The sequence below is a fragment of the Polyangiaceae bacterium genome (assembly GCA_015075635.1).
GTDB lineage: Bacteria > Myxococcota_A > Polyangia > Polyangiales > Polyangiaceae > JADJKB01.
The window spans coordinates 226,918-281,656 of record JABTUA010000001.1 but is presented as its reverse complement, the minus strand read 5'-3'; the positions used below and the strand labels follow the sequence as shown (position 1 = coordinate 281,656).

The window sequence follows — 54,739 nt, the reverse complement described above, 5'->3', positions numbered from 1 at the left end:
AGGATGTGGTCCGGAACCGGCGTCCCACAGCGCCCGCAGAACTTGTGCCCGCTGGGCACCGGGCTCATGCACGATTCGCAGACGTAATTCCTTGCTTGATCCATCCGTTCCTCCTGCGTCGCCCCCAAGGGGACGCGCCCGACGTCAACCGAGACTCGATCAATTTCTTCAATCTGTGAACGGGCTTCCGGCACTTCGTAGGCGATCGTGTGCTCTTCCTCGAAGACCGGCCGGGGCGGCGCGATCGACGGCGCTACCACCGGCGCCTGGCTCTTCCGCGGGAAAAGCTGGAGATCCTGGCCGCAGCTGGGGCACGAGCGGGTGCCCAGGGGGCTGTACGCGTCGCAGTGCCCACAAACGATGCCGAGCTGGAGAGCCGCCTCACCCATGGGTCGTACCGAGCACGCTAGAAAACCCCTGCGCCGAACGCTAGCGGATCACGGTGAAGCGCGGCCCCTGGTCCATGAAGCCGTCCTTGCTCACCAGGCGGAAGACCACCGTCTCCGTGCAACTCGCTCGATCGACCAGACCGAAGTCCCTGGAATCATAGGGCAATAGCCGGTTGTCGCTGACCAGGAAGACCTTGCCCTCCTCCACCGTCTGGTTGACCGGGGTGGGCTGGACGCCGTGCTCGACGGTGGACCCGCGCATGTGGGAGACCCCGGCCACCGCCTCGATGTCGCACCGTTGCTCGATTTCCGCGCCGGTGCTCGGGTGCATCACCTTGAACGTCGCTGGGTTGCAGGCGTGCTCGGTCTCGGCGGCGCGGCCGTTGATGAAGACCCGCGGGCCTTCGACGCGGATCTTGTCCCCTGCGTCACCGATGATGCGCCCGATGACCACGCGCTCGGGCGCGGTCGGCTCCGGACACATCACCAGATCACCGAACTTCGGCGGAGTGACCCGCCACAGGATGATCAAGTCCCCGCCGCGCAAGCTCGGGGCGATGGACGCCTCGAGGTAGGGGTCCCCTTCGGGGATCCGATACCAGCGGATCGCAAACGCCCGGGCGAGCCCTACCAAGACGCCGATGACGAGGGCCGTCCAGAGCAGAAACTTGAGGAGCTTCTGCATTCCGCCCCAAGGGTAGCCGATGCGTCGGGCGCGGGCACCTTTGGTGCCGGCTCAGCGCGGCGGGCAGCCGCCAATGGGGGGCAGCTCCGAGGCGCTCTGGCCTTCGGCGATGGCCTTGGCCGTCGCGAACACCGCGCGCCAGCGGTCGAGGCGGGTGAACTCGGCCCGGCCACGGGTCGCCTCGCTGCCGTCCATCACGGCCTGCGAAATGACGCCGACGACCTCGCCCGTGCCCTCGCTCATCACCGGACCGCCGGAGTCACCGGGACAGATGCCCGCATCGAGCCGGAAGCGCGAGTCGAGCAAGCGATCGACCCGCCCGCCGGGGCGATGACGACGGGAGATGGCCTCGGTGGACAGCGCGCAGCGGCCGAATCCCACCGGGTTCACGTGCTCGCCGACGGCCGGGGCGTCGTCGAGCCGGGGTTTGGCCGTGGCCACGCCGATCAGCTTGCGCTCCAGCACCAGGATGGCGATGTCGCCTTCGCCGGCGGCGTGCCCGCACGCGGGGGCGACCACGTGACGCACGCCCACGTCGCCCCAGGGCAAGTTGTCGCCGCCGAGCTCGACGCGAATGTCCCGCGCGCGCGCGTTCTTCTCGACGAAGTCACCGTACTTGTCGCGCTGCGCGACGCAGTGGTGGGCGGTGAGCACTTGATCTTCGTCGATCAGCGTTCCGGAGCAGCTGGTGCTGGAGACGACCACGCGCACCACGTAGTCGTCCTCCCGCGCCAGCGCGAACGGCATCTCGGGGGCCTCCTGGCGTCCTTGGTCGTCGGGGCGCGCCGCCGGCGCCGGAGGCGGGTCGCTCCTCACGCGAAACGAGCGCATGCTCGAGCAACCGCTGCTCCCGCCAACGGCGAGTACGACGCTGAGGGTCGCCAAGCGTTTCATCGCAGGTCCAAGCTCACTTCGCGCATGGAAATTCGATAGGCGAGCTCGGTCAGCTGCGGGTCCTGCTTGGGATCTTCGACGCCGTGCTTCACCAACTCCGACAGCAAACGCTCGCGGCGCTGCGCGCGACCCGTGAGCACCGCGGAGCACTGCACCTCGGAGCAGGCGTCGAGCACTCGGCGCTGCGTATCGAGCGCGGCTTCGGTGAAGCCGAGCTGCAACAGGGCGCGCGCTCGTGCGTCGGCGATGGCGGGCAACTCCCGCACGCTCCGGGGTGCGCGCTCGAGGGCGGCGTAGGCGACTCCAGGCGCGGAGTGGTCGAGGTAGGTGTCCGCCAAGCGTGCCAGAGCAGCGGCGTCCTGCGGGTGCGCGCTCACGGTCGCCTCCAGCTCGGCGACCTCGGGTCCGAGGCCCCGCCCAATCAGCGCGGGGGCGGCCGGAGGCGACGAAGACACCGCAACCCACAGCCCCCCGAGGCCGACCAGCGTGAGCGCGGTCCAGCGAACGTGATGCATCGACCCTGAATCAGCTCCCGACAACGGACTCGTCAGAAAGTTCCCGCTCGGGTTGTGACCCGCCAGAATTGTACGTCTTGGGTGGTAAAAAGCGTTCCCCGACCTTCACGGGGCGAGGACCAGGTCGTCCTTGTGGACGACCACCAGGTCGTCCGAGCCCGCGACCAGCTCCAGCTCCCGGCCCTTGAGGCCCGCAGCCCGCGCGACTTCCACGGCGCCGAGTCGCGTAAGACCTCTCCCTACCTCGGCTCCATTCGCATCGACCAGGCGCACCGCGTCACCTGGGCGGAAGTCGCCACGCACCCCGAGCACGCCAACGGGTAGGAGGCTGCTCTTGCCGCCCTGGACCGCGCGCACTGCGCCGGCGTCCAGGAGCAGGGTGCCCTTGGGCCGGAGCGTGTAGGCGATCCAGTGCTTGCGGGCCCGGAGCGGCTCGCCGAGGCGCGGGAACAGCGTGCCCACGTCCTTGCCCGCCATGACCTCCGAGAGCACGCGAGGCTGCTTGGCGGACGCGATCACGACCGTGGCCCCCGAGCGCCGCGCCTTCTCGGCTGCGTCGAGCTTGCTGGCCATGCCGCCGCTGCCGAGCCTCTCGCCGGTGCTCGGCACGCTGCCGATGCTGGACTTCTCGGTCATGACGGGGATGCGACGGCCTTGCGGGTCGAGCACGCCCTCCACGTCGGTCAGGAGCACGAGCAGATCCGCGCCGACCAGCGGCACGACCATCGAAGCCAGCTGGTCGTTGTCACCGAAGCGGATCTCGTCGGTCGCGACGGTGTCGTTCTCGTTGACGACGGGGACGGCGCCGGCTTCGAGCAACGCGGCGAGCGCCTCCCGCGCGTTGTTCAGGCGCTCGCGATCTGCGAGATCCGCGTGGGTCAGGAGCACCTGCGCCACCGTCAGGCCGCGCTCTCCGAAGGCTTCGTCGTAGCGTCGCATCAGCACGCTCTGGCCGGCGGCGGCGGCGGCCTGGAGCTTGGCCATCTCGCGGGGCCGGGTGCGATAGCCGAGGCGCGCGCAGCCGATGGCGATGGCGCCGCTCGAGACCAGCACCACGGAGCGATCGGCCTGCCGGAGCTGAGCGACGTCCTCTGCGAGCAGACGCGGCGCCTCGCTGTCGGCTGCGAGGGAGCGCGAGCCGATCTTGACGACCACGCGCCGTGCGCGGCTCAGGGCGGCGCGTTCCTTGTTCATGTGGCCGCCTACGATGCGTCAACCCGCCGGCGGCGTCGAGAGGGGGCGCGGGAGCTCAGTCCGAAAGCTCGCGGGCGGCGAGGCGGCCGAGGGCTCGGAGCACTTCCTTGTCCTCGATCATCGCCGCGTGGAGACGATCCAGGTCGATTGACGTGTACAGGTGGGCGAGCACGTTCCGCAGCCCGGCCCAACCCTGAAGCGCCACAGATTGCTCGGCGGTGAGCAGGCCGTCCTGCGCAAGCCTGACGAACGCATCGCGGTAGGTCTCGGGGATGCCGAGACCACGTTTGGCGACGAGCTCCATCGCGAGATCGACGCAGCACTGCGCGACGAGCTCGAGGGCGCGGGTCACCTTGAGCCAGGTGTCGAGATCCGACTCGAGCTCCGCACGCGTGACGTGCTCGGCGTACTGTTCGAGCCGAGCCAGCAGCCTCTCGAGGAGCTCGAGCTGCGTCTCACCCACGGCGCCACCTGTCGAGCATCAGCCGCCGCATCCTCTCCCACGTAGGCTTGAAGTCGGCCCAACGGCTCATGACCAGGGCTTCGCGCTCCAGCCGCAACCCGCGATTTCGCTCGAACAGGAGCCGCGCATGCTTGAGAACCTCGATTTGGAAGCGCGGCGCGGCTTGCCAAAGCTGCCGCAGATCGATCTCGGGCCCGCCTGGCGCCCCTTCGCCTTGAAGCTTCCCAGCCAGCGCCTCGAGCCGACGCGGGTGGATTGGCGCGTCCGCGAGAACTGCCAGATCGAGGTCCGCGGCCGGTTCGCGTCTGGCCGCCGAACCATACAAGTACACGGCGATCACCTCCGGCTCGGAACTGAAAATCAGGGCTGCAGCCTTGGCGAGACGCTGGTGGTCGGCCTCATCGACGAGCCATTTCCGCGTGCTTGCCGGCGCGTACATGCCGGCATTCTAGAGCGTGTGGACGTTTCCACAACACATACGTCGCGGCGACCGCCTTCCCAGTGCAGTCGCCGTTGCCGAGCGGCACGGGCTCACGCTGCTCCACTGCGACAACGACTTCGAGGAGCTTGGCCGCTCCACGTGCAATCCATGGAGTGGATCGTTCCCGCGGGCAGCAACCGTGACGCGCCCCACTAGACCTCGTTTCGGGAACGTGAGGTCATCCGGCTCGACCCGGGCGCGGCGCTCGGGAGTAGCTCCACGATCGGCGCGCCGGCCTTGACGCTCATCAAGTCGAACCCGCAGCACGCTTGACGCGGGTGTGCGGGGGCGTAGCCTACTTGGCATGGCGAGTGCTCGGCTCGGCTCAGCTCAGCTCAAATGCAGCTGTTGCATTGTGCTGACGTTACTCCTCGCTGCGTGCTCCGTCGATGACGGACGTCGCGCGCCGCCGGAACCCCTCGGCGAAGTAGAGGAAGAGTTCTCGAGCGCCGTGCAGGAACGGACGGTGCCGCTTCGCGTGGTCCAGATCGTCAACTCGGCGTCCGATCCCGACGTCATCAGCTACGCGACCCTCCAGAGCGGAGTGCAGGCTGCCAACGAGGTCTTCAAGGCCGCCGGAGTGCAGTACTGGATCAAGTCCTACGAGCGCTGGGTCTCGCCGCAGTTCTCCGACCTGTCAGTGGCATCGAACCCATCGAAGACCTGGACGCAAGTGCGCAGCGATCTGCAGGTGGTGTTCCCGGGCATGCCGAGCAACGCCTGGACCGACGGCACCCCATAGCAACGGAGGAGCCTCGTGCAACGGCACGCAGACCAACTACGCGCTCTGGTCGCTGAATCGGCCGCGCAACATGGTCTTCGCGGTGAGCGACATGACCGGGGACGGCAAGGCGGAGATCTTGATCGTGAACCCCGACACGATGACGATCAACTGGCTCACCTCGCAGTCGGACTACACTATCTGGGAGTCTCGAACGATCGGCAACCAGCGCGCCGTGGTGCTCTGAGCTTTGGAGGATGAAATGAACCATCGACAAGCCCTGATGGCACCCGCGTTCGTGGCCCTGCTGCTCGCCGCTTGCAGCAAGGACAAGGCCGACAGCGGGATCAGCTCCGAGCCGATCGGCGACGCAGAGAGCGATGCCCCGTCCGACGCCGCGAAGCCCGAAGCTTGCCCCGCCGGACTTCCCGGGCCGAAGCTGGTGAAGCTCGTGGCACCGGACGGAACGGGCTACTGCATGGACCAGCGGGAGGTGACGGCGGGGGAGTACGTCACGTTCGCCAAGGCCATGGCCGGCAAGACCGGGGGCCAAATCGAGGCCTGCGCCTGGAACACCCTGTACGAACCCAAGCTCATCCCGCCGTACGACGGGCAGATGGTCGGGATGCCTGGGTACTGCATGGCGGAGGAGTACGACCCGGTGAAGCATCCGGATCGCGCGGTCGCCTGCGTGGACTGGTGCGACGCTGCCGCCTACTGCGCGTGGGCAGGCAAGCGGCTGTGCGGCAAGGTGGGCGGCGGGACCGCGACGCTGGCGGGGATCAACGACCCCGCCCAGAGCGAGTGGACGAACGCCTGCACGCAGGGCGGCAAGACGAAGTACCCCTGGGGTGACTCGTACGTACCGGGGACTTGCGTGGATCCAGTCAAGATCCAGCAGCAGGGCGAGGCCGCGAAGGACGTGACCGGCACGGCCGCGAGCGCGTGCCACGGCGCGCTCGAAGGGTTCGCCGAGGTTTACGACCTGGTCGGAAGCGTGCAGGAGTGGACCGCCGAGTGCGAGAGCCCGGGGAAGGGTTGCGCGATCCACGGGTACGGGTCCATGAGCAGCCCGGACGTCCCGATGTCGTGCGATGCGGTCGGTCCCGCGACGACGACGGACACCCACTACGAGATTGGTTTCCGCTGCTGCGCTGGCCTCGTTTCGGGCAAGTGAGGTCACGCCGGCTCAACCCGCGCGCGGCGTCGAGAGCGGGAAGAGCTCGACGATGGGCGCCTCGGCTTCGAGCGCCGCGGCCACGATGGGATCGGTGCCGCCGGTCTCCGGGAGGCTCACCACCAAGCGCGCGCCGGCGCTCGTCTCGCTGGTCGCTGCGGTCACCGCGAGGCCCTGCGCGACCAGCCGCTCCGAGAGCTCCGCGCCGTGCCGTGTGACCGACACGAGGTAGCGCGCACCGGGCTGAGTCAGCGCCGCGAGCGGGCCCTGCGCCACGAGCGCTCCTGCTTCGAGCACGACCACGTCGTCGGCGCTTGCGAAGAGCGCGTGCTCGGGGCCGAAGCGGGGCAAAACCCGCGTGGACAGGAGCAGGCGTCGGCCCGCTGCGGCGCGCTCCAGCGCTTGGCACACGAGCTCGGTGCTGCGCTCGTCGAGATCCGAGACGGGATCCTCGACGGCCAGGAGCGGCGGCGCGTCGAGCAAGGCGAGCGCCAGCGCGGCGCAGCGCTTCTCCGCCTCGGTCAGCGTGCTGATGCGGCGACCGGTGAGGTGAGCGAGCTCCAGCGCGCCGAGCACCGAGCGCACGGCGTCCCGGGCCTCGCGCTTGCCGAGGCCGCCGAGCCGAGCTCCCTCGACCAGGTAGCGGTCGAGCTCCCACGCCTCGGGGAAGAGGCTGTCTCGCGCCGCCACGCCGACCAGACCCGCTGCGAGGGCGCCGGCCGCGTCGTGCCCGTCGAGGGTCACCCGGCCCGCGACCAGCTCGGCGCGGCCCGAGAGCAGCGCGAACAGGCCGCCGAGCTCGCCGACCAGACACACGCGCGCGCCCGAGAGCGAGAACGAGAGCCCCTCGCACAGCGGGACGCCGTCCCGATCGATGCGCGCGCCTTCCAGCTCGAGCAGCGCCGTCACGGCTTCACCGGCATGAGCTCCATTCGCGCCAGGGGCTTGTCGGGCGAGTGCACGGTGAAGGGTGCGAGGGCCTTGGCCAGGTCCATGATCTGACCGGGCAGCACCGTCTCGACGCCGCCCTTCGTGCCCACGCCCTCGACGCCCAGCAGCTTGCCGATCAGCGACTGATCCGGCGGCGGCAGCTCCAGGATCGGAGCGTAGTCGGGCAGGCCCGCGAGCTTTCGCGCGTGCGCCAGCGCCTGGCGCAGCCCGCCGAGCTCGTCCACCAGCTTGCGCGAGAGCGCTTGCTCGCCGGTCCAGACGCGGCCCTGGCCGACCTTGTCGATCTCCTTCTTGTCGAGCTTTCGACCCTGGGAGACGCGCGTCAGGAACACGTCGTAGAACTGCGCGACCTTCTTCTCCAGCTCCTTCTTCTCGTCCTCGGTGAAGGGCCGGAAGATGCTCTCCGCGTCGGCGCGGGGCGCGGTCTTGTAGGTCTCGACCGAGACGCCGATCTTCTTCAGGAGCTCGGCCACGTCGGCCTTGCCGTAGAAGATGCCGATGCTGCCGGTGATGCTGAGCGGGTTGGCGTAGATGCGCGTGGCGGGCGAGGCGACGTAGTAGCCGCCACTAGCCGCCGACGCGCCCATGCTGACCACCACGGGCTTGACCTTCGTGGTCAGCTGCACCTCGCGCCAGATCACGTCGCTGGCCATGGCCGAGCCGCCGGGCGACTCGATGCGCAGCACCACGGCGCCGACCAGCGGGTTCTCTCGGACCTCCTTCAGCGTCTTGGCGATGGTGTAGGAGCCGGCGAGCTTCATGCCCACGAGCGGCACGGTCTTGCTCTTGCCGTCCACCATGTCGCCGTCCACGTACACCACGGCCACGCGCTGCCCGACGCCGAAGCGGCTGGGCGCGCGCTCGGCGCGCTCGTCGTCGATCAGGATGGTCTTGCGGCCGACCAGCTTGTCCACCGCGGCGTCGATCTCGTCGTCGAAGGCGTAGCCGTCGATGAAGCCCGCGGTCAGCGCCTCGGACGCGATGTAGGGACCGCCGGCGATGCGCTTGCGCAGCTCCGGCACGCCGATGCGGCGCCCTTGCGACAGGCCCTCGACGACCTGGCGCTCGTGCTGCTGCAACAGGTCGATCTTGTCGGCGCGGGAGACCTCGGTGGCCGAGTCGCGCGTCAAGCGCTCCGGCGCGCTCTTGTGCTGGCCGATGCGCACGAAGTCAGCGCGGATGCCCAGCTTCCCGAGCATGGAAGAGAAGTACATGGCCTGGGACTTGAGCCCGGCGAAGCGCAGGCCGCCGGCCGGGTTCATCAGCGTCTTGTTCGCCGCCGAGCACAGATAGAGCTCGGCGCCGCCGGCGTCTTCGAGGTGGCAGAGCACGCGCTTGCCGTTGGCCCGCAGGAGCTGCACCGCGTCTCGGAGCTCCTGCACGTGCGCCAGGGACGAGGCCGGTGAGGTGCGCAGCTCCAGCACGACGGCGTCCACCTTCTTCTCGTCGGCGATGCTCCAGAGCTGCTTGAGGAGCGCGACGTGACCGCGCGTGCCCGGCGTCTCCTCCAGGCGGATGCGCAGCGCGTAGCGCGGGCCCTCCATGCCGGAGGCCTCGCGGAAGCCGCGGAACGCCACCTCCACCTGCGCGCCGTACGAGCCCTTCTCGCCGAGCCCCGTGCCGGTGACGGCGCCGCCGGCGAATTCGGCGCTGCCGCCGGCTCCCGACATGTTGAACGCCATGTTGGCCGAGGCGAGCCAGGCGCGGCGGTTGACCTCGTCGGGCCGGCTGACGGCGAAGTCGCCGCGCAGGCGGCCCAGGTAGGGCACGTCGATGCCGAGCGTGGCCCGCGGGATCCAGTAGCCGTCGCGCGTGTCGACGTATTTGCCTTCGAGCCCCAGCTCCAGCGCCCGCGAGCCGGTCGGACGGATCGCCAGCGCGATGTCGTAGGAGCGCTCCAGGCCCTGCCCGAAGGCGTTGGTCGGACCGTTGATGTCGTGCGCGACCAGGGAGAACCCGAGCTGATCGAAGGGGCGCGCGCTGTAGCCGAGGGTGAACGACGACAGGCCGTCTACCTCGGCCGCGTCCGAATACGTGCGCTGCACGGACAGACCGAGGGCCGCGTAGGGCGAGCCGCCGATGGCGAGGCCCCAGGTGAGCCACTGGTAGTTGTACTGGCCGAACGGGCCGCTGATGGTCGAATACGGCGGATCGACGAAGTCGAGGCGGATGCCCGTGGCGACCGGGACGAAGGGCAGCGGAAAGCCGAGCGCGAAGGCGTGCCCTTGCCAGGGCACGCGGTTCGACTCGTCCAGGTAGAGCGAGCTCCACCTGAGCTCCGAGCCGGGCATGAAGGCCAGGTTCGCCGGGTTTTGCACCAGCGCCGTGGTGTCGTCGGTGCCGGCCACGCTGCGACCGAAGGCGGGCAGCGGCGTCGGGCGCTGCACCACCTCCTGCGCGGGGGTCGCGAAGGCTGCGAAGACGAGCGAGAGCGTGAGTCCGAGCGAGAGCGAGCGATTTCTCATGAGAGCATTCCTCGAGCCCGCGCGACGAGCTCGATGGCCGTCCTCCGCGATGCGAGCTCGTCGTTGTCTTTGACGGGCAGAAAGCGCGATTCGGCGCCGTCGCGCGGCAGGCGCACGAAGCGCGTGTCCAGGTGGCTGGTGACCTCGCCGATCAGGCGCTCGAACTGCACGACCGGCGCGCCGTCCACCTTCTTCTGCGCGACGAAGAAGGTCCAGTCCATCTTCAGCTCGAGCAGAGCGCGCGCCGAGAAGTGGAAGGTGTTGGTGTTGAAGACCGGCACGGAGGTCGGATCGAAACCCTCCGGCAAGCGGAACTCCTCCAGCACCACCGGGCGGCCGTTCCAGCGCGCAGGGATGCCGCCGCGGTCGCTCGGCAGCTTGTCCACGACCTCGCAGCTCACGGGCTTTCCGTGCCGGAGGTGCCAGCCGATCAGCGCCGGATCGAGGGTGCCGCCCAGGTTGTCGATGTTCGCCATCGTGACGACCTGGCCCCCGCCTTCGACGAACCGCTGGAGCAGGCCGCTCTCCCTGAGCGCGTCGGGCAGGTCACCGTGTCCCGGAGCGTGTTGGCTCGGGCGTCCTTCCGCGTCGAGGAACAGGCTGCCGTCGGGGTTCAGCCGCAGCGAGAGGTGCTGGGTGAAGGTCGCGACGTTCTGGCCGTCGAGGCGGGCGCCCAGCGCTTCGCGGATGGCGTCGTCGGTGCTGTCGCTGGTCATCAGCCAGAACGGCGGCGCGCGGCCGCTCAGCTTCTTCAGGTGAGCGATCTCGCCGAGGCGCAGGTCCAGGAACGAGTGACCGGGCACCGCGTCCACCAGCGCCTTGACCACGCCGCCCATGCGCGTGGCCATGCCGCCCGCCAGCACCACCAGCGCGCACTCGCCGCGAGAGAGGGCCGCGAGCCCCGCCTGCCTCAGCTGCTCGTGCTCGCCCGAGCCCGCGGGGGGCAGGTCACTCACGTCGCCCGGCGCCGGGGGCTCCACCTTGCCGGTGACCCGGTTGCTCTGTGCGGCGCCGCCCAACACGCGCTCGGCCAGGGCGAGGAAGCGGGCGCGATCGAAGGCGTGGCGGCGCAAGAGCTCCAACACGTCCGCCGGCAGCCGGTCGAGCTGTGCCGAGAGCGACGCGGTCATGGCGGGCGAGCGTAACAGACTTCGGGCAGAGCCGAGGATGCACTACCTTCTCGGGCGTGAGGGCTTTCCTCCCAGTCGCCTTGCTGTGCCTCGCGGGCTGCGTGACAGGAGTCGAGCGCCGCGCCGGGAACGCCGAGGCAGCGCGCGAGACGCCGCCGCCGCCCGCGGACGAGCCCCACGCGGGGCAGATCGCCAGCGACGTGCCGAAGGCTCGTCCAGACCCCACGCCGGACAGGTCGCTCGGGCCCGGCTGGGTCTGGGTGCGGGGCTACTGGCACTGGGACGGCGTGCGCCACGTCTGGATGCGCGGCCGCTGGGAGCGCGCGCAGCCGGGTTACGTGCGCCGCCTGCCGCGTTGACGCCGGTCAATGGACGCGCGGGCCGCGCCGCGGCATGTGACCGCGCATGGCGAAAGACTGGTCTCTCTCGGGTCGCTCGGCGGTGGTCACCGGCGCATCACGCGGCATCGGCCGCAGCATTGCGGAGCTCTTGCTCGAGCGCGGCGCGCGCGTGTTCGGGTTCGACCTCGAGCCCGGGGAGCCGCTCGCGGGCGCCGAGTTTCGCCAAGTGAACGTCGCGGACGCGGCTTCGGTGGCGGCCGCAGTCCTGGGCCTGCCGGACGACGCGACGCTCCTGGTCAACAACGCCGGCATCACGCGGGACAAGAGCCTCGGGAAGATGAGCGACGACGAGTGGCAGTCGGTCATCGACGTGAACCTCACCGGAGCCTTCAACGTGCTGCGGGCACTGGCACCGCGCATGCGCGCCGCCGCGCACGGTCGCATCGTGAACGTGAGCAGCATCAACGGGCTGCGGGGCAAGTTCGGGCAGGCGAACTACTCGGCGGCGAAGGCCGGCCTGATCGGGTTGACCAAGGCCGCCGCCCGCGAGCTCGGCGCGAAAGGCGTGACGGTGAACGCCGTCGCGCCCGGCATGGTGCTCACGGAGATGACCCTGGCGCTGCCCCAGGAGTTTCGCGACAAGGCCCAGGCCGAAGCCGTGTTGCCCCAGCTCCCGACGCCGCGCGACGTGGCGAACGCGGTGGCGTTCCTGCTCTCGGACGCCGCGCGCTGCATCACCGGCGAGGTGATCCGCGTGGACGCAGGGCAGTACATCTGAAGCTCACTTGAAGCGCCGCTCCAGCTCCTTCACGCGCCGCTCCAGCTCGAGGCGCTGAGCGCGTTCGGCCTCCTTCTCGGCCCGCTCAGCTTCCTTCTCGGCTCGCTCGGCCTCCTGCGCGGCCAGCGCGGCTTCTTTCTGGACGCGTTCGGCCTCCCGCGCGGCCAGCGCGACCTCCTTTTCGGCCCGCTCGGCTTCCTCCTGCGTGAGCCACATCGAGAGGCCGGCCTTGTCGTCGGCGATGCGCATGCTCGCGCCGGACACGGGGTGAACCCAAGCGTCGAGCACCTCGGAGCGCGCCGGCCCGCCGCCGTGGTGGACGCGGACGAACACGCCCGTCGGCTCGCGGCGCCAGATCTGGAGCGGCGCCGGGCCGCCGAGTTTCTTCGGGCCTAGGCGCCGCGGGTCGAGCACCCAGAGCTCTTCGACGCCGCAGGCGGCGTAGCGCTCGTGGACCTCGCCGTAGTCCTTGTAGGGATGGTTCCTGCTGACGACCTCGATGCACAGCCGCGGAGCGCGGTGACCGCGCCGCCACAGGCACAAGCTCTCGAGCTCTTCGGCGCGCGGCGGCGCCGGCTCGACCAGGCACAAATCCGGGTCGATCCCGACCTGCGGATGCTTCTCGAGCCAGCGCACTGCCAGGTTTCTCGCCACCATGGCGCTGCGCGAAGTGCGCGCCACCCAGGCGAACAAGAGCGCCTTCAGGTGGTCGAGCATACGGTCGTGAGGCTGAGACTCGGGCACGGGCACTTCGGGCAAGACCCAAGTTTCCAGAGCTCGGTCGGTGCCCGGGTCGAGCCGGTAGTGGAGCTCGATGACTCGTGCTTCGCTCACCATGGCCAGTGTACCGCCAGCTTCGGGGTCTGCCGAGGGAGCGGGGAGCAGGAGCATGCCAGCCGGGATGCAGCCAAAATGGCGGCAAATGAGCCACACGCGCAGCTGGCGAAGTGGCGAAGAGTGGCGACCGGGTGGCCACGCGCTAGCATGCCCCTCGCGCGCGGGAGGCCAGCATGATGCGATCGCATCTCAACAGGGCAGCCGCAGGGCTCGAAGGTCCAGCTCTGGATGAGCGCCTTCGATCCGGAACTCGGGCAGCAGGGCAAGGACCCCAGCCTGCCGGCCTTCTGGCTGCCGTTCCAGGACATCGCCGGCGGCAATCACATCGCGCAGTGGGTGACCAGCGTCGAGCGCCAGCCCTGCACCGACAAGAAGGAGTGCCAGGCCGGCGAAGATTGCGTGAACGGCAAGTGCGTGCCCATCGTGAAGTGACCACGCGCGCTTGACCCTCCGCGGCCACGCGGGCATCTCCTGGCTCATGGCAGACGAGAGCTACGACGTCGTCCTCTTGCCAGGCGACGGCATCGGTCGCGAGATCGCCGCGCAGGCCCGCCGCGTGCTCGAGCGCGTGGAGCGCGGGATCGGCGCGAGATTCGCCGTCGAAGAGATCCCCTGCGGCGGGCAGTATTACCTGGAGCACGGCAAGGACTGGCCGGACGGCTCGGCCGAGAAGTGCAAGCGCGCGGACGTGATCTTGCTGGGCGCCGTGGGCTGGCCCTCGCCGGAGGGCAAGGGTCCGGTGATGATGCCGAACGGTCACATGGCGGGCTACAACGCCGTGCTCGGCAACCGCTCGCGGCTCGACCTGTACGCGAACATCCGCCCGGTCAAGCTCTACGAGGGCGTGTCGCACCGCATCTCGGGCCGGCACCAGCAGGTGTGGCGCCCGGCCGACGTGGACATGGTGTTCGTGCGCGAGAACACCGAGGGGCTGTACTCCGGCATGGGCGGCACGCTCTCTCCCGGAGGGCGCACGGTCCTGGCCACCGACGTGCGCGTGATCACGCGCGCCGCTTCGGAGCGGGTGATCCGCCTGGCCTTCGAGCTCAGCAAGAAGCGCAATGGCGCTCCCAAGGACAAGAAGCGCCGCGTCACCGTGCTGGTGAAGAACAACGTCCTGGACGGCTGTCGGCTGTTCGCCGAGGTGTTCGACGAGATTGGCCGAGACTACCCGGAGATCGAGAAGGACGTGGCCATCGTGGACGCCTTCACGCAGTGGCTGCTCGGGCAGCCGGAGTATTACGACGTGGTGGTGTCCACCAACATGTTCGGGGACATCGTCACGGATCTGGCCTCGGTGCTCCAGGGTGGCATGGGCCTGGCCGTCGGCTGCAACGTCGGCGATCACCACGCCATGTTCGAGCCCATCCACGGCTCCGCGCCCAAGCACGCGGGCCAGGACAAGGCGAACCCCATGGCGATGATCCTCGCGACCGGCGAGGCGCTGCGCTGGCTCGGCGACAAGCAAGGCGACTCGGCGCTCCGCCGCGGGGGCGACGCCATCGAGGCCGCGGTGCGCGCCGTGATCGCCGCCGGCGCCCCGCTCACCTACGACCTCTCCGGCAGCGAGCGCGCCGCCAAGATGTCCGAGGTGACGACCGCCATCCTGGGCCAGCTCGACGCTGGCTTCTGAGCTAAGATCGTCCCGTGACCAGCGTCGAGCCTCGCCGCTTGCAGGTCGTCAGCGACTGCCGTCCGCTGCTGGTGGTCTGGGAGACGACGCTGCGCTGCGATCAGCACTGTCGGTTCTGCGGCACCCGCGCCGGGAAGAGTCACCCGAACGAGCTCTCCACCGCGGAGATGCTCGACGTGGTCGACCAGCTCCATGCCATGGGCACGGCGGAGATCGCGGTCCACGGCGGCGAGGCCTACCTGCGCAAGGATTTCCTGGAGCTGGTGGGGGCGATCCGCGCGCGCGGCATCGAGTGCACCATGGTCACCGGCGGGCGTGGCATCACGCCGGAGCTGGCCGACGGCCTCCGCGACGCCGACATCACCGCCGTCAGCGTCTCCGTGGACGGGCTGGAAGCGACGCACGACGAGCTGCGCGGCCTCCGCGGCAGCCACCGCGGCGCCCTCCGCGCGCTCGAGCTCTTGCACGAGCGCGGCGTCGCGGTCGGCTGCAACACGCAGGTGAATCGCAAGAACTACCGCGAGCTCGACGGCATCGTGGAGCTCGCGGCGGCGCGTGGCGCCTACGGCTGGCAGGTGCAGCTGATGGTGCCGATGGGTCGCGCCGCGGAGGCGGAGGATCTCTGGCTCGAGCCCCACGACATCCTGGAGGTCATGCCGCGCATCGCTGCGGCGCGCCGGCGCGCCGACGAGCTGGGCGTGAAGCTCTGGCCGGGCAACAACGTGGGCTACTTCGGGCCCTACGAGCACCTCTTGCGCGCGGATCGCTCGCGCCAGGGCTTCTCCAGCGGCTGCGGCGGCGGCATCCGCACCCTGGGCATCGAGGCCAACGGCGACGTCAAGGGCTGCTCCGCCATGGCCTCGAAGGGCTTCGTGGGCGGGAACGTGCGCGACAAGTCCATCCGCGAGATCTGGGACCACTCGCCCGAGCTACGGTTCACCCGCGGCTTCGTGCTCGACGATCTCTGGGGCTTCTGCCGCGGCTGCTACTACGCCGAGACCTGCAAGGGCGGCTGCATCTGGACCAGCTCCACGCTGCTCGGCAAGGTCGGCAACAATCCCTACTGCCACCACCGCGCGCTGGAGCTGCTCGCGGCCGGACAGCGCGAGCGCCTGAAGCTGGTCGCCGCGGCGAAGGGAGAGATCCGCGACACCGCGCGCTTCGAGCTCGTGCTCGAAGCCGCACCCGACGACTGGGTCCGAGGGCTTCCCGCCCAGGCCTGACTCAGCCCGCGTCCGGCGGCGGCGGTCCGTAGGCGGGCATCGCGCCGCCGTCGCCGCCCGTGGCGCTGCCGCCGGTGCCGCCGCTGGCGCCGCCCGAGCCCGCGCTGCCGCCCATGCCCGCGGCGCCACCCACCGGTGGCGGCCCGTACGCCGGCATCATGCCGGCCATGCCGCCGGAGCTGGTCCCGGCGGTGCCGCCGGTCCCCGAGCCCGCCGCACCGGAGGCGCCGCCCGCGGAGGAGCCGCCGCTGCCCGCAGCGCCGCCGCTGCCACCGCTGTCGGAGTCGCCGCCGCAAGCGGCGAGCGAGAGGCCGACTCCGACCACCAGCGCCGCGGTCACCCCGACGCGACTCCGCGCCGAGCGGCAGAACGGACATGTGGTCTCGGTCGCCTTGACGTGCCGCTGGCACGACTCGCACACGAAGAAGGAATCCATGGGGCCCTCGACGCGGGATGTTCCCACGCCGCGCGAACGGCCGTGTTGACGCCGATCAAGTCATCGGCGCGCGTCGAGCAGGGGTGGGTTGCGGTGGACGCGTCCATCACTCGTAGCTCTGCCCCGCCCAGAGCAGGCGCTCGAAGTCCTCCCAGGTCACCCGCTCCAAGACCAGCTCTTCCTCCTGAAGGTCCTGGGGATCGACGGCGACGAGCTGACCTGCCTGGTCGATGACGGCGACCTTGCCAGGGACGACCACCCGCCCGTCGTTCTCTTCGGGCGTCCATCCGCCGAACGCGCCCTGCACGCCACACTCCAGGTAGCTGCCGACGTCGAAGTTGTACCAGCGCCCGCCGCCGGGTGCGTCGATGCCGAAGTAGCGCTGCTCGTCCTCCAGCTCCCCGCTCGCCGCGAGCTCCCTGAGATCGACGACCTGAAGGCGCAACGTCTCCTGCCACGGGAGCTCGCGCTCCTCTCGCCAGTCCGGGCCGAAGGCAGCGGCTTCGGCGGCGAGGGCGCCCTCGAGCAGCGCGCCCAGCTCGTCGAGCGTGAGCGCGTCGCGATGGGAGAGCGGCGCGGCCAGGGCCCAGAGCGCCCGCAGGTACTCCTCCAGCGGTCGCGCATTCGGGCGACGCGCGAGCTCGAGCACGTGGGCGTAGAGCTCGCGGTTCGTGCGGAGCGCCATGCGCGTCGCCTAGCAGTTGTCGGGGATGATGGTGACCGCGCCCGAGCCGCCCATCAACACCCAGCTCCAGCCGCCGGCTTGGCTGTTGAACACCGCCGTCTTGGTGCCGGCGGGCGCCTTCTTCATCACCTGGGCGAGCGAGCACTTCGGCGCGTTGATCACCGGTTGTTCGCAGTTGAACGAGGCGTCCTCGTACGGCGAGGTGAACGTACCGTACATGGACGTGCTGACCGAGACCATGCACTTCTTGCTCGTCTTCGAGGCGCTCGGGGATCGGAACATGAAGGAGACGGCGTGGGTGTTGTCTTCGAGCTTCACGCTGCCGTCGGGCTTCACGCCGGAGACCGAGATCGTGACCAGCTCCGCGTCGGCGAAGTGCTTGCGGGCCTGGCTGCGCGCGTCGGCCAGGCCCGCCACCGCTTCTGCGCCGCTCGGGCTGCCACCCCCCTGCTCGAAGGTGACGTTGACGGTCTCTCGGTCGAGCACGAAGTAGATCGCCACCGCCGCCACCACCGCCACCAGCGCGACCAGCGCGCCCAGGACGCCGACGATGAAGCCGACGGGTGAGGACCGGGAGGGCACGGGCGCCGAGCTCACTCCGCCGACGGTGGCGTGAGACTGCGCCGCGGTGGGGGCCAGCACCATCGGGGTCGGAGCGCTCGGGCGCGGCGGCGGGAGCGGCGGCGCGCTCATCCCGACGTCCGGGAGCGTCGCGAGCACCGCCGAGAGCGCCTGCGCCATCTCCGCCGCCGACTGGAAGCGCCGGTTCTTGTCCTTCTCCATCGCGCGCCAGATCACGTGCTCGAAGGCGGGGGGTAGGTCCGGACGCAAGCTGGAGGGGTGGGGAGGGGTCGCCTCGATGTGCTGCTTGAGCAGCTCGAACAGCGAGTCGGCCTCGAACGGCCTCCGGCCCGTGGCGCCTTCGAACAGCACCACGCCGAGTGAGTAGATGTCCGCGCGGGTGTCGACCGGCTGCCCCAGCGCCTGCTCCGGCGACATGTACTGCGGCGTGCCGAGCAGCGCGCCGGTGCGAGTGGCATCGCTCTGCCCACCGAGCTCGGGGCGCAGCTTGGCGATGCCGAAGTCGAGCACCTTGACCCGCCCGAGCGAGGTCAAGAACAGGTTGTCGGGCTTCAGGTCGCGGTGCGTGATGCCGTGCGAGTGGGCGGCTTCGAGGGCGCCCAGGGTCTCGAGCCCGATGCGCGCCAGGAGGCCCAGCGGGAAGGGACGGAGCGCCTCGAAGTGGCTCGCGAGCGGCGCGCCCTCCAGGTACTCCATCACGATGTACGGCCGTTGATCGGGCAGGACGCTCAGATCGAGCACGTTCACGATGCTCTCGTGACGGATCTTGTTGGCGGCGCGGGCCTCGGCGAAGAAGCGGTCCACCATGCCGGCGGTGGACGAGGCGCTCGGCGACAGCACCTTGATGGCGACGCGGCTGCCGATGCTGGGCTGCACGCCCAGGTACACGGCTCCCATCCCGCCCTGGCCGATCAGCCGCGCGATGCGGTAGCTGCCGACGGTCTGACCGAGCAGGGGATCGCCGGCGGTCGAGGCGAGCGCCGCCCCGTCCTCCGTGCAGAACCCCGGCGCCTGCGCCGGCAGGCCGCAGCTCGGACACACGTACATCCAAGCCCCAGGGTCGCAGGCGGCGGCGAGGCTGGCAAGCGTGCCCGGGCGCGTCCACTCGGGAAAAGGCCTGCAAAAGTCGCCCTGACCCCGCTACTGGCCGAGCCCCCGGCCCTGCCCTATGTTCCGCGGAACATGAGCCAGATGTACTCGTCCAGCGTCGCCCGCGGGAACGTCGGGGTGAACCCCGTCGACGCGCGCGCCAAGTTCATCGTCCGCACCTACAACCACCTGTTCGGGGCCATCGTGCTGTTCGCGGCCATCGAGGTGGGGCTGTTCACGTCGGGGTTGGCCTATCCGATCGCCGCGGCTTTGCTCGGCAAGAGCTGGCTGCTCGTGCTCGGCGGCTTCGTGCTGGTGAGCTGGCTCGCCAGCCACGCAGCGCACCGCTCGCTGTCCAAACCGCTCCAGTACCTGGCGCTCCTCGGCATGGTAGTGGCGCAGGCCATCATCTTCGTACCGCTGCTCGTGATCGCGGACAAGGTCGCGCCCGGCGCCATCCAGAGCGCGTCGCTCGTGACCATGCTCGGCTTCGCCGGGCTGACCGCCATCGCCTTCGTCACCCGCAAGGACTTCTCGTTCCTGCGCGGCTTCCTGTTCTGGGGCGGCATAGTGGCGCTGATCGCCATCGTCGCGGGCGTCGCGTTCGGCTTCCAGCTCGGCACGTTCTTCAGCGTGCTCATGGTCGGCTTCGCCGGCGCCGCCATCCTGTACGACACATCGAACGTCATCCACCACTTCCCGGAGGACCGCTACGTGGCCGCGGCGCTCGAGCTGTTCGCCTCGGTGGCGATGATGCTGTGGTACGTGCTCAGGATTTTCATCTCCTCCCGCGACTGAACGACAATTCTGCGCTTGGCGCCGGCGTGGCCCTGCCGGCATAGTCCACGCTTCCTTCAGGAAGGGGTTTCCGATGCGTGCTCTCGCCATTGCCGCCGTCTTCTCGCTCTTCGGTACCGCGTGCTCCGTGACCTGCATCGAGGACGCCAGCGGCACCAAGTGCTCCGCCAAGAGCCTGGTCCGCTATGACGGCGCGCCCAGCGCCCCCCAGGCCTTCGATCGCGCGCCGGGCACGCCGCTCACCATCGACGTACTCTACGGCAACATCGACGTGCAGCGCAGCGCCAGCGGCAAGCTGGAGGTGCAGTTCTTCCCGTTCGCGTATGCGGGGCACGACGAGAAGGCTCTGGCCGACCAGCAGCTGGCCCAGAACCTGCGCACCGCTGCCGCGCCGAACCTGGTGACCGTGGGCCGCGAGGGCGGCAGCAACGGGCTCGGGGCGAACGTCGTCGTGCGTGTGCCCGACAACTTCGACGGCCCGCTCACCATCGTCAACAAAGGCGGCGGTCCGCTCAACAACTTCGACCTGAAGGTGCAGGCCGTGGGGCGGGCCACCGCGCTCAGCGTCACCAACCAGTCGTCGCTCGGTGCCTGCTGGATCCAGGGCGCGCCGACCGTGCGCAGCACCACGGTGCAGTGCGGCGCCGGCATCAGCCTGTTCGACGTCAGCGACGAGGTGAATCTGACCAACACCGATCAGAGCCACGACGGTCCGAATCCGGCCATCACGGTGCGCCTAGCGGCGGTGAACCCCGGCAGCCGAGGCGGGCGCATCTCGACGGTGTCGGGCAGCATCGCCGCGACCTTCCCCAAGGCCGGCGGCTACGTCCTGAACGCCAAGAGCCCGGTGAAGGGCACGGTGCAGGACGCGGCCGCGCCGCCCAGCTGCCAGAGGTCCGGCGCGCCGAACGCCCGCAGCGTGACCTGCGGCGCGGGCCCGGCCTACGAGATCCTGGCGGGCACCCAGCCCAGCAGCCTGCGCCAGACCGCGGACAACAACGTGGTCCTGAGCTTCCAGTGAGCCCAACTTGGCCGTGCCGGGCGCGTTCTGGTACGCGCCGTTGGCATGGGCGAGGCCCGTGAGGCCGAGAATCTGGCGGCAGCGTTCGAACGCACCAGCGAGCTGGTGTCGTTCCTGGCGGCGCAGCTCGCGGTGTTGCGCACACAAGCGCAGACCTTCCTCGGCATCGCCGGCATTTGCATCAGCGTGACCGGCTTCGCCGGGCACAACATGGTCAACGCCGGCCCGTTCGCCGCCGGCGCCATGATCGTCGGCGTCACGCTGATCCTGGTCGCCATCGTGATCACACTTCAGTGCCTGGCCAACGTGCGCTGGGTCACGCAGGACCTGGGCGACGGCAACGTCGAGCTTGCGCGGCGCGTGCTCGAGCGGCGCAACTCGTTGCAGCGCGCGCTGCACCGCTCGATGGCGCTGATCGCCGTGGGCCTGGCCTTCTACGTGGCGGCCGTGGTGCTCGCGGCGCTGGCCAAGGGCCACTGGACGCCGCCGTAGTCAGCGCTTGCCCCAGACCTCGATCTCGCTGAGCGAGAGCACGCCCTGTCCCGGGTGGCGGATGCGCACGAAGCGCCCGCGCTTCTTGCCCAGCTCAGCCGACCAGCGCCCGTTCACCGGCGCCCCTGCGAGCTCCGCGACCTGGGTGAATTTGCGGTCGTCGTCGCTGAGCTCGACGATCAACGGCAGCGACGTCTCCGCCGCGCCGAAGATCGTCACGCGCTCGACCTCCACCACGTTCAGCAGATCGACGCGGGCCCAGGCATCGCCCTGCCGCTCGCTGGTCGAGAACGGCTTGCCGCGCACGCCGTCGGTCAGGTTCTCGGTCGGCGTGCCGCCGCGGACCAGGCTGCTCATGTGCGCCGGCTTGTGCGCCGCTTCGTTCGCCGGCCAGACGAACAGCCAGAGGCAGAGCCAGAGCGCGCCGCCGAGCCCCGCCGACAGCGCCGCGACGCGGCCGACGCGAGCCCTCCGGAGCTCGCGCTCCGTACGCGGCTCTGCCAAGCGGAGGAGCCAGTCGAGGGTGGGCGCGAGCTCGGCGCGCGCCCGGCGCGGGTCGGCGAGCGCGTCGAAGACCAGCGGGTCGTCGCTCTCCAGCAGCTTCCGCGCGGCGCCGAGCCCCGGCGGCGGGTCCGGCAGCGCGGTCAGGTGGGACCAGGCGTCTGCTGGCGCACCGGCCGGCTCACCCCGCGCAGCGAGCAGCGCTTCCAGCGCCAACAGCGCCGCTTCGCGCTCGAGGCGGAGCGCGGCGACGTCGTGCTCCTCGGAGCGGAGCGCGCGGGCCGCGTCGGCGCGCCGGCGCGCCGCGGCGCCGAGCTCCCGGGCCCGAGGAGCGTGGTCCTTCGGCAGCGCACGGGCGCGGGCGAGGGCGTCGGAGAGGAGCAGCGGCTCGACGAGCTTGTGCGCGAGCCGGGCCATCTCTCAAGAGCCGTCTGGAGCGCCGGCGTCCGTGGGCCCCGCGTCTCCACCGCCGAGCGGAGTCAGCTGAGGCGGCGCAGGTGGAGCCGGGGGTGCTGGAGCGGGCACCGGCACCGGCGCGTAGGGCACGTAGCCCGGCGGCGCGGGGGGCGGGAGCATGATGGCGCGGCGTCGCTCGAGGTTGTCGTTGTAGATGTTCACCGCGTCGTATTGGTACGGCATGCCCGAGGCCAGGAGCGACGCGCCGACGACGAGCCCTGCCACGCCGCAGAGCAGGCCGCCGGCGGCGATCGCGTCCTTGTCGGAGTGCCGCTCGCGCTCGTCGATGGTGCTGAGCCCGACGACCATGCCGGTGATCAGACAGCCGGTGCCGACCAGGTACAGCACGAAGCCGCTGGTCATGCGCGAGTGGTACCGCTCCGCTGCTTCCTTCGCTTCCGGGTCGTCTTCGACGGCTTCGACGAGCCCGCCGCCCATCATGCCGTGCTTGAACTTCTGCCCGTCTCGCACGTACGTCAGGCTGCCCTCGTCCATCACGATGGACAGGCGTGGCCCGGTCTGCGGCTGGTAGCGGGAGCTGCAGCTCGCCGTCATCAGCGCGAGGCCCAGGGTCAGCGCCCTACGTGCGGTGCATGTTGGCCACGATGCGCGCGCCATCGAGATCGAACCTGAAGCGAAGCGGCCGGAGGCCGCGCTGGACCAGAGCCTCGTACACCCGCCGTTTGTCCGCCGGGCGCGCGTAGAACATGAAGAAGCCGCCGCCCCCCGCGCCCATCAGCTTGCCGCCGATGGCGCCGGCCTTCCGGGCCGTGTCGTAGTGCTCGTCGATGCGGTCGTCGGTCATCTTGCTGGCGAGCTTGCGCTTGTTCGTCCAGTGCTCGTGCAAGAGCTCGCCGTAGCGGTCCGTCTCTCCCTTCACCAGCAGATCGTAGACCTCGTGGCCCAGCGCCTTGATGCGGTGCATGCCGTCGAGCGTCGAGCTGTCCTTCTTCTGCACGCGGCTGCCCTGCTCCGCCAGCACCGAGCTGGCCGCGCGCTCGATGCCCGACCACATGATGATCAGGTTGTTGGTCAGCTCGTCGATCACCTCGTCGCGCACCGGCACCGGCTCGACGTGGACGCTGCCGTCCTTGTCCAGGGTCAGCGCGGTCACGTTGCCGAACGCCGCGATGTACTGGTCCTGTTTGCCGATGGGCTCGCCCAGCCGGACCATCTCGAGCTCGCAGGCCTCCTCCGCGAGCTGCCGCGAAGACACGAACTCACGCTTGAAGGTGTGGAGCGCGTTGAGCAACGCCACCGTGAAGCTCGACGAAGACCCGAGCCCGCTGTTGGCCGGCACGTCGGCCACGCTGGTGAGCTCGATGGCGCGTCCGATCCCGGTCATGCGCAGCGCCTCGCGGAAGATGCGATGCTGGATCGACTCCACGTTCGGCACGATCTCGGTCTGCGAATAGGCCAGGCGGATGTCGTCGTAGAAGCGCTTGTTGGCCGTGATGTAGACGTAGGAGTCGATGGCCGCGCTGACCACGAAGCCACCGAACTTCTCGTAGTAGCTCGGCAGGTCGGTGCCACCTCCACCGAGGGAGAAACGAACGGGTGCGCGGGAGATGATCACGGGGTTCCGAGTTTCTTGGCGAGCTCGACGAGGCCGGCTTCCGAGCCGATTTCGAAGAACCTTTCATGGGCCACGAGCGCGCGCAAGCGTCCTTGCCGGGCCAGCTCCGCCTGCACGCCGTCGAGGCCGATCACCCGACCTTCGGGCAAGCCGGCGACGACTTCACGACGGAGCGCGATGGCGCCGTAGTCGATGAACGCGACGTCGGGAGAGGTCGCGCCTTTCTCGTAGCTCAGCACGAGCTCGCCCTGGACGCGGGTGTTGCTCGAGTCCCATTGGCCGCGGTTCTCGAACACGCTCATCGTGCCGAGCGCCTCCGGGTGCGCGTCGAGATCGCGGAGCGGCGCCGAGTAGTCGAAGGGCAGGTAGCTGTCGCCGTAGGTGACCAGGAAGGTCGGCTCGAGCAGCGGCAGCGCCCGGCGCAGCGCGCCCGCCGTGCCGAGCAAGGTGGGGCCGTCCTCCGAGTACTCGGCGACCAGGCCGAACGCCGCGCCGTCGGCCACGAGCGCGCGGATCTGCTCGCCCAGGTGCCCGATGCAGAGCAGCACCCGCGAGAAGCCCGAGCGCGCCAGGGCCTCGAGCTGCCAGGCGACGAACGGCCGGCCCGCCACCTCGAGCAGACTCTTGGGCAGCGTGAGCGTGCGCGGGCGCATCCGCGTCGCCAAGCCCCCCGCCAAGATCACCGCTTGCACGCGGGAGCACTATCACGGCCGCGCTGATCCGCGCTAACGAGGCAGCATGACCCGGGTTCACCAGGCCGACGCCGTACCTTGCCCCGGCTGCGGTGCGCCGCTGGCGGTGGACGTGTCCTCGGCCTGGTCGTGGTGCCGGGCCTGCCACGCCTGGCGGCCGGTTCCGGAAGAGCTGCGGCGGGCCGTGTGGGAGCGCTGGAACGCCCTCGCCTCGGCGCGGGCGGCGCACGCCCAGGAGGAGCAGCTGGCGCGCCACCAGAAATCTGCGGCGGCGGGCGAGCGGCTGAAGAGCGGCGCGTTGACGCTGGTGCTCGCGGTCGTGGCCGCGGTCTTCGTGCTCCCGGCGCTCGCGAGCCTGGCGCTCTACGCCGTCGGCGCCGTGCTGGTCGCGTTCGACGAGCTGGAGCCCTGGGCCGCCATCCTGCTGACCATCGTCGCGGGAGCAGCGGCGCTGGGCTTCGTCGCCGCCTTCGTCGGCGTGTGTGTGTTCTTGTACCGGCGCGCGACGCGGCACCGGCGCTGGAGCCGCCTCGGCTCCGATCCAGAGTGGTACGGGCGGGAGCACGGCGCGAGGCCCGCGCCGCTCACTTGCTGCGGCGAGTGTGGTGCGCCGCTCTGGTTTCGCGCGGGCGAGCACGCAGTGGAGTGCGGGCACTGCCGCTCGGTGGTGATCGCTCCGGACGAGCACGCCGACAGCGTGTTCTCACTGGCGCTCTCCGAGCTGCAGCTCGCCCGTCGCGCTCGGGCCCGGGCGGAGCGCGCCCTGCTCCGCGCGAAGGTCGCCACCGCACGGCGCGCGGTGGTCCTCCGCACCTGGTTCGTGGTGGGCAGCCTGGCGTTCCTGGCCGTCCCCGTGCTGGCGTTCGGCTACGCCGTTCGCGCGCTGACGCCGAGCCTGGAGGAGGCGATGCTCTCGCTCAGCAAGCAGCTGCGCGGCGAGTTCGGCTCCGGCCTCGAGCCGCCCTTCGACTGGCTCGACCGCTACTGGATCGGCGTGACCCCGCCCACCTTCGAGGCGCAAGGCACCTTCACCAGCCGCTGGTCCATCGCCGGCGCGTTCCACGGCCGGCCGGTGCTGCTGAGCGTGCTGGCGTCGTGGACCGACCTCTGGGCACGCGAAGCGGTGGTCGTGCTCGCGTCACCGCGCGAGCGCGACGCGAGCCGCGTGATGCTCTCCGCGGCGGCGCGCACCGTGCAAGGCATGGGCTGGCAGATCTACGTGGACTACCCCGGCATCGCCCTGGTCGCGGGCAGCCAGGCGCGGAAGAAGCTGACGCTCGAGACCGCCACGGCGCTGGCTCGGGCGGCGTACGAGCTGGCGGAGGAGCGCTAACCCGCGCCCGCGTCTGCCGGTGCCTTGCCGCAGATCTGGATCTTGTCCGAGCAGCAGTCGCCGAAGCCCTCGCAGGCGGCGTCGCAGTAGCACGGCGGCTTGCTGCCCGGCACGGGCTCGTCGTTCAGATCGCAGTAACCGACGCAGCTGCCCTTGTTGCCGGTGGCGCCACCAGTTCCCGAGCTGCCTCCGCCGCTCACGACCGTTCCGCCGGCACCGCCGCCGCCGGAGCTGGTACCGCCGCTCGCGCTGCCGTCGGGCGAAGTCCCATCGACGCTCGCGTCGCCGCCGGAGCCGCTGGAGCCTCCGCCGCCCGGCGCGCTGCCCGCGCTGCCCGCCGCTCCTCCGCTGCCGGTGCTCGCCGCGCCACCGTTCGCCGCGCCCGCGCTGCCCCCGGTGGCGTTGCCGATGATGCAGCGGTTGGTCCGCGGGTCGCAGGTGTAGCTCGGGGCGCAGGGGCACTCCTTGCCCTCGATGTCGATGGGCTCGACGCTGCACGCCCTCGCCCAGAGCGCGAAGGCCGCCGCGCCGGCGAGGCGCCGTGGAACACCCATGCCTCGAAGCTTAGCGGAAGGGCCAGGGTTGCGCCGTGCTGTCGCTTCGCCTAACCGCGAGCCCATGGGAACGCTGCGAATTCTGTTGTGCCTCGCCTGTGGGGTGAGCTGCGCCGCGCCGAAGCCGAGCGGGCCTCCCAGCCCCGAAGTGACGCCGGTGCCGCCGAGCGGCAGCGTCGATCCCGCGAAGCCGCCCGCCGCCAGGCCCGCGCCCGCGCGCGTGCGTGGCGGCGCCGTGGACGACATCGTGGTGGGAGCGCCGATCCCGGCACGCTACCTCGACGACAGGGCGCGTTACGAGGCGCGCTGGGTCGCCGACGCGCAGCCCATGGAGGGCTTCCTGATCGGCAACCCGCCGGTGTGGGTGACCCTGGACAAGGGACCGATGGACGAGGTCGATCCAGGGCCCATCGAGGAGCTCCTGCCCGTGCTCGCACCGAAGGCGCTCGCCGCGGCGCGCGCCGGCGCGCTGGTGGACGCCATCGTGATCGAGAGCCCCGGCATCACCACCGCCGAAGGCATCGGCGTCGGTTCGACCTACCAGGATCTGCGCGACGTCTATGGCGAGATCGAGATCGTGCGAAACCCCGAGTGGCTCGACTCGAAGCCGACCTGCGACGCCCGCGCCAAGAACCTGCCCGGGATCCGCTTCCTCCTGGACGGCTGCAAGCAGGGCGAGCCGCCCGGGCCCGTGAAGCGCTTGCTCGTCGGGAAGCTGTGAGCCCTCACCCGAAGACCTCTCGTGCCAGCGCGCTGACCGCCTCGCGTACCGCCTCGTCGCTGGTGCGCGAGACCCGCCATCCGAGCTCGGCCAGGCGGTTCGGCGCGATGCGCGACTGCGGGACGTCGCCGGGCCAGCCGCGCTCGCCGCCGGTGTAGCGGATGCGCGCGCTGGGGTAGGGGGAAGCCGCCACGCACAGCTCGGCGATGCGGCGCACGCTGGTGAAGTCCGGTGGCGCGATGTTGAACACGTCGAGGGGGCCCTTCGAATGATCGAGGCCGAACAAGATGCCGTCCACGCAGTCGGTGACGAAGACGTAGGGCTTGGCCTGCGCGCCGTCGCCGAGCACCTCCAGCTCGTCGGGGGTCTTCTGGAGCTTCTTGAAGAAGTCGAGCGCAGCGCCGTGCGTGCCGCGCGGGCCCACCACGTTGCCGAAGCGGTAGATCAAGCCGCGCAGGCCGAAGCACTCGGCGTAGGCGCTGATCAACGACTCGCCGGCGAGCTTGCTGGCGCCGTAGAGCGAGATGGGCAGGTGCCCGAGATCGCCCTCGGCGCAGACGGCAGCGGTGTCGCCGTACACGGTGCCGGACGAGGAGAAGACGATGGTCTTCACGCCGCCCCGGCGCATGGCCTCGAGCACGTTCCAGGTGGCGATGGTGCCCTGCTCCAGATCCAGCCGCGGGTTGTCGAGGCCCCAGCGCGCCTCGGGGTTCGCCGCCAGGTGGAACACCACGTCGTGGCCCTTCACCACCTCGCACACCTGGCCGAGGTCGAGCAGCTCACCGACCACGAGCTTGGCGGCGCCGGAGTCGAGGTGCGTCGCGACGAACTCGCGCTTGCCCACGCTCAGGTTGTCGAACAGCGTGACCGGTCCGCGGCTGACCAGGCGATCGGCCAGATGGCTGCCGATGAAGCCCGCGCCGCCGACGACCAGCGACTTCATCGAGTGCTCTCCCACTTCGTCGCCGACTTCTGCAGCGCGGGGTGCGACACGAGCAGATGCCAGACCACGCCTTGGAACGCCTCCGTGTGCGGCGTGATGGCCTCCGGGTTCACGGTCGGGACGATCACGCAGGCGTCCGCGACCTGGGCGGTGTAGCCGCCGTCGCGCCCCACGACGCCGCCGATGCTGGCGCCGACTCGCTTGGCGAGCCCGAGCGCCCGCACCAGGTTCGGGCTCACGTTCTTCTCCAGGTTGCCGCCGCCCACCGAGAACACCAGCACCATGTCGTTCTTGCCGAGGCGGCTGACCTCCAGCCAGCGCTCGAAGGTCGTCTCCCAGCCCTCGTCGTTCACGCGCGCCGTCAGCTCGGACACGTTGTCGGTTGGCGCGTAGGCCTCGATGCCGCAGATTTTCCGGAAGTCGTTGACCGCGTGCGAGGCGTTTCCAGCGCTGCCGCCCACGCCGAGGATGAACAGCCGGCCGCCGCGCTTGCCGAGGTCGGCGAGCAGCGACGCCAGCCGCTCTACGGCATCGGCGTCCAGGCGGTTCAGGATCTGGACGGCCTCGTCGAAGAACTTACGCGCGTGGGTCATGCGCGCGGGACTCTAGAGCCAACCGCACAAAAAAAACCACGGCAGGCCGGACGGGGGGGGACGTTCCGACACTGCCGTGGGTGAGAAAAGCACGGTGACGCTAACGGAGGGGGGGGTACGTCAACGTCACCGTGCGTAGTGACTGGCGGGAGAGAGGTCTGTCTGGCAGTCCGTCACTGCCGCCGCTCTCCCGTAGTGCATGGGCTGTGCCACGGCGCGTTTTCCTCATTTCGAGCAGTTGGATGGGCCGGAGCAGGGGATGGATTGCAGAAATGAAAACGCCGCAGTGCGTCGTCGAAAATTTGCTCATGCTCGACTTTCGCCGTCGTGACATGAGCAGATCGCGATCTGCCACCGGGGCCGAGACCCAGGAGAATACCGGCGAGGCCGGCGGACTCCGTCGTCAGGTGGGAGTTTCCGCCGAGCGCTTCCTGAGCGGCTCTCGACGAGAACCCCGAAGAAGGCAGGGCGGGGCCGCAAACGCGGGGCGCGAACAGGCGAAACCCGAGTCATGGGCGGCGGTACAGCCACCAGCTGCCGCGCCGCTCGACCAGCTGCACGCCAGGGTCGGACGCGAAGATCGGCGCCGGGTCGTCCGCGAGGCGCACCAGGAACCAGTCGAAGAAGCGCCCCTGCTCGTTCACGCGGAACCAGCTCGGGTTCCACTCCCAGTCGCGGGGCACCTGCGGCGGCGTGTCCGCCGCGCCCGTGCGGTACCAGATCGGGAAGATGCGCCAGCCGGCGAAGTGGAACGACAGCCAGCCGCCCCGCTCGGCTTGGATCCACGCCGGCAGGTGCACCAGCGCGGAGTGACGCTTCTCGCCGGCCTTGCCGGGCAAGCCGTGGTCGATGACCAGATAGGCGAGCTTCGGTGCCGGCGGCAGGTTCGCGGCGATCTCGCGGAAGTCGGCCGTCTCGCGCTCGAACGCGCGCCAGCGCTCGGCCACGAACAGCGCCATGCGGCCGGAGCCGAGGCCGATCAGCGCGACGATGCCCAGCTGGACGGAGCGGCGCTGGGGCAGATCGGGCAGCGCGCCGAGCAGGATGAACCACGCGGCGGGCAGCTCCCGCGGAAACACGTACCACCACTCGCCGACGCGGGCAGGCAGCGTGAAATAGGCGAGCAAGTGCCCCCCGGCGAGCAAGAGCGGCAGGAGCGTCACGCCCTGGCGGAATCGGCGCTCGCGCGCGTCCGCGGCGCGCTCGCGATCGCGATAGACGAGGGCGAGCACCAGCGCCGCGGCGACGGTCGCGAGCATCGCTCCGGCGAGCTTCTTCTCCTCGGCGCCGCTCGCGCCCACGTAGTTGCCGAACACGAAGTCTCCGAGACGCGCGGCGCGCGAGGCGTCGAACGCGAGCGGGACGCCGCCCGACAGCGTCGGCGGGCGCGAGAGAAACCAGACGGCGAAGAGCGCCACCGGCGGGCCCAGGGGCAAGAAGAGCGGCTTCACCTGGCGCGTCGCCGGGTACATCACCAGCGCGGTCAGCCCGATCGCGAGCAGCGCGTACGGGAAGCGGTAGACGTGGGTGAAGAACAGCAGCAGCAGCACCGCCCCGAGGGCGAGCTGCTTTCGCGGGCTGGGAGCGTCGAGCAGTCGCAGCGTGAGCCCGATGCTCGCGGCGTACAGGCCCAGCGCGCCGACGAAGCTCAGGAAGCCCCAGTGCGTCAGATCGGTGTACGCGAAGGCGAGGCCCAAGACGCCCCAGAGCGGGCTCTTCTTCATGCCGTGGAAGAGCAGGCCGAGCCCCAGGGGCAGGAGAGCCAACATGCCCACCGCCATGACCTTCGCGGCCACGTGGATGGGCACCGCGAACGCCGCCAGCGCGCCCAGCGCGTACATGGTCAGGTACGGGACGTCGAACGGGTGCAGCTCGAACTGCTCCGCGAAGTGGAAGGCCGGGTCGGCGTAGTGACGGAAGATCGAGACCTGCGCGGCGTGGAAGGGCAGGTCGGTGATCGCGGGGTAGCGCGCGACCGTGAACGGATAGACCAGCACGGTCAGAGCCGCGAGCGCCGCGACCGCCAAGGTGAGCGCGCGGATCCGGCCTGACACCTGGCCGTTATAGCCCACTCTCGCCCGCGTTTGACCTAAGCTCGGCCGCCCCTCGATGCTCGACAAGCGCCTGCTCTGGCTCGCCGTGCCGCTCGCCGGTCTCGTGGAGCTTTCCCTGCACTACTTCTTCGCGAATCGCGCGCCGCGCGTCGAGGAGTGGGCCGGCCTGCGCGAGCCGGTGGCGGCGCTGCGGCAGGCCGAAGAGCTCGTGGTGGTCGCGCCGCGCTGGGCGGACCCCTTGGCACGCCAGGCGCTGGGCGACGCGTTGATGCCGCTCCGTGACGTGGCGCGGCCCGACGAGAGCGGCTACGCGCGCGCCATCGAGATTTCGTCGCTGGGTGAGCGTGCGCCGGAGCTCCGAGGCTGGCGCACGGTCGCGGAGTCGAAGCGCGGGCGCTTCACGTTGCGCACGCTGGAGAACCCGGCGCCGGAGCGGGTCGTGTTCGATTTCGCCGACCACGTGAAGCCGGAGCACCTGAGCGTGTTCGAGGGCCAAGCTCCCTGCGCCTGGAATCCCCGCGCGCCGGTCTCGACCGGTGGTCTGGGGGGCAACCCGACCTTCCCGGCCGAGCGCTTCATGTGCCCCGGGGGCGAGTGGTTCTTCGCGGGCGTGACCGTGATCGACGACCACATGGAGTACCGGCCACGGCGCTGCATCTGGGCGCACCCGCCCCAGGGCGGCCCCTTGCGCTTGCGCTTCGCGAACGTGCCGCTGGGCAAGCAGATCCGTGGCTACGGCGGCATGCCCTGGCTGGTCTTCCGCGACAGCGTGGGCGCGCCTCCCATCGAGCTCGAGGTGCGGGTCGGCGGCCAGAGCATCGGCACCTACGTACACAGGGACGAGGCGGGCTTCGCGCCGTTCTCGTTCGACACGGGGCGACAAGGCCAGAGCGCGGAGGTCGAGATCGAGGTGCGCAGCTCGAGCGCCAAGGATCGCCACTTCTGCTTCCAGGCGGACTCGCGATGAGCCGCGCGCGACGACTGCTCGGCGCCGCGCTCGATCCGCTGATCGGGCTCTGCCTCGCGGCGCTCTACCTCGCGCTCTTGCTCGCGACGACCAAGGACCTGGGCTACGCCCGGGACGAGGGCTTCTACTTCCAGGCGGCGCGGAGCTACGAGGGCTGGTTCGAGCTCCTGTTCAAGTCCCCGAAGGCGGCCTTCGACCGGGCCGCCATCGACCGCTACTGGACCGCCAACAACGAGCACCCCGCGCTGATCAAGAGCCTGTTCGCGCTCTCGCACAAGTTCCTGCACACGGAGTGGAAGCTGATCCGCGACGAGGGCACGAGCTTCCGTTTCCCGGGCATGTTGCTGTCGAGCCTGGCGGTGGCGGTGACCTACCTGTGGGGGCGGCGCGTGAGCGGGCGCGTGGCCGGGCTGGTGGCCGCGCTCTCGTTCGCGATGATGCCGCGGGTCTTCTACCACTCGCACCTCGACTGCTTCGACATGCCGGTGGCGGCGATGTGGCTCTTCACCACCTACGCCTACTGGCGCTCCATCTCGGGTGGCGGCTGGCGCTGGGCGCTCTTCACCGGCGTGCTGTACGGCCTCCTCTTGAACACCAAGCACAACTCGTGGCTCTTGCCGCCGGCCCTGATCGCGCACTTCGTGATCGCCCGCGGCGACGGCATCTGGCGGGAGCTCCGCGCCGGACGCGTGCGCGCGCCGCTCGCGCTGGTGTGCATGGCCTTCATCGGTCCGGTGTTGTTCTACCTGATGTGGCCCTGGATCTGGCACGACACGGGGCGGCGGCTCGCGGCCTACGTCGCCTTCCACACCGGGCACGAGTACTACAACATGGAGTTCCTCGGGCGGACCTACTGGAAGCCGCCGATGCCGCTCGGCTACGCCTGGGTGATGACGCTGGGCACGGTGCCCGGCGTCACGCTGCTCCTGTTCGCCATCGGGCTAGCTGCCGCGGCCCGGCGCGCGTACGCGGTGCGCCTGACCTGGCTGGCGAGCGTGCTCGGCAAGACCAAGCCCGAGCCCGCCTCGCCGGGGGAGCGCGAGCTGTTCTCCACCGAGCTCTTGTGGCTGCTCTGCATCCTGACCAGCTACGCACCGTGGCTGTCGAAGACCACGCCCATCTTCGGCGGCACCAAGCACTGGATCACGGCGTACCCGTTCCTGTGCCTGTTCGCGGCGCAGGCGTTCGTGCTCGCGTGCCGCGCGCTCGGCGGCCTGCTCTCGGAGCGCTACCGCGTTGCCGCGACGCTGGGGCTCGCCGTCTCGGTGACGGCGGCTCCCACTGCCATCGCCCTCGGCTCGCACCCCTGGGGCCTGACTGCGTACACGCCGCTGGTCGGCGGCGCTCCCGGAGCCGCGAGCCTGGGCTTGAACCGGAGCTTCTGGGGTTACACCACCGGATCCGTCGCGGGCTTCGTCAACCAGCGCGCGGAGCCAGGCGCCGCGGTCTTCGTCCACGACACGGCGATGCAGAGCTGGGATCAGATGGTCAAGGACGGGCGGCTGCGCAGCGACCTGCGCGCCGCTTGGTCGCCAGCCCAGTCGAGCGTGGCGCTCTATCACCACGAGCCCCACATGTTGCGCGTCGAGTACCAGATCTGGGTGGACTACGGCACGACCGCGCCCGCGTACATCGGGACGCACGACGGCGTTCCGGTGATCTGGGTCTACGTCCGGCCGAAGTGAGGAAGGCGCGAGAGCGAAGCCGAAGTCAGAGCGGAGCCATGGTGCAGTTGCCCGAGAACTGCACGCCCTTGTCCATGAAGATCTCCGGCGCGTGCAGGTTGCCGGTGACGCGCGCGGGGACGTACAGCTCGATGGCCTGGTGGGCGCGCACGTTGCCCGTCACGCTTCCGCCCTTGATGATCACGGTGCCGGCCTCGATCTCCGCTTCGACCTCGGCGCCCTCCCCGACGATCAGGATGTCCGCGCTCTTGATCTCGCCCTTGAAGCTGCCGTCGATGCGCACGCGGCCGTCGAAGGCGAGCTTGCCCTCGAAGTGCGTGCCGCGGCCGAGCAGGGCCGTGATCTCCGTCGCGGGCAGGGTCGGGTCCACGGGGGCATCCTAGCCCGGCCAGGGCACGCGTCCGCTTGCTAACGCCCCGGGGCGTTCGGGGGGTGACGCTCGTCCTTGCTCCGCGGAAATGCCCTGGATCTTCCAAGCCTCAGCCTCGGCCCGGATCCTGCTTGTAGAGGCCGACCGGTGTCCCGTTGACACCCGTCTACCCCCGTGGGAGCTACCCGCTCCCTAGGCGGGGCCGGCCTCTCGGCCGTTCGTCCATTCGAGGCTCAGGAGAACCATGAAGCGCAGGAGCTTGGGCTGGGTCGCGCTCGCAGCGACCTCTTTCCTTTTCGCGAACACGAGCTTTGCCCAGGGCGAGGAGCCTCAGCCTCCGCCTCCCGAGCCGCCGCCCACGGAGCCGCCGCCCGCCGAGCCACCGCCCGCGACCCCGCCCCCGGCGGAGCCGCCACCGGCCGCCGCGCCGCCGCCCGCCGCCGGCATTTCCTTCGGAGCGAGCACGGCGCCGCAGGCCGACACGGGCAAGAAGCCCGGTCAGCCCGGAGCGCCGGCGAAGACGCCCGAGAAGCTCAAGTGGCGCGGCACCACGTTCGTCTGGGGCAACAGCGTGTCCACGGAGACGGTCGGCATCGGCCAGGACATCCAGACCCGCAACCCCAGCTACGAGATGGCCTTCAATCTGCGGCCGCGCTGGTACGTCTACGACGACGCCGAGCAGAACATCAGCATCCGCGCCGACCTCGGGGTGTTCAAGGAGTTCACCAACAGCGACTCCACCACGCGGCGCGGCGAGTGGTCCTTCACGGACTTCCGCGTGCAGGGCGCCTACGGTCGCGACCTGGCCAAGGACGGTGACTACAAGACCGACCTCCGCCTGCGCGTCCCGACCATCGACTTCCCGACCTCGAAGGTCAGCGCCAACAATGGCCGCTACTTCCAGCTCGGCGCCAGCGTCGGCGTGGGGCAGCAGATCCCGCTGGCCGGCAGCGATCAGGAGCTGTTCCCGACCGCGAACGGCGCGTTCACCGTGGGCTACCAGCACTGGTTCAGCCGCGCGACCACGCCGACCAACGCCGACCTGGACCGCATTCGCATGGACCCGGACGGCCGCGCCGTTTCCACGGACCAGCTCAGCGCCGGCGCCTTCGCCGAGCACACCGTGCCGCTGCGCTTCGAGGCCGGCGTGCAGATCCACGAGCGCGTGGCCTGGAGCAACGGCCTGGGTTGGAGCTTGTTCTGGAAGTACAAGTTCAACGACAGCCAGGAGATCTGCAGCGTGGCCACCGGTTGCGTCGAGCCCGAGCGGGTGAACGACCCGAAGCGCTTCGGCGTGAACACGCTGTTCACCAGCGAGATCAGCGTGGACGTGACAAAGGAGTTCGGCGTCGCCCTGGCGTACGAGAACCTCTCGCCGCAGCTCGGCCCGGACAGCCAGCGCCGCAACATCTTCTACAGCCCCGAAGCCCGCTTCTTCCTGGGCGCGAGCCTGGCGCTCGACGAGCTGTACAAGACGGCCAGCGGCGAGCAGGCGGCGAAGGCCGGCCGGCTCAACGTCGCGAAGAAGTGAGCGGCGCGCCCCAGCGGGCGTCTCCCTCGACCAGCCACGGCAGCGCCGCGAGCACCTTGTCGCCGACCGCATCGGCGTAGGTGTGCCCCGCGCCGGGCGCGTGCTCGAGCCGGGCCTCGACGCCGGCCCGGCGCAGCCACTGCACGCTGGTCCGCGCCCGGCTCGCGCAGTACTCCTGCCCGCAGGCGAAGAGCACGCGGGCAGGGCCGAGCTTCTTCGCGCTCGCCACGCTCCACTCGTCGTAGCCGCCCTCGATCAGGATCAGGCGCGAGAAGAGCGGCGCGCGCTCCTGCGCGACCAGCGCCCCCATGATCGCGCCCTGCGAGAAGCCGGCGAAGACCGGCGCGCCCTGGGCGAGCCGCGCGCCGTGCTCGCGCTCCACGGCGGCTAGCGCCGCGACGAGCTCGCGGCCGAGCGCGTGGTGATCGCGGAAGTAGAAGCCGGTGTCCGCCCGCCGCGGGTACATCGCCGAGCCGCGCAGACAGAGCACGACCGCGCGGGAGCCGAGCGCGGCCGACCACCACTCGCACTGCCACTCCGGCTTGTCGCCGGCGCCATGGGCCACGACCAGGAGCGGCAGCCGCTCCGCTCCGCCCGGCAGGGCGACGACGGCGGAGAGGAAGCCCTCGACCGGGAGCGCGAGGAGCTCCGGCTCCGCGGGGCTGGCGAAGGGCTTTTCGGAGAGCGGCGACGCCACGGGCCTGGGCTCGGGGTCGGGCGCTTTCGCGGGCGCGCACGCGGAGGCAGCGAGGCACAACGCGAGGACGCTCCGGCTTCGCATCCGCGGTCCAACCTAGCGCGGGTCGGGGCCGCCCGGATCGAGAAGTTTGCTAGACTCGAGAGCGCATGGAGCGCTCACTCGATCCAGCGACGCTCGCCCGGATTCGCGAGGCGCTCGCCCAGGTCCCGGGCGTCGCCGCCGTGTGGGTGTTCGGATCGTTCGCGCGCGGCACCGCAATGTAATGACTCCCGAGCAGCAGCAAGAGATCTGGACGCTGCTCGATCGCGAGCACCTGGCTCGGGTGGTGCGCCAGGGGCCGCAGCCGGTGTTTGCGACGATCAGCGGGGCTCACCTGTACGGGTTCGCCTCGCCGGACAGCGACGTGGACCTGCGTGGGGCGTTCTTGCTCTCGGCCGCGGAGCTCCTGGGCCTGCACCCGCCGGCCGAGACCGTCAGCATCGCGGACGGCACGAGCGTCGAGCTGGACTGGGTGGCGCACGACGTCCGCAAGTTCGCCCGGCTCATGACCCGTCACAACGGCTACGTCCTCGAGCAGCTCTTCTCGCCCTTGATCGTGCTGTCCACGCCCGCCCACCAGGAGCTGATGGAGCTCGGGCGGGGCTGCGTCACCCGGCCGACGGTGCGGCACTACCAAGGCTTCGCCCGCGGCCGTCGCAAGCGCCTCGGGGAGCCACAGCCGACCGTGAAGCACCTGCTCTACGCCTACCGCGTGCTGCTGACGGGCATTCACCTCATGCAGACCGGTGAAGTCGTGGCCAACATCGGCGCGCTCAATCAGCGTTTCCGCATCAGCGCCCTCGACGAGCTCTCGGAGCGAAAGCGGGTGGGGGCCGAGGCGATGTTGCTCGACGAGCGCGAGCTCCGCGAACACGCCGCGCGCCTGGATCGGCTGGAGGCAGAGTTGGAGCAGGCGCACGATCGGAGCTCGCTCCCGAACGAACCCACCAGCGTGGCGGCGCTCGAGGCGCTCGTCGTGCGGCTGCGGCTGGCTCCGCTCAGCGAGGGCGAGCGTCGATGAGTTGGCTCGACGAGCACACCATCTTCCTGACGGTCGCGGGGAGCCAGGCCCACGGTACGGCGCGAGAGAGCTCGGATCTGGACCTGCGCGGAGTCTGCGTGGCGCCGCTTCCGATCAGGTTGTCGCTGTTCTCCGCCTTCGAGCAGTACGAAGGACCGCTGCCCGAAGGGCTCGCGCGCGCGGTGTCCCGGGAGCGCGCCGAGGCCGAGTGCGTGATCTTCGACGTCGCCAAGTTCGTGCGCCTCTGCGCGAACGCGAACCCCAATGCGCTGGAGATCCTGTTCGCGGATCCGCGGGACTGGCTGCTCGACACCCCCGCCTGGCGGCGCCTGTACGACCAGCGACACGGGTTTTTGACCAAGAAGGTCCAGCAGACCTTCCTCGGCTACGCGCTGGCGCAGCTCCAGAGGATCGAGACCCACCGAGCGTGGCTGCTCCAGCCGCCGGCGAAGCAGCCCTCCCGCGAGGACTTCGGCCTCCCCGCGGGCGGAGGCACGCTGAGTCGCGACGACCAGAACCGGATCGAGCAGGGCATCGCCGAGAAGCTGCGCCAGTACGGCATCGACGACATCGAGATGCCGAAGCCCGCGCGCATCGCGCTGGCGGAGCGGGTCGCGGCCCTCACCCGCGACCTGCTCTCCGCGAGCGAAGCCGACATCGAGGCACGGATGCGAGCCGTGGCGACCCGAGAGCTCCGGCTGCCGCCGGAGGTGGTGTCCGCGCTGAACGCCGAGAAACGCTACCGGGCGGCGATGAAGCGCTGGGACTCGTACCAGACCTGGCAAGCCCAGCGAAACCCCGCGCGTGCGGAGCTCGAGCGCGCTCACGGCTACGACACCAAGCACGCGATGCACCTGATCCGCCTGATGCGCATGGGCCTCGAAGCCCTCGAGCAAGGCGACCTGTTCGTCCGCCGCAGCGATGCAGGGGAGCTCGCGGCCATTCGTGACGGGGCGATGCCCTTCGAGCAGCTCCTGGCGTCGGCGGGTGAGCTCAGGTCGGCCATGGAGCAGGCCGCAGAGAAGACGGCGCTCCCCGACGACGTGGATCTCGAGCGGGTGGACGCGCTGGCGACGGCGCTCATGTTGGACCATCGTTGACCTCCCGAGTGCTCCGCGATACCCGGAGCCTGTCGATGAAGAAGCTCCACCGTCCCGAGTTCTTTGGCTGGTCGCGCTTCGACGAGGCGCGCAACATCGACTTTCACAGCCTGCTCTGGGTTCGGCCCGGCGGGAACGTGCTGGTCGATCCCTTGCCGCTCTCGCCCCACGACGAGGCGCACCTCGCGGCCCTGGGAGGCGCGTCGCTGATCATCGTGACCGGCTCGGACCACGTGCGGGACACGCAGAAGATCGCCGAGCTCTGCGGGGCCAAGGTCGCCGGGCCAATCGCGGAGCGCGACAGCTTCCCGATCCCCTGCAAGCACTGGCTCAGGGAGGGTGACGAGCCGGTGCCCGGCCTCACCGTGCTGGAGATGAAGGGCTCCAAGACCAACGGCGAGCTGGCGCTCTTGATCGAGGAGCACACGCTGGTCACCGGTGATCTGGTGCGCGCGCACCAGGCTGGCTCGCTGAACCTGCTACCGGACGACAAGCTCGTGAGCCGCGAGGCGGCGCTGGACTCGGTGCGCCGGCTGCTCGATTTCACCAAGGTACAGGCGATTCTGGTCGGCGACGGCTGGCCCATCTTCCGCGACGGGCACCGCGTGCTGCGCGAGCTGGTGGCCTCCCTCGATGGCTGACGGATGACGCGGCACTCGACGGCGTGGGCGTTCGCCTTCGCCGCGCTCGCCGTCGCGGCTGCCGTCCCGGTGTGGCTGGTCGAGCAGCTCCCGATTCAGGACTTGCCCCAGCACCTGGCCGCGATCCGCGTGCTCCACGACTATGGGAACCCGGCGTTCGGTTTCGAGCCGTACTTCGAGATCCACCTCGGTCGCACGCAGTACCTCACGTATTACCTGCTGACCCACCTGCTCAGCTACCCGCTCGGGCTGGTCACCGCGAACAAGCTCGTGCTGACGGCGGCCATCGTCGGCTTGCCCTATTCGTTGCGCGCGCTCCTCCTCTCCCTAGGGCGCGACTGGCGCTTGGCGCTGCTCGCCGGTCCGCTGGTCTGGAACGCGCACTTGGTGCTAGGCTTCGTGAACTTCGCCGCCGCCATCCCGCTTGCGCTCTGGGGGCTCGCCGTGGCGGTGCGGCTCCGCTCGAGCTGGGACCCGAAGCACGCTCTGCTCCTGAGCGGCGTCGCGCTCGTCACCTTCTACACCCACGTCGTGCCCTTCGGTTTCCTGGCCGTCGGCATGCTCGCCACGGCTTGGGGCGCAGGCCGCCGCTCGACGCTGCGCCTTCTCTCCCCTGTGCTGCCAGCGCTCGCCGCGGCGCTCGGCTGGGCGCTCACCAGTCCAGCGGCCCGAACGCTGCTCGCCGGCGCGAAGCCCACGTTCCACCCGCTCGCTCGCTCCTCTCGAGAGGTGGGTCAGTGGCTGTTCGACGTGCTCCAGTCGAAGTCCGACGACCACCTGATGGCCGTGTGGGTGCTGTTGGTCGTGGCGGTGGTCGTTCTGGGCACGAAGGCGAGCGAAGAAGATGCGCTGCGTCGCACCCTCGCCGGCCGGCTGGCGCTGCTCGGTCCCGTCGCGTTCGTGGTCTACTTCGCGGCGCCGGCGTCGTTCGACTGGATCTGGCCCATCAATGGCCGGTTTGCGCTGGTCGGCGCGCTCTTCTCGCTCCTCGCGCTGCCCGCGCCGCGGCCGAAGCTCGCGCTGCCCGTCTACGCCGGAGCCGCGCTGATCAGCGTGCTCTTCTACCGCGAGGTGGCCGTAGCCTTCCGGCGCTGCGAACGCGAAGAGCTCGCCGGAGTGGATGTTGCGCTCGACAGCATCCCGATGGGCCAGCGGGTCGTGGGCCTGGTCTGGGATCACGGGTCGCGCTTCGTCAAGTGGAGCCCCTACCTCCACGCTGCGGCGATGTACCAGGCCAAGCGCGGCGGAGCGGTCTCGTTCAGCTTCGCCGAGTACCCGCAGTCGCCGTTCTCGTTCAAGCCCGAGAATCGGCCGCCCCAGCTGCCGCGACGCTGGGAGTGGTCGCCCGCCTTCGTGCGCCCCGTGCCGGATCTCGGCTGGTACGACTTCGTGATCACGCGCGGTGATCCCGGGACCTTGAGGCTCTACGCGGAGGCATTTGAGCTCCACCACGACGGAGCGCGCTGGAAGGTGTGGAAGCGGCGCGATCCGAGCCTGCCCTTCGAAGGCGCTGACGCGGTCCAGCGGTTTCTCGGAGACCTCGCCGGTGTGAAGCCGGAGCCGGGCTCGAGCTGCGCGAAGCTCGCGCAAGCTACTCCGGAGGGAACGCTCCAGGCCGGGCTCGCCGAGGCCGTGCGGCGTGCCAGCTCGAAGCAGGGTCGCTGCGGCGCGCTCAGCGCGGGCGTGCGCAGCTGCGGGCTCGAGCTCGGGAGCGCCGCAGAGCCGCGTTTCGACTTCGGTGTCGAGCTCTCGCTGAAAGACGGCGCGCCGGTGCCGAGCTCGGCGCGCTGCACGGGAGCCCTGCCTCAGCCGCCGATGTAGCTCATCTCGATGCGGCGCAGGCCGCGCGTGTTCTCCGAGCGCAGCTCCGAGTAGCGATCGTTCCGGCGCGCCCACAGGCTCCGGATCAGCTCGCGGAGCCCTTCGTCGTCCACGCCGCTCCGGAGCGGGCCCCGGAGATCGGTGCCGGAGGTCGCGAACAAGCAGGTGTACACGCTGCCCTCCGCGCTCAGGCGCGCGCGCGAGCAGTCGCCGCAGAACGGGCGCGTGACGCTGGTGATGACGCCGATCTCGCCGCTGCCGTCACGGTAGCGCCATCGTGCCGCCACCTCGCCGCGGTAGCTCGGGCTGGCGGGCTCGAGGGGCAGCTCGCGCGAGATCCTGTCCACGATCTCCTGCCCGCTCACCACCTGATCCATGCGCCAGCCGTTGGTGACGCCGACGTCCATCAGCTCGATGAAGCGCAGGATGTGCCCGCTCCCCTTGAAATGGCGGGCGAGGTCCACCAGGCCAGCGTCGTTCACGCCGCGGCGCACGACGGCGTTGACCTTGATCGGTCGAAGCCCGGCGCGCGCCGCCGCCTCGATGCCCGCGAGCACGACGGCCGGAGACAGGTCGGCGTCGGTCATGTCGCGGAACACGCGCTCGTCCAGCGAGTCCAGGCTGACGGTGATGCGCCTGAGCCCGGCCCGCGCCAGCTCCTCCGCGCGCTCGCCGAGGAGCGAGCCGTTGGTGGTGAGGGCGATGTCCACGCCTTCGATGCTGGCGAGCTGCGCGACGAGCTTGGGCAGGTCCGCGCGCAAGAGCGGCTCTCCGCCCGTGAGGCGCAGCTTCTTCACGCCGAGCGAGACGAAGACCCGGGCGACGCGCGCGATCTCCTCGAAGCTCAGGAGCTCGGCGCGCGGCAGGAACTTGAAGCCCGGGCCGAAGTGCTCCTTGGGCATGCAGTAGCGGCAGCGGAAGTTGCAGCGATCCGTCACGCTCAGCCGCAGGTCGCGGAGCGCTCGGCCACGGGAGTCCAGGAGGTCCGGAGCCATCGGGGCAGGTCTACCTCACCCGAAACGTCGTGTGACCGGACAAGATCGCAAGGGCCACCAGGCCGTCCTGCTCGGGGTGGACGCGCTCGACCACGGATTTCTTCATCTCGCTGTCGATCTCGACGCCCTCCGGCAGGTCCTTGCCAAAGCCCTGCACGAGCCCGGTGAGGGCGGCCGGCCCCGAGGCGACGTCCACGGGCAGCGCGGCGGACGCGTGCCGCTCGATGAGCTCGAGCAGCGCTGCGAGGTTCGGCAGCTCCGGCGTTCCCGGCGCGACCGCGAGCCGACGCAGGCGGACCCGGCCGAGCTGCGCGTCGAACCACGGCTCGGCCAGGATCCCGAGGTCGCCGCAGGCTGCGCCCGCCAGCGTCGCGCGCAGTGCGACCAGATCGCGGGAGCCCGAGCGCGCGCCTCGGGCCTCGAGCTTGACCACGCGGGTCTCGCCGCTCTGTGCCGCTTTGGTGCCGAGCGAGCGGGTCAGCTGGGCGGACACGTCCACCCAGCTCGCGCGCACGGGTACTCGGAGCTCGATGCCCCGCGCGCCGTCGTCGCTGGTGACCAGGCGCGGCAGCGGCGGCGCCTTGACCGCGACGTTGGGCTCGCACGGATCCTGGATGCGCAGCGTGCCCTCCGCGCCGAGCTGGGACACCAGCGCGCCGTCGCGCAGCTTCGGCCGTTGCTGCGTGATGCGGTCCGGCTGGATGCGCAGGCAAGTCGAGGTGCTGAGGGCGATGGGGTGGTGCAACAGCTCCCACACCCCCGCCACGCTCGGCCGGATCTCGGGCATGGAGGCGTCTATGCGGCCCTGGACGTTGCCGATCTGCCGGTTGGCCTGCTGGCGGATCTGGGGCGTGGCGTCGACTCCGGCGATGGTGCAGGGACGCGTGACCGCGATGGAGACCCGGCTCTTGCCGATCTCGTAGCCCTCGTTCAGAAGGAGAGGCACGCTGGCCACCGCCGCGAGCCTCGGGCTACAGCGGCCGTAGGTCGGGCAGAACGGTCCGAGCGGCTTGCAGACCTCCGCCTCGACCTCGACCGGGACCTGCACGGTGAGCCGCTCGGCATCCAAGCCGATGCCGATGCGACCGCGCCGGACCACGTAGCTGACCTCGCCGGGGGCGCCCACGGGCTTGCGCTGCTCGGCGGCCAGGGTGACCGGCACTTCCTTGCCTAGCGCGCGCTCGAGCGCGGCGAGCTCCGCGTGGACCTCGACGCCGATGCGCGAGCGCTGCTCCGGAAGCGGCTCCGGCGCCTGGGCCTCGAGCTGGACGTCGGCGAGGCGCACGCCGCACTCGGTCGCGCCGGCTCCCTCCGGTCCCGTACCAGCAGGTGAGCGGGGGCAGCCGGCGAGAGCCAGCGCTGCGAGGACCAAAGCGGCGCGCGAGTGCAAGGGCTCGGAGTATGTCACGGCTCTTCGTGTGGTACCTTCCGCGGCGTGAAGCTCTACGCTTTCGACGAGGTGGACGAGTCGCTCCTGCTCTTGCCGATGGCGGCACGCCGGGCTCTCGACCACGCCGGGCGGCGCCTGTCCCGCGCCGGTTGGCTCAGCCTGGACGTCGCCGCGCGTCGCGAGCTCACGCAGCTCGGCTCGGAGCCCCGGGTGGAGGACGTCCGAGTGCGCGCCCTGGTCGAGCAGGCGAGCCCCGCGGCGTTGCCCGCCACCCCAGCGCTCGATCCGCCCGCGGACGCCGCTCCCCCCGAGGTCGGCGAGGCGTTCGGGCAGAGCCGGCCGCTGCCGGCGGCGCTGTGGTCGAGCCTGTCGCCCCTCGATCGCTTCGCGCTGGCAAAGGTGGCGGAGAAGCGGCGGCCCGAGCGACTCGCGGCGGCCTACGCCGAGATCGTCGGCGCGAGCGCCCTCTCCACGCACCTGTCCGCCGCTGGCGCGGTGCGCATGGTGGACGTGGGGCCCAAGTCCCCGACCTTGCGCCGGGCGGTCGCGGAGAGCTTCGTCGGCATGAGCGCGGAGGCGTTCTCACGACTCGAACAGGCGAACGTCGGCAAGGGTGACGTGCTCGGCACGGCGCGCATCGCCGGCATCATGGCGGCCAAGCGCACCTCGGAGCTGATCCCGCTCTGCCACGCCCTCGCCATCACCCACGTGCACGTGGACATCGAGCTCGACGCCGGTACGCGCCGCGTGCGCCTGCTGGCGACCGTGGAGACCTTCGACCGCACGGGGGTGGAGATGGAGGCGCTGTGCGCGGCCTCGGTCGCCGGCCTCACGGTCTACGACATGCTCAAGGCCTACGACCGCGCGATGGAGCTCGGCCCCACGCGCCTGCTCGCCAAGTCCGGCGGGCGTTCGGGAGACTTCGCACGATGAGCTTGCTGGAGATCCGAGACACGCCGCTGTCCGTGGACGAGGTGACGCGAGCCGTGGCTCACCCTGGGGCCGGCGGCACGGCGCTCTTCATCGGTACGGTGCGCGACGAGAACGAAGGCAACCGCATCACGCTGCTCGAATACGAGGCCTACGCCAGCATGGCGGTGAAGGAGATGCAGGGCATCGCCGAGGAGATCGCCCGGGAGATCCCCGGCGTTCGCCTGGCGGTCTTGCACCGCGTGGGCCGGCTCGAGGTCGGCGACCTGGCGGTGGTGTGCGGCGCCAGCACCCCGCACCGCGACGAGGCGTTCCGAGCTTGTCGCCTGCTCATCGACCGCATCAAGGAGCGGGTCCCGATCTGGAAGCGCGAGCACGGCCCGGATGGGCCGTACTGGGTGGGCTTCCGCGATGCCCGCTGCGGCGGCCACGCAGATCACGTAGACTGAGCGTCCGCCATGTCGCCGCGCGTCCTGCCCCTGGTCGCCGCGCTCGGGCTCGCTGCGTGCGAAGCCGAGGCGCCTGCACCCTCGCCGGTCGGCAGCTCATCCCAGCCAGTCGCCGCCGCGCGCAGCGTCGAGCTGGCGGAACCGGTCTGGCCGGCGTCGCTGGATCGCGAAGTCCGGGACCGCTTGCCCGCTGCGGCCCGCGCCGAGATCGCGAAGTCGCCGGTGCCCGTGCTCGCGCCGCCGACCGCGGCGTTCGCGTCGAACGCGATGGTCAGCGTGGGCCCGGTCTGGGCTGCGGTGTCCGCCACGGCGGACGGTGTCACGCTGACGCTGCACGGCTCGAAGCTCGCCTACAAGTACCCCGACGTCGCGCCGGTGGCCGGTGACCGCACGCTGCGCGGCAAGCCGGGCTTCGTCACAGTCGAGTCGAACATCTGGCAGGCCTCGTGGAGCGAGGGAGGAGTCGCGTATTCGCTTCACGCCGAGTGCGCCGCCGCGGGCGACGGTCGCTGCGCCGACGACAAGTTCCTGATCGCGAGCGTGGAGTCGCTGGCCTACGTCGGCGGTCGAGGCGGTGCGCCGTGAGGCTCGCGCTCGCCTCTGGCCTCGCGGCGTTCTGTCTGGCGAGCTCCGCCTTCGCCGCGGACTTCAGCTACAACCCACCGGGCACGCTGGTCTCGGGCTCCGGCACCGGGCGCGTGGACTCGAAGGTCTACGCCCCGGGCATGCGCTTCCCCATCGAGAAGGCCCCGGCCTACGCCAACTCCCAGGTCTGGGGGCACGGCGGGTCGAGCGGTCCCGGCGGGGGGCAGTGCGACACGGAGAACTTCAGCTACCCGTGGTGGGACAACTACTGCGAGACGCGCAGCTGGAGCATGCCGCTCTGCCCGGCCGGCAAGGGTCATCAGGGGCAGGACATCCGCGCCGCGACCTGCACCAAGAACGTGCACGGCACGGTCGCCACGACGGACGGCAAGATCACCAGCATCGGCACCTACTCGGTGTACCTGACCGGCAACGACGGCACGGTGTACCGCTACCTGCACATGGGGAGCCTGGCGGTCTCGACGGGCCAGACCGTCAAGAAGGGCGACCTCCTGGGCAAGGTGTCGAACGAGTTCGGCGGCACGCCGACCACGGTGCACCTGCACTTCGATCTCGAGCAGAACGTGTCCGGCATCGGCAAGGTGTTCGTGCCGCCGTACACCTCGCTGGTCGAGAGCTACCAGGCGCTGGTCGGACCCGTGCTGCCGAAGCTCGACGCGAAGTTCGTGGCGCAGGGCAGCGACGCCGAGGCGGATCCCGAGGGCAAGGCGTATTACCGCGTCTGCGCCGGTGAGCCCGTCCACTTCTGGTTCGAGCTCGAGAACACCGGCGCGCTCAGCTGGACGGACGCCGGCAGCGGCGACGGGCAGGCGATTCGCCTGGGCGTTCCGGGTGACGCCACCGATCCGTTCACCGGGACCTCGCGCATCAGCCTGAACGAGAACGCCAACGCGAGCGTGAGCCCGACGGGCGGCGACTGCAACGACCAGGCCGGCTGTCGCCGCACGGTCTTCCAGAAGACCCCAGGCATCTCCGGCGTGGCGCCCTCTGTACCCGGCGTGTACGAGTCGCGCTGGCGCCTGCTGGACGAGCTCAAAGCCTGGTTCGGCCCGGAGATGTTCCTGACCTTCAACGTGGTGGACTGCGCCGGCGACGGCGCGGCGGGCAGCTCCGGCTCGGCCGGATCAGCTGGCTCGGCTGGGGCCGGCGGCAGCGGACAGAAGACCCGCGTGCTGAAGGACGACGCCGGCGACTGCAGCTGCCGAGCCCCGGGTGGCGGCGCCGCGCGGTCCGGGGCGCTGTTTCTGCTGCTCGCCGCTGCGCTCTCGGCACTGCGGCGCAGATCGCGGTAACGTCGTCGCGTGGGCTCGGCTGTTCCCGGCTTCGACTTTCGCGTCGCGTGCGCGGTGGCGAGTGAGATCGGCAAGCGCAAATCGCTCGAAGATCGCCACCTGCTCGCGCCGGAGCTCGGGTTGTTCGCGGTGGCCGACGGCGTCGGCGGTAACGTCGGAGGCGAGGTGGCCGCAGAGCTCGCGCTCGCGGAGCTCCGCCGCGCCGTCGAGGACCACGAAGCGCAGGAGATCATCGGCGCCTACGCCCGTGCGCCGGATCGGGCACTCCGCCATCGCGTCTTCGAGGCCTTGAATCGGGCCTTCGCCCGCGCGAACTCCGCCATCGTCGAGCACGCGAAGGCGCACCCGGAGCTGAAGGGCATGGCGACCACGCTCGACGCGGTCTGGTTGGCTCGCGACCACGCCTTCGTCGCCCACGCCGGGGACGGTCGCGTGTACTTGGCGCGCGACACGGCGATGCTGCAGCTGACCCAGGATCACGCCCATGGAGAGACGCTGAAGGCCGAAGGCACGGTGCGCCCCAATCAGAAGAATCCCTTCTTCGATCGGTTGGTGAACGGTCTTGGCCTCGCCGAGAACGTGCTGGTGGACACGCTGTTCGTCGATCTCTCGACGGGAAACCGCCTGCTCCTCTCCAGCGACGGCGTGCACGACGCCATCGGCGACGAAGCGGCGCTGGCCCGGCTCCTGCGCACCGGCAGCGTGGAGGAGGCGCCGCGCGAGCTGGTCGCCGCAGCGACGCTCAGGGGCCGCGACAACGCCACCGCGGTGGTGGTCGAGCTCGGCGAGCGGCTGGTGGAGCGCAAGGACTCCGATCGCGGCCTCTCCGCCGAAGATCTCGAGCGGGTCTGCATGAGCGCGCTCTTGGCCGACCTGAAGCGCCCGCTGGTCTTGCAGGCTCTTGCCGCGGCTGTCGAGATCGAGCTCGAGGCCGGCGCCATCGTGCCTCGAGTCGTGACCAGCGATCTCTGCGCGTACATCGTGCTGGACGGCATCGTGCGCGTTCCGGCCAAGCGCCGCGTCGGCACCGGCGCGCTCTTGTTTGCGGAGTCGCTGGTCGGTGTGTGGAGCGACGGCGAGCTGCCGGTGGTCGAGGAGAGCGCGCGTCTCTTGCGCTGGCGTGCCCACGATTTCGACGAGGTCACGGGACGCGACGCGGCGCTCGGCGCGGAGCTCTACAAACGCATCGCCAAGCACGTCGCGCGCACCGCCGTCAAAGGCCTGCCTCCCGCCCCGATGCCGTCGCTCTTGCCGGGTCCGCCGGACGCCTAGCTCAAGTCGCCTGGCTCGTCCCAGTCGCGGAGCTCGTCGCTCGTTTCGAGCGGGAGCTCGACGGCGTCGAGCGCGGTGAGCACTGCCTGCAGCGAGCGCGCACCAGTGGCGATCAGCGCGCGGGTCGCCTCGCGCGCCGGAGTGGGCGCGTAGCGCGCGCAGAGCGGTTGCCAGAGCTCTCCTTGGCGCGGCGCGACCGCGCTCGCGCGCGGCTCGAAGGCGCTGAGCCGCCGGAGCAGCGCCGCGCTCACGAAGGGCAGATCGCAGGCCAGCGCCAGGGCGAAGGGCGAACCGCGCTCCGCCGCCGCGCCGAGCAGCGCGCCGAGGCCGCCGATGGGGCCGACGCCGGGCGGCTGGTCCTCGAGGAACGGCAGGCCGAGCGAGGCGTATGCCTCGGCGCGGCCCACCAGCACCACCTCGGGGTCACCGAGCGCCTCGCGCGCCACGCGTTCCAGGCGAGCAACCAGCGTCTCGGCAGCGCCCGGCGCCACGAGCAGCCCCTTCGCCACGCCGCCCATGCGGCTGCCGCGACCTCCCACGAAGATGCCGACCAGCGGAGCTGGCATCAGAGCGATCCGAGCGCCAGCACGCTCACCTCCGCGCCCGCCGCGAAGCCCTCCGACTCCGCCGGCACGACCAGCAGGCAGTCGGCCCAGGCCATGCTGGTCGGCGCACCGGAGGCTTGGTTCGGCAACGGTGTGACGGCGTCGCCGTCGAGCGTGCCGCGCACGAAGCTCATCCGCCCCGCCTTCTGGCGCACCGCCTGGGTCAGCCGCGCGCGGCGGAAGCCGGGCACGGGCTTGCGATCCCCTGCGAGCATCCGAACCAGCGGTGCGCCGAACAGCGCGAACGTGACCTGCGCCGACACGGGATTGCCCGGCAGGCCCAGGATGCGGGTCGCGCCGCACCTGCCGAAGACCAAGGGCTTGCCCGGACGGATCGCGACCTTCCAGAAATCGAGCCTCGCGCCCGCGGCCTCGAGCGCCGGCCGCACCAGATCGTGCTCGCCCACGCTCACGCCGCCCACGGTCAGCAGCAGATCCGCGCCGGAGAGCGCGTCGCGCACGGCGGCCAACGTGGCCTCGCGGTCGTCGCGCACGTAAGGCAGAAGACGCGGCGCGGCGCCCAGCACGCGCAGCGTGGCCGAGAGCGCCTGCCCGTTCGACTCGGGGATGCTCCCCGGTCGGGCCGGCGAGCCCGGCGCGCGCAGCTCGTCCCCGGTACACAGGATCGAGACCCGCGGCCGCACGAACACGGGGAGCTCCGCGCGATCCATCGCCGCCGCGAGACCGATCTGCGCCGGGCCGAGGCGAGTGCCAGCGGCGAGCCCGAGCCCGCCGACGTCGAGATCCTCGCCGCGCTTGCGCACGTGGCTGCCGACCGCCGGCCGCGACTCGAAGCGCGCTTGCTCGCCGTCGCGTTCGACGTCCTCCTGCATCACCACGGCGTCGGCGCCCAGCGGCAGCGCCGCGCCCGTGAAGATGCGACACGCCGCGCCGGCTGCGAGCTCGGGCGGCGTCGCGCCGGTACGGCTCTCGCCCGCGACGGGCAGGCTCCATGGCCCCGCTCCCGAGAGGTCGGCGCTGCGCACCGCGTAGCCGTCCATCGCGCTGTAGTCGAACGCGGGCATCGGCTGCGCCGCCGTCAACGCCTCCGCGAGAACGCGGCCCAAGGCGTCGGCGAGCAGAGCCCGCTCCGTGCCCAGCGGCTCAACGTCACGCAGGATGCGTTCCCGCGCCTCATCGAACGAGAGCATGGGCGAACCTTAGTCCAAACGCGCAAGGCTAGCGCGCACCGGCAGTGTGCCGCGCACGCCACGCCCGCGAGTTCTCACTGGGCGGGGCGCCGGGCGAACCCGCCACCGGCGGGAAAGAATGGAAATCGTGAGAAAAGCCCGCAACCACCCGGCCCGTCGGCACGAAGAATGCTCGTCGTGCCGGCGTCGTCCAACTGGGTACGCCGGTTGCTACACCCGGAGCTAACGCGCATGATTCCTCCAATGCCGACCCGAAGGTCGTTCAACCTGGGTCTCGCCCTGCTCGTGGCCAGCATCGTCGCGCCGAGCGTGGCTCGGGCGCAGGGGGCGCAGTGGGACGACGCACCCGATGACGACCCCGCTGGCGACGAGCTGGTCCCGTACGACGATCGCGATCCGGCTGCGCTCACCGACTTCAACGCCGAGCTCGCGCCCCACGGTGCTTGGCGCGACGACCCCACCTACGGGCGGGTCTGGCTCCCGCACCGCAGCGTGGTCGGCCCGGACTTCGCGCCCTACGTCACCTCCGGGCACTGGGCCGTCGCCAGCGACGGCGGCTGGATCTGGGTCAGCGACTACCCTTGGGGTTGGGTCGTCTTCCACTACGGGCGCTGGGTGTGGATCGCGGGCGTGGGCTGGGCCTGGGTGCCGGGCCGCCAATACGCCCACGCCTGGGTCACCTGGCGGGTCGCCGATCCGGGCTGGGCCTACGTCGGCTGGGCGCCGATGCCGCCGGACTACGTGTGGTTCGACGGCGTCGCGGTGGGCGTGTGGTTCGGATTCTACACCCCCTGGGTGTTCTGTCCGAGCGCCTACATCTACCATTCGCATTTGCACGGCTACATCGTGCACGACCACTATCACGTGCATCGGATCGCCGCGCACTCGCACCGCTACGTCCCGCCGCGCGGCGCCCCTTCCTGGGCCGGGCCGCCGCCGCGGCAAGCGCACGTCCCCGCCAAGGCGATCCCGAAGACCCACGCGCCGGCGCACCCCAAGGCCGTGGCGGCCTCGCGGCAGAAGGCGAGCGAGCGCAACGCGAAGGTCATCACGCCGGGCGGTCGCAGCTACGACGGCGCCGGCGCGCGTCGCGTTCCGGATCGGCGTCCGGCCTCCCGCACCTTGCCCGGAACGAGCAACGAGCCCTTGCGCTCCTACCGGCAGCCCTCTGGACCCGGCGGTCCGAGCCGCGTCGAGCCGGGCTATCGCGCTCCCAGCGCCGGCCAGCGCAGCGCTCCCTCGCCGTACCGCGCCGAGCCGCGCTACCCCTCGCGCTCGCCGTCCCCGTCGCGCGCCGCGCCCTCGCGCTCGGAGAGCTCTCCGCCGAGCGCGGCGCCGTCCCGCCCGTCGCAGCCCTCGTATCGCTCCTCGCCGCCGCGCACCTCCCCCGCGCCGGCGCCATCGTATCGGCCCCCTGCACCTGCGCCCGCGCCGGCCCATCCCGGTCGTCCGGGTCGTCGCCGCTGAGGTCACCATGCACGTTCGCTCACACTTCGCCATCGGCTCGCTCGCCCTGCTCTCGCTCGCGCTCGGGGGCTGCATGTACGATCGCGGTCACCACGACGACTGCTACGGACCGAATTGCGATCCCTACTACCCGCCCACGAGCGCGGCGAAGGCCACCATCGACACCGGCGCTACGCTGGCCGACATCGATCCGGGCCAGGGCGCAGGCGCCTTCGTCGAGTATCAGACCGGCGGCAAGTGGCGCGTCTTCACCGCCTGCGACACCGAGGTCTCCAAGCTCAGCTGCCGCTGGGACATCATCGTGTCCGTCGGCTCCAGCAGCGAGCTGATCGAGTTCACCGCCGAAGAGCTCGAGAGCTCCGACTACCTCGACTGGCGCGACTCGAGGAGCGTGCGGATGGTCGCGACGAACACCCTGGACTTCGACGGCTTCACCTTCGACGTGACCCCGGGCGCCACGGTGCGCGTGGACGTCTACCTGGATGACGCCCCGGCGCCGGCTTACATTTACTGGGTCGGCGAGGGTGGCCTGCACCAGGGCGCGCCGACGAACCCCATCGATTTCACGCCGAGCGAGCCGTAGGCGCCAACCGACCGCGCGCGCCGCGTCCGAAAAGATCTCCATCGCTTCGTCCACGTGGCGAGCCGCCATCACCACACGCCGAGCCAACATGTCGCGGCTCTTCGGCCGGTGACGAGGTCGCTGGCTCCCACGCTGCGTGAGCCACACGTCGTCAGCGCGCATGACGCGATGGTACGCTGCCGGGATGCTGACCGAGTTTCGTTCCGTCGATCCGTCCAGCGGCCGGCTCGTGCTCGAGCGTCCCGAGGCCAGCGCCTCCGAGGTCGACGCCGCGCTCACGCGCTCTGCCGCGGCGTTCCGCGCGTGGTCGGAGGAGCCCATCGCCACCCGGGCCGCCTCGCTCCGCCGGCTCGGCGCGACGCTGCGTGCGCGCGCCGAAAGGGACGGGATGCTGATGGCAGAGGAGATGGGCAAGCCCGTCGCACAAGGCAAGGCCGAGAGCGAAAAGTGCGCGCTCGCGTGCGAGCACGCCGCCGAGCACGCCGCGGCCTGGCTCGCGCCCGAGCCGGTCCCCACGGAGGCCAGGGCGAGCTACGTCCGCCACGATCCCGTCGGGCCGATCCTGGCCATCATGCCGTGGAACTTCCCGTTCTGGCAGCTCTTCCGCTTCGGCGCCTCCGCCCTGGCCGCCGGGAACACCATCGTCCTCAAGCACGCGCCCAACGTCCCACGCTGCGCCGAGGCCATCGTCGCGGCCTGCGCCGAGGCCGATCTCCCCGAAGGGCTGATCCTCTCGCTCTTCGCCCGCGTGGACCAGCTCCCCGGCGTGATCGCCGACGACCGCATCGCCGCGGTGACGCTGACCGGCAGCACTCGCGCCGGCAAGACCGTTGCAGAGCTCGCGGCACGAGCGCTCAAGCCGTCGGTGCTCGAGCTCGGCGGCAGCGACGCCTTCATCGTGCTAGCCGACGCAGATCTCGATCAGGCGGCAGAGGTCGCCGCGCGCGCGCGCCTCTTGAACAACGGCCAGAGCTGCATCGCCGCCAAGCGCTTCATCGTCGAGCGGGCCGTCGCCGACGACTTCGTCGAGCGCTTTCGCTCGGCCCTCGCGGCCCATCGGGTCGGCGATCCGCGCGACCCGACGACGCAGGTCGGCCCCATGGCCCGCCGCGATCTGCGCGACGAGCTCGCCGGTCAGGTCGCGCGCTCGGTCGCCGCCGGCGCGCGCGTGCTGCTGGGCGCTGAGGCGCCCGCGCGGGACGGCTGGTGGTACCCGCCCACCCTGCTGCTCGGCGCCGGTCCGGGCATGGCGGTGTGGGACGAGGAGACCTTCGGGCCCGCCGCCGCGGTTCACGTCGTCGAAGACGCTAGAGCGGCGGTGCGCGCCGCCAACGCGAGCCCTTTTGGTCTGGGCGCCGCCGTCTGGACCGCCGACCGCGAGCAAGGCGCGCGCATGGCGGTGGAGCTCCGCTGCGGCGCCGTCTTCGTGAACGACCTCGTCCGCTCCGATCCCCGCATGCCGTTCGGCGGCACCAAGCAGAGCGGGTGGGGGCGCGAGCTCGGCCGCGAGGGTATGCTCGAGCTCACGGACACCAAGTCGGTGTGGATCAGCTAGTGACGTAGCGCCTCAGCGAGCGTCCCGTCAGCTTCGTGAACCGGTGAGCCACGTCTCGAGGGTGAGCCGTGATAGCCTCGCTGGCGCTCCATGGCGTTCGTCGAGAGGCTGCGCGCAGTGCTCGCCCGCGAGGCGACCGCGACCGGCCTGGTCGCGGTGCTGTTCGCGCCCGTGTGTTGGATGGTTCTCCTCGAACGCTGGGCGGCGGCGGGACAAGCGAGCTTCCCCGGCCACGCCGACTCCAGCTTCTACTTCTCGCTCGCCAAGAACCTCGCCAACGGGCGGGGGCCCGTCATCGACTACATCTGGCACTTCTGGGCTCCCCACACGGACCTCACGCACTTTGGTCCGGACTACTGGATGCCGCTGCCGTCGCTGCTCATCGCGGCGGTGATGAAGCTCTCGGCGCCGTCGGTCGTGGTCGCCGCGCGCTGCGCGGTGGTCGCGTCGGTCGCGCTCGCCGCGCTCGTCTGGGTCTTCGCCAGGACGTCGTCCCTGCCGCGCTGGGCTGCGCTCCTCGCGTGCGCGGCCGTCTTCCTCGCGTTGCCCGTCGGCCACTTCAGCGTCCGCGCCGATCCGAGCCTGTACTACGCGGTGTTCGTGCTCGGCGCGCTGACGCTCGGGATCCGCGCGCGCGACTCCGGCGATCTGCGGTTGTTGTTCGGCGCCGGCCTCGTCGCGGGCGCCGCGCATCTGTCCCGCAACGACGGCGTGCTGGTGATCGTGAGCCTGGCAGTGGCCCAGCTGTGCTGGTCGCCCCCCTCGCAATTTTTGCGTAGATTGGGCGTTCTCTGTGCAGGATACGCGCTCCTGCTCGCGCCTTGGCTGCTGCTCTCGTTCACTCGCACCGGCAGGCTGATGCCCGCGCACGGCGCGCTGCCGTTCCTCGTCGACTACGAAGACCTGTTCGCGCTCCCGCCGGGGCCGTCGTTCAGCGACCTCGCGCGTGCGGGGTTGTGGGACGCGCTGCTCCTTCGCCAACGCGCCTCTCTCGACCGCTCGCTCGACGTGGTGAAGGAGGCGCTCGGCGTTCCGCTGCTCGCGCTCGCGCTCGGAGTAGGGATGCTCTTGGGCGCCAAGGTCGCGGGGCGAGCGCCGGAGAGCTCGCTGCTCGGGCAGCTCCGGCGAACCAGGTGGCTCTTGCCGTCCCTGTACGTCCTCGGCGTCTGCTTCCTGCACATCAGCATCACCCCCGTGGCCTCGGGCTCGGGTGCCGTGTCGCGCACGCTCCCCGCGGTCCTCGCCCTCGTGGTCGTGGCGGCGATCTCGGGGGCGATCGCGATCCGCGCCGGTGCCGGGGTCACCGTGGCAGCCGCCGCGCTGCTGCTCGTATGGCCCTGGCACGAGCAGGCGAAGGGCATGCCCCTGCGTGATGTTCGAGAGAACAACGCCGTGGCGGAGCGGCTCGCCGTCCTTCATGGCGCGCTCGACCGCGAGGCGCGCTGCTTCCATCGACCCGTCGTGGTGATGACCCGAGAGCCCTGGCAGCTCACGGAGCTCACAGGGTACCGGAGCATCCAGATCCCGAACGCCGATCTGGACACGATCCTGGCGACCGCGAAGCGCTACGGCGTCACCCACCTGATGCCGTCGTTTCGCCGGCGCGCGCTCGGGGATCCGCGACTGCTCGCGGCCTTCGCGCCCGTCCCCGGGGTGGCCGGCCTGTCCCGGACCACGGAGCCGGCTCACAGCTGCCCATAGACCCTTTCAGTCCTCCAGCCGCCGCTTCTGCTTGCGCCGCTTCTTGCTGCCGCGCTTGCGCAGCTTCTCCATCGCGGTCTGGGCGCTCGTCGGCGCTGGCGCTGGGGCGAGCTGGCGCGACACGGTCTTCTCGCTCTCCCGGGAGCGCTCGCGGGACAGCTCCATGAAGCGGTACTGGCTGCGCAGCGGCTTGCCGTCCTTCTCGGTCAGAGCGCGCACGTAGCTGCCGCTGTCCTCGAGCACCCAGCCCTTGGCGGTGTCGGCGCGCATGGTGCCCAGGATCTCGTCCACTACGCGGCGCTTCAGCGACTCGTCCAGGACCGGCCACATCACCTCGACCCGGCGCCGGAAGTTGCGCGGCATCCAGTCGGCGCTCGACAGGTAAACCTCGTCATTGCCGCCGTTGCCGAAGTGGAAGATGCGCGAGTGCTCCAGGAAGCGATCGACCACGGCGCGGACGCGGAT

57 protein-coding genes and 2 pseudogenes (2 of these 59 running past the window's edge) are annotated in these 54,739 nt (G+C 70.7%); 30 read left to right on the top strand and 29 right to left on the bottom strand.

The features are described from left to right. The 7 genes from HS104_01390 to HS104_01360 all read right to left on the bottom strand — a co-directional run. Positions 1-389, bottom strand: partial view of an FHA domain-containing protein gene (locus HS104_01390; protein MBE7478630.1) — the 5' end (the start) only. 694 nt of this gene lie to the left of the window's left edge; only the first 389 of its 1,083 coding nucleotides appear in the window; it begins with the start codon at positions 387-389; the stop codon falls past the left edge of the window. A gap of 40 nt (positions 390-429) precedes the next feature. Beyond that, the gene (lepB, locus tag HS104_01385; GenBank protein ID MBE7478629.1) at positions 430-1,074 is read right to left on the bottom strand and encodes a signal peptidase I; all 645 of its coding nucleotides are present in this window, start codon (positions 1,072-1,074) and stop codon (positions 430-432) included. A gap of 51 nt (positions 1,075-1,125) precedes the next feature. After that, positions 1,126-1,968 carry a S1 family peptidase gene (locus HS104_01380; protein ID MBE7478628.1) on the bottom strand — a complete coding sequence of 281 codons (843 nt, stop codon included), beginning with the start codon at positions 1,966-1,968 and terminating at the stop codon, positions 1,126-1,128. Continuing rightward, positions 1,965-2,483 carry a hypothetical protein gene (locus HS104_01375; protein MBE7478627.1) on the bottom strand — a complete coding sequence of 173 codons (519 nt, stop codon included), beginning with the start codon at positions 2,481-2,483 and terminating at the stop codon, positions 1,965-1,967. Before HS104_01375 ends, HS104_01380 begins: the two co-directional genes overlap by 4 nt. A 105-nt stretch (positions 2,484-2,588) precedes the next feature. After that, on the bottom strand, positions 2,589-3,677 hold the full coding sequence (proB, locus tag HS104_01370) for a glutamate 5-kinase (GenBank protein ID MBE7478626.1): 1,089 nt from the start codon (positions 3,675-3,677) through the stop codon (positions 2,589-2,591). Positions 3,678-3,732: 55 nt separating this feature from the next. Beyond that, on the bottom strand, positions 3,733-4,140 hold the full coding sequence (locus tag HS104_01365; protein MBE7478625.1) for a DUF86 domain-containing protein: 408 nt from the start codon (positions 4,138-4,140) through the stop codon (positions 3,733-3,735). Next, positions 4,133-4,579, bottom strand: a complete 447-nt coding sequence (locus HS104_01360) for a nucleotidyltransferase domain-containing protein (GenBank protein ID MBE7478624.1) — start codon at positions 4,577-4,579, stop codon at positions 4,133-4,135. Before HS104_01360 ends, HS104_01365 begins: the two co-directional genes overlap by 8 nt. A gap of 493 nt (positions 4,580-5,072) precedes the next feature. Here HS104_01360 and HS104_01355 point away from each other — a divergent pair, with 493 nt between their 5' ends. The 3 genes from HS104_01355 (at position 5,073) to HS104_01345 (ending at position 6,519) form a co-directional block, all read left to right on the top strand. Beyond that, positions 5,073-5,363 carry a hypothetical protein gene (locus HS104_01355; protein MBE7478623.1) on the top strand — a complete coding sequence of 97 codons (291 nt, stop codon included), beginning with the start codon at positions 5,073-5,075 and terminating at the stop codon, positions 5,361-5,363. Between the two features lie 70 nt (positions 5,364-5,433). Continuing rightward, complete coding sequence (locus tag HS104_01350; protein MBE7478622.1) at positions 5,434-5,589, top strand: hypothetical protein; 156 nt, start codon at positions 5,434-5,436, stop codon at positions 5,587-5,589. 15 nt (positions 5,590-5,604) lie between these two features. After that, positions 5,605-6,519, top strand: coding sequence for an SUMF1/EgtB/PvdO family nonheme iron enzyme (locus HS104_01345; protein MBE7478621.1), 915 nt, complete (start codon positions 5,605-5,607; stop codon positions 6,517-6,519). A gap of 12 nt (positions 6,520-6,531) precedes the next feature. Here the strand turns inward: HS104_01345 and HS104_01340 are convergent, their stop codons facing one another. From HS104_01340 to HS104_01330, 3 genes are read right to left on the bottom strand one after another with little or no spacing between them, the layout of a single operon-like run. After that, positions 6,532-7,428 carry a hypothetical protein gene (locus HS104_01340; protein ID MBE7478620.1) on the bottom strand — a complete coding sequence of 299 codons (897 nt, stop codon included), beginning with the start codon at positions 7,426-7,428 and terminating at the stop codon, positions 6,532-6,534. Then, positions 7,425-9,935 carry a signal peptide peptidase SppA gene (gene sppA, locus HS104_01335; protein ID MBE7478619.1) on the bottom strand — a complete coding sequence of 837 codons (2,511 nt, stop codon included), beginning with the start codon at positions 9,933-9,935 and terminating at the stop codon, positions 7,425-7,427. Before sppA ends, HS104_01340 begins: the two co-directional genes overlap by 4 nt. Then, the gene (locus tag HS104_01330) at positions 9,932-11,065 is read right to left on the bottom strand and encodes a UTP--glucose-1-phosphate uridylyltransferase (GenBank protein MBE7478618.1); all 1,134 of its coding nucleotides are present in this window, start codon (positions 11,063-11,065) and stop codon (positions 9,932-9,934) included. Before HS104_01330 ends, sppA begins: the two co-directional genes overlap by 4 nt. 56 nt (positions 11,066-11,121) lie before the next feature. Here HS104_01330 and HS104_01325 point away from each other — a divergent pair, with 56 nt between their 5' ends. Next, positions 11,122-11,424: a YXWGXW repeat-containing protein gene (locus tag HS104_01325; GenBank protein MBE7478617.1), complete on the top strand. Its 303-nt coding sequence runs from the start codon at positions 11,122-11,124 to the stop codon at positions 11,422-11,424. 46 nt (positions 11,425-11,470) lie between these two features. Further along, the gene (locus HS104_01320) at positions 11,471-12,184 is read left to right on the top strand and encodes an SDR family oxidoreductase (protein MBE7478616.1); all 714 of its coding nucleotides are present in this window, start codon (positions 11,471-11,473) and stop codon (positions 12,182-12,184) included. A gap of 3 nt (positions 12,185-12,187) precedes the next feature. Here the strand turns inward: HS104_01320 and HS104_01315 are convergent, their stop codons facing one another. After that, positions 12,188-13,018 carry a Uma2 family endonuclease gene (locus tag HS104_01315; GenBank protein ID MBE7478615.1) on the bottom strand — a complete coding sequence of 277 codons (831 nt, stop codon included), beginning with the start codon at positions 13,016-13,018 and terminating at the stop codon, positions 12,188-12,190. Between the two features lie 231 nt (positions 13,019-13,249). Here HS104_01315 and HS104_01310 point away from each other — a divergent pair, with 231 nt between their 5' ends. The 3 genes from HS104_01310 to HS104_01300 are packed head-to-tail and all read left to right on the top strand — an operon-like array spanning position 13,250 to position 15,877. Continuing rightward, a complete protein-coding gene (locus HS104_01310) occupies positions 13,250-13,453 on the top strand; it encodes a hypothetical protein (protein MBE7478614.1) in 204 nt (67 codons plus the stop codon). Between the two features lie 46 nt (positions 13,454-13,499). Then, positions 13,500-14,654 (top strand): isocitrate/isopropylmalate dehydrogenase family protein, encoded by a 1,155-nt coding sequence (locus HS104_01305; protein MBE7478613.1) that lies wholly within the window; start codon positions 13,500-13,502, stop codon positions 14,652-14,654. A 14-nt stretch (positions 14,655-14,668) separates the two neighbouring features. Further along, positions 14,669-15,877: a radical SAM protein gene (locus HS104_01300; GenBank protein ID MBE7478612.1), complete on the top strand. Its 1,209-nt coding sequence runs from the start codon at positions 14,669-14,671 to the stop codon at positions 15,875-15,877. Between the two features lies 1 nt (position 15,878). Here HS104_01300 and HS104_01295 read toward each other — a convergent pair whose 3' ends face one another. The 3 genes from HS104_01295 to HS104_01285 all read right to left on the bottom strand — a co-directional run bounded on the left by HS104_01295 (position 15,879) and on the right by HS104_01285 (position 18,627). Then, positions 15,879-16,313 carry a hypothetical protein gene (locus tag HS104_01295; GenBank protein MBE7478611.1) on the bottom strand — a complete coding sequence of 145 codons (435 nt, stop codon included), beginning with the start codon at positions 16,311-16,313 and terminating at the stop codon, positions 15,879-15,881. Between the two features lie 106 nt (positions 16,314-16,419). Further along, entirely contained in the window at positions 16,420-16,998 is a 579-nt protein-coding gene (locus HS104_01290) for a hypothetical protein (GenBank protein MBE7478610.1), read from the bottom strand. Between the two features lie 9 nt (positions 16,999-17,007). Next, positions 17,008-18,627, bottom strand: coding sequence for a serine/threonine protein kinase (locus HS104_01285; protein ID MBE7478609.1), 1,620 nt, complete (start codon positions 18,625-18,627; stop codon positions 17,008-17,010). A gap of 144 nt (positions 18,628-18,771) precedes the next feature. Here HS104_01285 and HS104_01280 point away from each other — a divergent pair, with 144 nt between their 5' ends. The 3 genes from HS104_01280 (at position 18,772) to HS104_01270 (ending at position 20,980) form a co-directional block, all read left to right on the top strand. Further along, on the top strand, positions 18,772-19,467 hold the full coding sequence (locus HS104_01280) for a Bax inhibitor-1 family protein (protein MBE7478608.1): 696 nt from the start codon (positions 18,772-18,774) through the stop codon (positions 19,465-19,467). Between the two features lie 73 nt (positions 19,468-19,540). After that, positions 19,541-20,488, top strand: coding sequence for a hypothetical protein (locus tag HS104_01275; protein MBE7478607.1), 948 nt, complete (start codon positions 19,541-19,543; stop codon positions 20,486-20,488). A gap of 45 nt (positions 20,489-20,533) precedes the next feature. Next, the gene (locus tag HS104_01270; GenBank protein MBE7478606.1) at positions 20,534-20,980 is read left to right on the top strand and encodes a hypothetical protein; all 447 of its coding nucleotides are present in this window, start codon (positions 20,534-20,536) and stop codon (positions 20,978-20,980) included. Here the strand turns inward: HS104_01270 and HS104_01265 are convergent, their stop codons facing one another. The 4 genes and pseudogenes from HS104_01265 to HS104_01250 all read right to left on the bottom strand — a co-directional run bounded on the left by HS104_01265 (position 20,981) and on the right by HS104_01250 (position 24,166). Beyond that, the gene (locus HS104_01265) at positions 20,981-21,898 is read right to left on the bottom strand and encodes a discoidin domain-containing protein (protein MBE7478605.1); all 918 of its coding nucleotides are present in this window, start codon (positions 21,896-21,898) and stop codon (positions 20,981-20,983) included. It lies immediately after the preceding gene. 69 nt (positions 21,899-21,967) lie between these two features. After that, a pseudogene (locus HS104_01260) lies at positions 21,968-22,042 on the bottom strand (energy transducer TonB). A 475-nt stretch (positions 22,043-22,517) separates the two neighbouring features. Continuing rightward, positions 22,518-23,513 carry a sugar kinase gene (locus HS104_01255; GenBank protein MBE7478604.1) on the bottom strand — a complete coding sequence of 332 codons (996 nt, stop codon included), beginning with the start codon at positions 23,511-23,513 and terminating at the stop codon, positions 22,518-22,520. Next, positions 23,510-24,166, bottom strand: coding sequence for an NTP transferase domain-containing protein (locus tag HS104_01250; protein ID MBE7478603.1), 657 nt, complete (start codon positions 24,164-24,166; stop codon positions 23,510-23,512). The genes HS104_01255 and HS104_01250 overlap by 4 nt, the downstream gene beginning before the upstream one ends. A gap of 85 nt (positions 24,167-24,251) precedes the next feature. Between HS104_01250 and HS104_01245 the strand changes: the two genes are divergently transcribed. Continuing rightward, a complete protein-coding gene (locus HS104_01245; protein MBE7478602.1) occupies positions 24,252-25,538 on the top strand; it encodes a hypothetical protein in 1,287 nt (428 codons plus the stop codon). Here the strand turns inward: HS104_01245 and HS104_01240 are convergent. Continuing rightward, positions 25,535-26,092: a hypothetical protein gene (locus tag HS104_01240; protein MBE7478601.1), complete on the bottom strand. Its 558-nt coding sequence runs from the start codon at positions 26,090-26,092 to the stop codon at positions 25,535-25,537. The genes HS104_01245 and HS104_01240 overlap by 4 nt on opposite strands. 64 nt (positions 26,093-26,156) lie before the next feature. Here HS104_01240 and HS104_01235 point away from each other — a divergent pair, with 64 nt between their 5' ends. Next, positions 26,157-26,813 carry a hypothetical protein gene (locus HS104_01235; GenBank protein ID MBE7478600.1) on the top strand — a complete coding sequence of 219 codons (657 nt, stop codon included), beginning with the start codon at positions 26,157-26,159 and terminating at the stop codon, positions 26,811-26,813. A gap of 4 nt (positions 26,814-26,817) precedes the next feature. Here HS104_01235 and HS104_01230 read toward each other — a convergent pair whose 3' ends face one another. The 3 genes from HS104_01230 to HS104_01220 all read right to left on the bottom strand — a co-directional run bounded on the left by HS104_01230 (position 26,818) and on the right by HS104_01220 (position 30,403). Beyond that, positions 26,818-27,756 (bottom strand): NAD-dependent epimerase/dehydratase family protein, encoded by a 939-nt coding sequence (locus tag HS104_01230; protein ID MBE7478599.1) that lies wholly within the window; start codon positions 27,754-27,756, stop codon positions 26,818-26,820. After that, a complete protein-coding gene (locus HS104_01225; protein ID MBE7478598.1) occupies positions 27,753-28,349 on the bottom strand; it encodes an SIS domain-containing protein in 597 nt (198 codons plus the stop codon). The genes HS104_01230 and HS104_01225 overlap by 4 nt, the downstream gene beginning before the upstream one ends. 509 nt (positions 28,350-28,858) lie before the next feature. Further along, entirely contained in the window at positions 28,859-30,403 is a 1,545-nt protein-coding gene (locus tag HS104_01220) for a hypothetical protein (GenBank protein MBE7478597.1), read from the bottom strand. 55 nt (positions 30,404-30,458) lie between these two features. Between HS104_01220 and HS104_01215 the strand changes: the two genes are divergently transcribed. Continuing rightward, complete coding sequence (locus HS104_01215; GenBank protein ID MBE7478596.1) at positions 30,459-31,370, top strand: hypothetical protein; 912 nt, start codon at positions 30,459-30,461, stop codon at positions 31,368-31,370. Further along, entirely contained in the window at positions 31,367-33,055 is a 1,689-nt protein-coding gene (locus HS104_01210; protein ID MBE7478595.1) for a glycosyltransferase family 39 protein, read from the top strand. Before HS104_01215 ends, HS104_01210 begins: the two co-directional genes overlap by 4 nt. A 25-nt stretch (positions 33,056-33,080) precedes the next feature. Here the strand turns inward: HS104_01210 and HS104_01205 are convergent, their stop codons facing one another. After that, a complete protein-coding gene (locus HS104_01205; protein MBE7478594.1) occupies positions 33,081-33,425 on the bottom strand; it encodes a polymer-forming cytoskeletal protein in 345 nt (114 codons plus the stop codon). 244 nt (positions 33,426-33,669) lie between these two features. Here HS104_01205 and HS104_01200 point away from each other — a divergent pair, with 244 nt between their 5' ends. Continuing rightward, positions 33,670-34,956 carry a hypothetical protein gene (locus tag HS104_01200; protein ID MBE7478593.1) on the top strand — a complete coding sequence of 429 codons (1,287 nt, stop codon included), beginning with the start codon at positions 33,670-33,672 and terminating at the stop codon, positions 34,954-34,956. Here HS104_01200 and HS104_01195 read toward each other — a convergent pair. Then, on the bottom strand, positions 34,937-35,737 hold the full coding sequence (locus HS104_01195) for a hypothetical protein (GenBank protein MBE7478592.1): 801 nt from the start codon (positions 35,735-35,737) through the stop codon (positions 34,937-34,939). The two genes, HS104_01200 and HS104_01195, sit on opposite strands and share 20 nt — an antisense overlap. Before the next feature lie 65 nt (positions 35,738-35,802). On the opposite strand from HS104_01195, the gene HS104_01190 reads away from it, so the two are divergent. From HS104_01190 to HS104_01170, 5 genes are read left to right on the top strand one after another with little or no spacing between them, the layout of a single operon-like run. Then, on the top strand, positions 35,803-35,919 hold the full coding sequence (locus HS104_01190) for a nucleotidyltransferase domain-containing protein (GenBank protein ID MBE7478591.1): 117 nt from the start codon (positions 35,803-35,805) through the stop codon (positions 35,917-35,919). After that, the gene (locus HS104_01185; GenBank protein ID MBE7478590.1) at positions 35,919-36,716 is read left to right on the top strand and encodes a nucleotidyltransferase domain-containing protein; all 798 of its coding nucleotides are present in this window, start codon (positions 35,919-35,921) and stop codon (positions 36,714-36,716) included. Before HS104_01190 ends, HS104_01185 begins: the two co-directional genes overlap by 1 nt. Continuing rightward, positions 36,713-37,816 (top strand): nucleotidyltransferase domain-containing protein, encoded by a 1,104-nt coding sequence (locus HS104_01180; GenBank protein ID MBE7478589.1) that lies wholly within the window; start codon positions 36,713-36,715, stop codon positions 37,814-37,816. Before HS104_01185 ends, HS104_01180 begins: the two co-directional genes overlap by 4 nt. 35 nt (positions 37,817-37,851) lie before the next feature. After that, complete coding sequence (locus HS104_01175; GenBank protein ID MBE7478588.1) at positions 37,852-38,457, top strand: MBL fold metallo-hydrolase; 606 nt, start codon at positions 37,852-37,854, stop codon at positions 38,455-38,457. Between the two features lie 3 nt (positions 38,458-38,460). Next, positions 38,461-40,278 carry a hypothetical protein gene (locus HS104_01170; protein ID MBE7478587.1) on the top strand — a complete coding sequence of 606 codons (1,818 nt, stop codon included), beginning with the start codon at positions 38,461-38,463 and terminating at the stop codon, positions 40,276-40,278. On the opposite strand, the gene moaA is transcribed toward HS104_01170, so the two are convergent. After that, positions 40,263-41,273: a GTP 3',8-cyclase MoaA gene (gene moaA, locus HS104_01165; GenBank protein ID MBE7478586.1), complete on the bottom strand. Its 1,011-nt coding sequence runs from the start codon at positions 41,271-41,273 to the stop codon at positions 40,263-40,265. The genes HS104_01170 and moaA overlap by 16 nt on opposite strands. Before the next feature lie 10 nt (positions 41,274-41,283). Continuing rightward, positions 41,284-42,681: a DUF4403 family protein gene (locus HS104_01160; GenBank protein ID MBE7478585.1), complete on the bottom strand. Its 1,398-nt coding sequence runs from the start codon at positions 42,679-42,681 to the stop codon at positions 41,284-41,286. A gap of 27 nt (positions 42,682-42,708) precedes the next feature. Between HS104_01160 and moaC the strand changes: the two genes are divergently transcribed. From moaC to HS104_01135, 5 genes and pseudogenes are all read left to right on the top strand, one after another. After that, positions 42,709-43,596, top strand: coding sequence for a cyclic pyranopterin monophosphate synthase MoaC (gene moaC / locus HS104_01155; protein ID MBE7478584.1), 888 nt, complete (start codon positions 42,709-42,711; stop codon positions 43,594-43,596). Further along, complete coding sequence (locus HS104_01150) at positions 43,593-44,042, top strand: molybdenum cofactor biosynthesis protein MoaE (protein ID MBE7478583.1); 450 nt, start codon at positions 43,593-43,595, stop codon at positions 44,040-44,042. The genes moaC and HS104_01150 overlap by 4 nt, the downstream gene beginning before the upstream one ends. Before the next feature lie 9 nt (positions 44,043-44,051). Next, positions 44,052-44,627 (top strand): hypothetical protein, encoded by a 576-nt coding sequence (locus HS104_01145; protein MBE7478582.1) that lies wholly within the window; start codon positions 44,052-44,054, stop codon positions 44,625-44,627. Beyond that, positions 44,624-45,277: pseudogene (locus HS104_01140) on the top strand (M23 family metallopeptidase). The gene HS104_01145 and the pseudogene HS104_01140 overlap by 4 nt, the downstream one beginning before the upstream one ends. Positions 45,278-45,949: 672 nt before the next feature. Beyond that, a complete protein-coding gene (locus tag HS104_01135; protein MBE7478581.1) occupies positions 45,950-47,212 on the top strand; it encodes a serine/threonine-protein phosphatase in 1,263 nt (420 codons plus the stop codon). Here HS104_01135 and HS104_01130 read toward each other — a convergent pair. Both HS104_01130 and HS104_01125 read right to left on the bottom strand, forming a co-directional pair. Then, entirely contained in the window at positions 47,209-47,778 is a 570-nt protein-coding gene (locus HS104_01130; protein ID MBE7478580.1) for an NTP transferase domain-containing protein, read from the bottom strand. The two genes, HS104_01135 and HS104_01130, sit on opposite strands and share 4 nt — an antisense overlap. Next, the gene (locus HS104_01125; protein MBE7478579.1) at positions 47,778-48,968 is read right to left on the bottom strand and encodes a molybdopterin molybdotransferase MoeA; all 1,191 of its coding nucleotides are present in this window, start codon (positions 48,966-48,968) and stop codon (positions 47,778-47,780) included. Before HS104_01125 ends, HS104_01130 begins: the two co-directional genes overlap by 1 nt. Before the next feature lie 243 nt (positions 48,969-49,211). Here HS104_01125 and HS104_01120 point away from each other — a divergent pair, with 243 nt between their 5' ends. From HS104_01120 to HS104_01105, 4 genes are all read left to right on the top strand, one after another. After that, a complete protein-coding gene (locus HS104_01120) occupies positions 49,212-50,435 on the top strand; it encodes a hypothetical protein (GenBank protein MBE7478578.1) in 1,224 nt (407 codons plus the stop codon). A gap of 7 nt (positions 50,436-50,442) precedes the next feature. Next, the gene (locus HS104_01115) at positions 50,443-51,018 is read left to right on the top strand and encodes a hypothetical protein (GenBank protein MBE7478577.1); all 576 of its coding nucleotides are present in this window, start codon (positions 50,443-50,445) and stop codon (positions 51,016-51,018) included. Positions 51,019-51,205: 187 nt separating this feature from the next. After that, positions 51,206-52,573: an NAD-dependent succinate-semialdehyde dehydrogenase gene (locus HS104_01110; protein ID MBE7478576.1), complete on the top strand. Its 1,368-nt coding sequence runs from the start codon at positions 51,206-51,208 to the stop codon at positions 52,571-52,573. A 90-nt stretch (positions 52,574-52,663) separates the two neighbouring features. Next, positions 52,664-54,274, top strand: a complete 1,611-nt coding sequence (locus HS104_01105; protein MBE7478575.1) for a glycosyltransferase family 39 protein — start codon at positions 52,664-52,666, stop codon at positions 54,272-54,274. A 6-nt stretch (positions 54,275-54,280) separates the two neighbouring features. On the opposite strand, the gene ppk1 is transcribed toward HS104_01105, so the two are convergent. Then, positions 54,281-54,739, bottom strand: the 3' portion of a protein-coding gene (gene ppk1 / locus HS104_01100) for a polyphosphate kinase 1 (protein MBE7478574.1). The gene runs 1,791 nt beyond the window's last position; only the last 459 of its 2,250 coding nucleotides appear in the window; its start codon lies off the right edge, out of view — the gene reads right to left on this strand; it ends in the stop codon at positions 54,281-54,283.

Bases quoted from the DNA above. Each gene is read 5' to 3' on its own strand.
- HS104_01330 (MBE7478618.1), bottom strand. From the start codon at position 11,065: ATGACCGCGTCGCTCTCGGCACAGCTCGACCGGCTGCCGGCGGACGTG.
- HS104_01145 (MBE7478582.1), top strand. From the start codon at position 44,052: ATGTCGCCGCGCGTCCTGCCCCTGGTCGCCGCGCTCGGGCTCGCTGCG.
- HS104_01295 (MBE7478611.1), bottom strand. From the start codon at position 16,313: ATGGATTCCTTCTTCGTGTGCGAGTCGTGCCAGCGGCACGTCAAGGCG.
- HS104_01215 (MBE7478596.1), top strand. From the start codon at position 30,459: ATGCTCGACAAGCGCCTGCTCTGGCTCGCCGTGCCGCTCGCCGGTCTC.
- lepB (MBE7478629.1), bottom strand. From the start codon at position 1,074: ATGCAGAAGCTCCTCAAGTTTCTGCTCTGGACGGCCCTCGTCATCGGC.
- HS104_01190 (MBE7478591.1), top strand. From the start codon at position 35,803: ATGGAGCGCTCACTCGATCCAGCGACGCTCGCCCGGATTCGCGAGGCG.
- moaA (MBE7478586.1), bottom strand. From the start codon at position 41,273: ATGGCTCCGGACCTCCTGGACTCCCGTGGCCGAGCGCTCCGCGACCTG.
- HS104_01180 (MBE7478589.1), top strand. From the start codon at position 36,713: ATGAGTTGGCTCGACGAGCACACCATCTTCCTGACGGTCGCGGGGAGC.
- HS104_01200 (MBE7478593.1), top strand. From the start codon at position 33,670: ATGAAGCGCAGGAGCTTGGGCTGGGTCGCGCTCGCAGCGACCTCTTTC.
- HS104_01185 (MBE7478590.1), top strand. From the start codon at position 35,919: ATGACTCCCGAGCAGCAGCAAGAGATCTGGACGCTGCTCGATCGCGAG.
- HS104_01175 (MBE7478588.1), top strand. From the start codon at position 37,852: ATGAAGAAGCTCCACCGTCCCGAGTTCTTTGGCTGGTCGCGCTTCGAC.
- HS104_01105 (MBE7478575.1), top strand. From the start codon at position 52,664: ATGGCGTTCGTCGAGAGGCTGCGCGCAGTGCTCGCCCGCGAGGCGACC.
- HS104_01380 (MBE7478628.1), bottom strand. From the start codon at position 1,968: ATGAAACGCTTGGCGACCCTCAGCGTCGTACTCGCCGTTGGCGGGAGC.
- HS104_01245 (MBE7478602.1), top strand. From the start codon at position 24,252: ATGACCCGGGTTCACCAGGCCGACGCCGTACCTTGCCCCGGCTGCGGT.
- HS104_01360 (MBE7478624.1), bottom strand. From the start codon at position 4,579: ATGTACGCGCCGGCAAGCACGCGGAAATGGCTCGTCGATGAGGCCGAC.
- HS104_01230 (MBE7478599.1), bottom strand. From the start codon at position 27,756: ATGAAGTCGCTGGTCGTCGGCGGCGCGGGCTTCATCGGCAGCCATCTG.
- sppA (MBE7478619.1), bottom strand. From the start codon at position 9,935: ATGAGAAATCGCTCGCTCTCGCTCGGACTCACGCTCTCGCTCGTCTTC.
- HS104_01195 (MBE7478592.1), bottom strand. From the start codon at position 35,737: ATGCGAAGCCGGAGCGTCCTCGCGTTGTGCCTCGCTGCCTCCGCGTGC.
- HS104_01345 (MBE7478621.1), top strand. From the start codon at position 5,605: ATGAACCATCGACAAGCCCTGATGGCACCCGCGTTCGTGGCCCTGCTG.
- HS104_01310 (MBE7478614.1), top strand. From the start codon at position 13,250: ATGAGCGCCTTCGATCCGGAACTCGGGCAGCAGGGCAAGGACCCCAGC.
- HS104_01280 (MBE7478608.1), top strand. From the start codon at position 18,772: ATGTACTCGTCCAGCGTCGCCCGCGGGAACGTCGGGGTGAACCCCGTC.
- HS104_01225 (MBE7478598.1), bottom strand. From the start codon at position 28,349: ATGACCCACGCGCGTAAGTTCTTCGACGAGGCCGTCCAGATCCTGAAC.
- HS104_01210 (MBE7478595.1), top strand. From the start codon at position 31,367: ATGAGCCGCGCGCGACGACTGCTCGGCGCCGCGCTCGATCCGCTGATC.
- HS104_01305 (MBE7478613.1), top strand. From the start codon at position 13,500: ATGGCAGACGAGAGCTACGACGTCGTCCTCTTGCCAGGCGACGGCATC.
- HS104_01125 (MBE7478579.1), bottom strand. From the start codon at position 48,968: ATGCTCTCGTTCGATGAGGCGCGGGAACGCATCCTGCGTGACGTTGAG.
- HS104_01350 (MBE7478622.1), top strand. From the start codon at position 5,434: ATGGTCTTCGCGGTGAGCGACATGACCGGGGACGGCAAGGCGGAGATC.
- HS104_01270 (MBE7478606.1), top strand. From the start codon at position 20,534: ATGGGCGAGGCCCGTGAGGCCGAGAATCTGGCGGCAGCGTTCGAACGC.
- HS104_01120 (MBE7478578.1), top strand. From the start codon at position 49,212: ATGCCGACCCGAAGGTCGTTCAACCTGGGTCTCGCCCTGCTCGTGGCC.
- proB (MBE7478626.1), bottom strand. From the start codon at position 3,677: ATGAACAAGGAACGCGCCGCCCTGAGCCGCGCACGGCGCGTGGTCGTC.
- HS104_01235 (MBE7478600.1), top strand. From the start codon at position 26,157: ATGGGAACGCTGCGAATTCTGTTGTGCCTCGCCTGTGGGGTGAGCTGC.
- HS104_01250 (MBE7478603.1), bottom strand. From the start codon at position 24,166: ATGCGCCCGCGCACGCTCACGCTGCCCAAGAGTCTGCTCGAGGTGGCG.
- HS104_01285 (MBE7478609.1), bottom strand. From the start codon at position 18,627: ATGTACGTGTGTCCGAGCTGCGGCCTGCCGGCGCAGGCGCCGGGGTTC.
- HS104_01375 (MBE7478627.1), bottom strand. From the start codon at position 2,483: ATGCATCACGTTCGCTGGACCGCGCTCACGCTGGTCGGCCTCGGGGGG.
- HS104_01240 (MBE7478601.1), bottom strand. From the start codon at position 26,092: ATGGGTGTTCCACGGCGCCTCGCCGGCGCGGCGGCCTTCGCGCTCTGG.
- HS104_01130 (MBE7478580.1), bottom strand. From the start codon at position 47,778: ATGCCAGCTCCGCTGGTCGGCATCTTCGTGGGAGGTCGCGGCAGCCGC.
- HS104_01115 (MBE7478577.1), top strand. From the start codon at position 50,443: ATGCACGTTCGCTCACACTTCGCCATCGGCTCGCTCGCCCTGCTCTCG.
- HS104_01150 (MBE7478583.1), top strand. From the start codon at position 43,593: ATGAGCTTGCTGGAGATCCGAGACACGCCGCTGTCCGTGGACGAGGTG.
- HS104_01290 (MBE7478610.1), bottom strand. From the start codon at position 16,998: ATGGCGCTCCGCACGAACCGCGAGCTCTACGCCCACGTGCTCGAGCTC.
- HS104_01320 (MBE7478616.1), top strand. From the start codon at position 11,471: ATGGCGAAAGACTGGTCTCTCTCGGGTCGCTCGGCGGTGGTCACCGGC.
- HS104_01275 (MBE7478607.1), top strand. From the start codon at position 19,541: ATGCGTGCTCTCGCCATTGCCGCCGTCTTCTCGCTCTTCGGTACCGCG.
- HS104_01170 (MBE7478587.1), top strand. From the start codon at position 38,461: ATGACGCGGCACTCGACGGCGTGGGCGTTCGCCTTCGCCGCGCTCGCC.
- HS104_01265 (MBE7478605.1), bottom strand. From the start codon at position 21,898: ATGGCCCGGCTCGCGCACAAGCTCGTCGAGCCGCTGCTCCTCTCCGAC.